The following is a 57,005-nucleotide window of genomic DNA, read 5'->3' as shown; positions in this document are numbered from 1 at the left end:
TTGCGGGCGAACAGGACGCGCTGCACATTAGCCTGCAGGTCGATCTCGGTCAGGTAGGTGGACTCCAGCCCGGTCACCAGCTCCAGCATTTCCAGCAGACGGCGCACCAGTATCTCCAGGCGGTCGGAGGTGGTCAGCGTCTCGGTGATCTTTGCGAGCAGGTCGTCGGCCATTGATGGGTCCTCCACGAGTCAGGCAGGGGTTGGGGCGCTCTTGCAGGCATTGTAGGAGTTCCGCCTGGCCGCGCCTAGCCGACCCTTCTGCGCGCCGTCCCGCTTGAGGGTAAAATCATGGGATCAATCTGGACTGAACCCCACCTTTACGGCTAATACATGTTAGATCTGAACCAAATACGCAAAGACCTGGATCCGCTGGTCCAGGGGCTGGCCAAGCGCGGCGTGCAATTCGACACCGGGCGTTTTCAGCAGCTGGAAGCGCGGCGCAAGTCCGTGCAGGTCGAGACCGAAACCTTGCAGGCCGAGCGCAACGCCCTGGCCAAGCGTATCGGCCAGCTCAAATCCAAGGGCGAGGACGCCAGCGCCGAGCTGGCCCAATCCCAGCAGATTCCCGTGCGTCTGAAGCAGCTGGAGCAGGATCTGGCCGAGGTCCAGTCCGAACTGTCCTCCTGGTTCGCCACCATTCCCAACCTGCCGCACGAGAGCGTACCCGTGGGCGAGTCCGAAGCCGACAACGTTGAAGTGCGCCGCTGGGTGCCGGGGGCCAAGGACGAGCAGGGCAATCCGGCGCACATCGCTTTTGCGCCGCGCGACCATGTCGAGCTGGGCGAGAAGCTGGGCCTGGACTTCGAGACGGCCCGCAAGCTCTCCGGCGCCCGCTTCATGGTGCTGCGCGGCCAGATGGCCCGCCTGCACCGCGCGCTGGCCCAGTTCATGCTGGATATGCAGACCAGCGAGCACGGCTACACCGAGTGCTACACCCCTTATATCGTCAATGCGTCCACGCTGTACGGCACGGGCCAGCTGCCCAAGTTCAAGGACGACATGTTCTGGGTCACCAAGGGCGGCCAGGACAGCGAACCCGCCGAAGAGGGCGAAGGCAAGCCCGAGGACCTGTACCTGATCTCCACCTCGGAGATCACCCTGACCGGCACCGTGCGCGACGAGATCCTGCCCGGCGACCAGCTGCCCATCCGCCTGACGGCGCATTCGCCGTGTTTTCGTTCGGAAGCCGGCAGCGGCGGACGGGATACGCGCGGCATGATCCGCCAGCACCAGTTCGACAAGGTGGAGATGGTGCAGATCGTGCACCCTGAAAAATCCTACCAGGCGCTGGAAGAGATGGTCGGCCATGCCGAGCATGTGCTTCAGGCTCTGGAACTGCCTTACCGCGTGGTGCAATTGTGCACCGGCGACATGGGCTTCTCGTCGGCCAAGACCTACGACCTGGAAGTCTGGCTGCCGGCCCAGAACACCTTCCGCGAAATCTCCTCGGTCTCCAATTGCGAAGCCTTCCAGGCCCGGCGCCTGCAGGCGCGCTTTCGCGCCGACAGCAAGGCGCGCCCCGACTACGTGCACACCCTGAACGGTTCCGGCCTGGCGGTGGGCCGCGCCCTGGTGGCCGTGCTGGAGAACCACCAGCAGGAGGACGGCAGCGTCGTCATCCCCAAGGCCTTGCGGCCCTACATGGGCGGCCTGGAGCGTCTGGTCCCCTGACGTCCGGCAAGCCGCCCGTTCAGGGCGGCGGACAGCAAAATGGGCTGATAACCTTGGCGGTTGTCAGCCCATTTTCATTGCCCGGCCTGCATGTCAGGAGCAGGCTTGCCGTGGCGGTCAATCATCCCAGTAGCGCTCTTGCGCCTTGCGCCAGCGCTTGTAGGCGCGTTTCTGTTCCTTGCGCCAGTGCTTGCCGTGGTGGCGGCCGTACTCCACATAGCCGGGGCGGTAGACGTAGCGGGGCGGGTGGTAGACCACGGGCGGCGGCGCGACGTAGACCGGGCGCTCCACGACGTGGACGGGAGGGCGATACACAGGTCCGAAACCGAAGCCAGGAATGCCCACATTGATATCGACATCGACGCCGCCGGCGAACGCGGAACCCGCGCCCAGCGCCATCAGCGATGTCAAGCCAGCCAACAATAGTTTCTTCATGTGCTGCACCTATAGTGACTCAAGGTGCTGGTATTGTTGCCGAGAAAACCTAGGGTAAACGTTAGGTAATCCTGGCAAAGCAATTCCAAACGCAACAGAAGCGGGCTGACCACCAAGTACGGTTTACGTTTCTTAACACATGCCCCGGCACATGCCCCGGCGGGGGGCATGTGCGCAAGGGTCAGAAAGTATGACGCTGTACTTGGCGTTGCCGCATCTGATGGCGGTCGTGGTTGGCATGCAGCTGGCGTCCATGGCTGTTCTGCGCCAGCCGTCCCAGCCGCGGCGCGCGACGGCTCGTCTTGGATTCGGGCTCCGGCTTGGGCGTGGAGCTCGTATAGAGCAGCCACAGGATCAGCACGGCCCAGAAAAGCAGCGACAGGATGCTGGCCAATCCGCCGTTCAGGGAGGCATAGCCGGTTTCTTGCGAGGCCTGGATGCGCAGCATGTCCGACACCACGGGAGTATTGCCCAGCGCTTCCACGACCAGGCTGCCGGGTATGCGGTAGATCCAGCGCAGGGTCTCGATGATATCGGACAGGCTTATGGAACCGTCGCCATTGGCATCGATCACCCATTGGAAGGTTTGGATGTGCATGACAACTCCTTTGGAAAAGTCCGGCGACGGGGCCGGAATTACAAGGGCTGCCTACGGGGGGCAGAGCTGCAATGCATTGCGAGGTGTTGAATTCACTATAGGCCTGCGGCGCATCAGAAACAAGCAAATCACCCTGAAATAAAGGGTAAACCCTTGAATGAAAAGAATTTATCTTTATTGAGGGTGCTGCGCTGCGGCATTTTTCATCGCTCGGACTCCCGCGCCGCGGATTATTTCGCTTGTCAGCGCCGCGTGCTTGTCGTATAGTCATGGGCTAGCTTCTTTTATTGCAAGCTATTCGCGGACAGGTGGCAGAGTGGTCGAATGTACCTGACTCGAAATCAGGCGTACGTGCAAGCGTACCGTGGGTTCGAATCCCACCCTGTCCGCCACCCCTCTCTTATCCCATTACTTTTGCGCTGAAGTCAGCGTGGCATAGCTGTTCATCAGGTTGCGGTAGTCGGGGATATGGTTCGAGAACAACGTACCCAGCCCCTCGATGTCGTTGCGCCAGTCGCGATGCAGCTCGCAGGCGGCGCCGAACCAGGTCATGAGCTGTGCCCCGGCCTGTTCCATACGGCTCCATGCGGCCTGCTGGGTCATGCTGTTGAAGGTACCCGACGCATCGGCAATCACGAACACGTCAAAGCCTTCCTCCAAGGCGGAAAGCACCGGGAAGGCCACGCATACCTCGGTCACCACCCCCGCTACGATGAGTTGCTTCTTGCCCGTGGCCTTGACGGCCTTCACGAAGTCTTCGTTGTCCCAGGCATTGATCTGGCCGGGGCGGGCAATATAGGGAGCATCGGGGAATTTTGCTTTCAACTCGGACACCAGCGGGCCATTGGGGCCGTTTTCAAAACTGGTGGTCAGGATAGTGGGCAACTTGAAGTACTCGGCCATGTCGGCCAGTGCCAGCACGTTGTTCTTGAACTTGTCCGGATCGATGTCGCGAACCAGGGACAGCAGGCCGGTCTGGTGATCCACCAGCAGCACAGCGGCGTCGTTCCTGTCTAGGCGTACATAGGGTTTCGTACTCATGGAAAACTCCTTTGAGAGCATGGATGCCCAAGAGGGCGGGAAAGCCTTCCCCCAGGCAGGGGCAGGAAAATCAAGGGCGGAAGCGGCGGCAGGCAAGGGACGGTCGACCCGGCTGCAAGCGGCGCCGCAGCAGTGATTGCAGTGAACGAGACAGCGGGTTTCAGGCACGAATCAATCGTGCGCTACGACATTGCGGACATGGCGTGCGGCTTTATTGCCAGGCATTCCCGCCGTCTTCTGGCTGAGCATCAAGCCGCCCATCACCAGCGCCGCGCCGACGACCTGCAGCCCGGTGGGCTGGATCCCTTTGATCAAGGCATCGAGCACAAAGGCCGTGACGGGCACCAGCAGCATGAAAGGCGCGACGGCCACGGCGCCTGCACGCTCGATGGCGCCAAACCAGAGTGCGAAGGGCACAGCGGTCAACGCCACGGCGAGCAGGCCCAAGCCCAGGATATTGGCGGCGTCCAATTGTGCAGGCAGGTCTTGAGCAATGGCCGCGACCAGTGTCAGCTCCATGCCGGCGATCAGCAATTGCCAACCCGTGAAGCCCAGTAGCGGCATGGGAGGCTGGCCCCATTTGTTCAACAAGACGCCTCCAGTGGCGATGGACAGCATGCTGCCGATGGCGGCGGCAATGCCAAGCAGGTCAAGTTGCGCATTGCTTGACAGCACGACCAGCGACACGCCCAGGGCGCCCAGCAAGACCGAGCCAATCTTGGTGAGCGTGGGTCTTGCTCTCAGGATTCCCCAGGCCATGAAGATCACAGCCAACGGTGTCAGGGCCTGGAAAATTGCGGCGACCCCGCCAGGCAGGCGGGTTGCCGCCACGAAGAACAAGCCAAAGAACAGCCCTGCATTGAGCGTGCCCAGTATTGCAAGCCGGCCCCACCAGACGCGCGGCGGCACGCAGCGCACAATCGCCAGCAGGACCAAGGCTCCTCCCAGAGCCCGAAAAGCGGCAAGAAACAGGGGATGTGGCGGAAGCCACGTCGTGGTCAATATATAGGTAAAGCCCCAGAGAATGGCCGCGGCGGCGGCAGAAAGCTTGGCATTCATTTTTTTATCCTGGATAAGGTGAGGGTTTTTCTTGCCTCGTGAATCGCAATGAGCTGCGAGTAAAAAAACGACCGGCATGAACATCAGCTCATGGCTGAGCGTGTATGGAAAAAGGCTTAAGCGGCAATGGCGTGAATATGACCAAACCTGCCGCTCTTGAAGTCGGCGATGGCCGTGCGGATCTCCTCGTCGCTATTCATCACGAACGGCCCATGACCGACGATAGGTTCAGCGATGGGCACGCCGCTAAGCACCAGCAACATGCTGTCGCTGTTGGCTTGCAGAAGCACTTTGGAACCGTCCCTGCCGAGATGGGCAACCTGATCGGCGTGAACGAGGCCCTGCTCATTGATCTGCACCATGCCGCGCAATACAGCCACAGCCAGTGTGTGTCCCTCGGGCACGGGCAGCCCGACGGACTTGCCTGCGGACAAGCGGACATCCCAGACGTTAATGGGCGTGAACGTGCGCGCTGGACCTGCATGGCCTTGGTAATTGCCGGCAATGACCCGCAATCGGCCCGCCTTGTCGGCTAAAGGCACATCGGGAATTTGTTCTTTGGCGATCGCCTGGTAGCCGGGCTTGGCCAATTTGTCCCGGGCGGGCAGATTGACCCAGAGCTGCGCCATGTGGAAATCGCCGCCGCGCCTTGCATAGGCCGGGGCACGGAACTCCTCGTGCAGAATCCCGCTGGCTGCCGTCATCCATTGCACGTCGCCTGGGCCGATGATGCCGCCTGCGCCTGCAGAGTCACGGTGCTCGACTTCACCGTCATAGACGATGGTTACTGTCTCAAAGCCGCGGTGAGGGTGTTGACCCACGCCTCTGCGCTTGGTGGTGGATGTGAATGGGTATGGGCTCGCATGGTACAGCAAGAGGAACGGACTCAGTTGCGTGCCGTGCAGGCTGTAGTTGAATAGGGTTCGTACAGGAAATCGACTGCCTACCCAGTGCTGTCGAGGCGCGCTGTAGATCCCTTGGATGGTCTTGTGCATGTGTTTCTCCCTGTGCCCGCAAACCTTGGAAATGATTTGCGGACGTGTTGGAAGTAACTTTAAAAGTGCAACGACCTACTGAATAGGAGGGGTTTTTTGACTTCAGCGTTCTTCTTTTGGAACGATGGCTCTGCATAGAGCCCGGCAGTCCTAGACCTGCTCTATCTGCGCCTGCAAAATGGAGAATTCCGTTCCAAGGAAATCAAGCAACAGCCGCACTGCCGGAAGCAGGCCGCGCCGTGAAGGGAACACGGCGTGCACGATGCCTGCGCGAGGCTTCCATCCGGGTATGACATCCACCAGGCGCCCGCTTCGCAGATCATCCAGGATCATCATGGCCGGCAGCTGCACCACGCCTACTCCATGCAAGGCGGCCAAACGCAAGGCAATGCGGTCTTCGCACACCATGCGCGGCTGGTAGTGCACCTCCGCCATGCCGCCTTGCGGCCCCAGCAATTGCCAGCTCTCGCTGCGTTGCAGCCGCCCATCGCCTAGACTGGGCCACTGCGACAGGTCCGCCAGTTGCGGCATGCCTCCCATGGCATTCACGAGAGCCGGGCTGGCCACCAGAAACTGCGTGCTCTCTCCCAATGTCTTCATGACCATTCCGCTGTCCTCCAAGGGCGGGAAGCGTACGCGCAAGGCCATGTCCAGCCCTTCGCGGATCACGTCTACGCGGCGGTTGGTGCTTTCCACTTGAAGCTGTATCCGCGGATATTGCGTCATGAAGCGCGCCAGCATATCGCCGACCTGATAGTCCAGCAGGGCCAGCGGGCAGCTCAGGCGCACGGCGCCTTGGGGTTCCTCATGAATCCGGTCGATGACTTCCTGGGCGGACTCCGCTTCCACCAGCATGGCCAGGCAGCGCTGGTAATACTCCTGGCCAATCTCCGTCACGGCAAAGCGCCGGCTCGATCGCTGCAGCAGCCGTACGCCCAGAGATTCTTCAAGCAAGGCAATGCGACGGCTGAGCTTTGATTTCGGCATGCCCAAAGCTCGGCCTGCCGGCGCAAAGCCTGCATGGTTCACTACCTGGACGAAGTAGTACAAATCGTTGAGATCACGCATGTATTGTGGGGATCAGCGGCTGAACAAAAGAAACGCGGCGAAGGCGGGCGGCGCGCAAGGGCGGACTGGCGCCGTCCTGGTCTAGTTTAAGCTACCCTCGATGCTCGGCAGACATTCAGTTGGACCGACATCAATCTGCACTGGCTCATGCACCGCCATGAGCCGCGAGCAGTTCCGGGGATATGCGTCTCCCACGTCGTAGCTGGCACGAGTACACTGAAGGCTACAGTTCCCTGTCGTCAACACTCACGAGGTGCACATGCTGAAAGGTAAACGGGCAGTAGTTACGGGATCGACCAGCGGTATCGGCCTGGCCATTGCGGCCGAGCTGGCCAGGGCCGGGGCGGACGTGGTCATCAATGGCTTTGGCGATGCGGGCGTGATCGAGCGCGAGCGCAGCGGGCTGGAATCGAAATTCGGCGTCAAGGCCCATTATCTGAATGCGGACCTGAGCGATGCGCAGGCCACGCGGGATTTCGTGGCCAAGGCGGGCGAGCTGCTGGGCGGGCTGGACATCCTGGTCAACAATGCCGGCATCCAGTACACCGCGCCCATAGAGGAGTTCCCGGTGGACAAATGGAATGCCATCATCGCCTTGAATCTGTCGGCCGTGTTCCATGGCACGGCGGCGGCCTTGCCCATCATGCAGAAGCAGGGCTGGGGGCGCATCATCAATATCGCCTCGGCGCACGGCCTGGTGGCGTCGGTGCACAAGTCGGCCTACGTGGCGGCCAAGCACGGCGTGGTCGGATTGACCAAAGTGACGGCGCTGGAGAATGCCGGCAAGGGCATCACCTGCAATGCGATCTGCCCCGGCTGGGTGCGTACGCCCTTGGTGGAAAAGCAGATCGAAGCCATCAGCCAGCAAAAGGGCATAGACATCGAGGCGGCCGCGCGTGAGCTGCTGGCGGAAAAACAGCCTTCGCTGCAATTCGTGACGCCCGAGCAGCTGGGGGGCGCCGCGGTGTTCCTGGCCTCGGACGCCGCCGCGCAGATGACCGGCACCACCATGAGCCTGGATGGCGGCTGGACGGCACGCTGATCGCGTCGAATCTGGTATGTTTATGGACGGCGGGCACCAGCCCGCCGTCCGTTTTTAAAAGAAGGATGAAGCGCATGTTGCTGCTGCTGTCGCCAGCCAAGAAGCTGGACTATGATTCCCCCGTTCGCACCGAACTCAGCTCCCAGCCCCTGTTCGTGGAGCAGGCGCAAGCCTTGATCGATATCCTGCGCACGCAGTCCGAGGACGACATCGCCGGCCTGATGAAGCTGAGTCCGGACCTGGCCCGCCTGAACGTGCAGCGTTACCAGGAATGGGAGCCGGTCTTCGACCGTGCCAATGCGCGCCAGGCCGTGCTCGCTTTCAACGGCGACGTGTATGAAGGCATGGCTGCCCAGGATCTGTCGGACAAGGACCTGAAATGGGCCCAGGATCATCTGGTGCTGCTCAGCGGCCTGTACGGCGCCCTGCGGCCGCTGGACCTGATGCGCCCCTATCGGCTGGAGATGGGCACGCGTCTGAAGAATCCCGCCGGCAGCACGCTGTACGCCTACTGGGGCAGTCGCATCGCGGATTACCTGAACCAGCGCCAGGAAGGCGAGCGCCATCCGGTGGTGCTGAACCTGGCGTCCGAAGAGTACTTCAAGGTCGTGGACCAGAAAGTGCTGCGCGCCCGCGTGGTGCAGTGCGTGTTCCAGGACGAGAAAAACGGCGCCTGGAAAGTCATCAGCTTCTATGCCAAGAAGGCCCGCGGCCTGATGGCGCGCTACGTCATCGACCACCGCATCCAGAAGGTCGAAGACCTGAAGGCCTTCGATAGCGAAGGCTATGCGTTCCAGCCGGACCTGTCCACCGAGGACAAGCTGGTCTTTCGCCGTCCCGAGCAGGCCTAGGCCATGCCCTGTTCAGCCGCCTGCTTGCGTTCAGGCGGCAGTTGCGGCCCCGTGCTGTATTCCAGGCCGCGCATGTCCTGGCGTATCAGCTGGGATGCCTTGCTCATCTGCCGGATGGGGTAGGCCAGCATGGCCAGTTCGCCTTCGGTTTCGATGGAGGCCGGCGGTTCGGCGTCCTGGTCCTGGATCAAGGCGCCTATGGCGTCCAGCGACCCTTGTATGCCGGGCGGCACTTCGGCCAGGTTGGCCAGCAGGGGCACGGCCGCGCTGATCTGCGAAGCCAGGACATGGTTCTGGATCAGCAGGTTGTTCAGCAGGGCCACATTGCGCTGGCGGCTGACCGGCTCATCCATCATGCGGTAGAAGGCCGAGGCGAAATTGCTGAAGGCGATGTGCACGTTCTTGTTGGCCACCTGCCAGGCCGTGTCGGCCTCCATCAGCTCCAGGTCCACTTGCTCGCGCTGCGCGTCCGGGGCCTCCCGGCCGCCTTCCCGGCGCTCCTTGACCATCTGGTTGTGCAGGCGGCTCAGGCGCGCGAATTCCAGGCCGGTGCGCCAGAATTCCTGGTTGGCGGCCAGCGCCGCGCGGGCCAGTCCCGTCATCGCGTTGGCCTCCCAGCTGGGCAGCAGGTAGCTGGCGGCCATGGCGATGGCGCAGCCGATCAGCGTGTCCACCAGGCGCTCGCCGATGATGAAGGTGCCGCCGGTCGACAGGAACTGGAAGGACATGATCACGAAGATGGTGTTGAACAGAGCCGACAGCAGGAAGTTGAGCTGCACCAGGCTGTTGCCCAGCAGGTAGGCCAGCAGCATGGCGCCCAGGTAGATCTCCCGGTTGTCGGTCAGCTTGAACAGCAGAAAGGCCGCCGCACAGCCCAGCACCGTGCCGAACAGGCGCCAGCCGTTGCGCTGGCGCGTGGTGGCGAAGCCCGGCTTCATGATCACCAGAATGGTCAGGATGATCCAGTAGCTGTGGGCGGTCAGGGCGCTGACCAGACCGAGCTGGCTCTGGTAGTGACTGCTCAGCGCGCCCACGCCCAGCGCGATCATGGAGGCAATGCTGACGCGCGCCGCATAGCGGAAATGCGAGGACTGCAGCTTCAGATTGCTGGTCAGCATGCCCAGGCGCACGTCTTCGCGCGACAGAAAGCGGCTCAGCGACTTGTTCAGGTACTGGTCCACCGGCAGGTTCTGGCTGGCGCGATGGGTCTGGCTGGCCATGTGATCCACGATGCGGTTCACGTTGCGCAGGCGGCGCAGCACCTGCACGAGCAGGGCGTAGGTCTCCGGGTCTTTCTCGGGCATGCCCTGGCGCCGATAGTGTTCCAGTTCATATTCCATGGCGCGGATCTCGGCCTTGACGCTGGCGCGCCGGCGCGTGCTGCTGCTGCGCGAGACGTTCATGGCGATGCGGCCTATGTCCAGCGACAGCTTGTACAGGCCGTCGCGCGCGAACAGCATGAAGTCGCTGTCGGCCACTTGCCGGCGCAGCACCGTGTAGTCCGTGTAGGTGGCCACCAGCGAATCCAGGATGCTGACCATGTTCAGGAAGATGGTCAGCAGGGCCTGGCGATGGTGATCGCCGCGGCCATGGCCGCGCGGCAGTTCGCGCAGCACCATGTCGCGGGCGGCCTGGTGCTTGTCGGTCATGTTCGATTGCAGATTGATCAGCCGCCGGTAGCAGGCGTCCAGGTCCGAAGTCTGGTCGTAGAACTGGGCGCGCGCCTCCATGTATTCGGCGGTGGCGAACAGCGCCACGGCCAATGTCTGGCGTTCCTCCCTGTACCAGAGCAGGCGGCGGAACAGCGTGCTGAACAGGTAATAGGACAGGCCGCCCAGGAAGGAATACAGCGTGTGCGCCAGCACTTCGTGCGGCTGCATGGGAAAGCGCATGGTCAGCGTCATCAGCAGCAAGGCCGCGAAACCGATCAGGCCGCCCCGGCGTCCGAACACCGAGAACATGCTGTACAGGAAGCAGAGCAGCGGCACGCACAGCACCAGCAGCAGGGGAGAGCTGGAGGCCAGTCCGGTCAGGGCCACCGTCAGCGTGCCCAGCGCGATGCCGCCCAGCATCTCATTGTTGCGGTAGCGGCGCGGGCCTCCGGGCTGGTCGATGATGGCCACGCAGGTGGCCCCCATGGAGGCGATCACGCCGATGTCGTAATGACCGAAGAAGCGGCCCAGGATGATGACGGGCAGCAGCACGCCGATGGACTGGCGCAGCCCGCCGAGAAAATAGTGGCTATACAGGAATTGTTTTAGTTGTGGAATGGGCGATGCCATGGGCTCCCCGAACAGCTCGACATGGATACACAGTATATCGTTTTAAGCATGTCTCTTTTTATTCCTTGCCTTTTGCACTTTCCCAACAATCCCAGTTGCCCGCTTTGTTGCGACGCGGTAAAGTAGGCGGGTATTTTTGCTCTGACCCTGAGCAATTTTTTGCGAGGCACTGTTATCCGGGCCATCCGCCCGGTTTTTTGCGCCTGAAAACTTTGTTGCTGGCCGCGTCACAAGCGTGTGATGCCAGGACTTCCGTTTCAAGCTAACGCATATGTTTTATATGCACGCACTGTGTGTCGATGAGTGCAGGCCGGACGGTAATGTGTCTGGGTGGTGTGGTCCCGTGGGCCATGAAGCGCCAGGTCATGTTGCTGAAATCGGTTCAAGCTCGGACCGTAGTAGGTCAATCGATATGTCAGGGCAGGACTGAAAGGAAAACTCATGTCTGAATTAAATGGCGCAGATATCGTCGTGCGCGCGCTCGCGGACGAAGGCGTGGAACACGTTTTCGGCTACCCCGGCGGCGCCGTGCTCTATATCTACGACGCAATCTACAAGCAAGATCGCTTCCAGCACATTCTCGTGCGTCACGAACAGGCAGCCGTGCATGCGGCCGACGCCTATTCCCGTTCCTCCCAGAAAGTCGGCGTCGCCCTGGTGACCAGCGGTCCCGGCGTGACCAATGCCGTCACCGGCATCGCCACCGCCTACCTGGACTCCATCCCCATGGTGATCATCAGCGGCCAGGTCAGCAGCCAGGCCATCGGCGAGGACGCCTTCCAGGAATGCGACGCCATCGGCATCACCCGCCCCTGCGTCAAGCACAACTTCCTGGTGCGCGACGTGCGCGAGCTGGCCGACACCATACGCAAGGCCTTCTACATTGCCACGACCGGCCGTCCCGGCCCCGTGCTGATCGACATCCCCAAGGACATCACCACCGCGACCTGCAAATACACGCCCAAGCGCGGCGAGGTCAAGATGCGTTCCTACTCGCCCGTCACCAAGGGCCACCAGGGGCAGATCAAGAAGGCGGTGCAGATGCTCAACACTGCCGAGCGTCCCCTGATCTACGTGGGCGGCGGCGTGGTCCTGGGCAATGCCTCGGACGAACTGAACGAACTGGTCAAGCTCAGCGGCGCCCCATGCACCACCACGCTGATGGGCCTGGGCGCCTATCCCGGCACCGCCGACCAGTACATCGGCATGCCCGGCATGCACGGCACCTATGAAGCCAACATGACCATGCAGCACTGCGACGTGCTGGTGGCCGTGGGCGCGCGCTTTGACGATCGCGTGATCGGCAATCCGCGCCACTTCAGCCAGAATCCGCGCAAGATCATCCACATCGACATCGATCCTTCCGTGATCTCCAAGCGGGTCAAGGTGGACGTGCCCATCGTGGGCGGCGTCAAGGACGTGCTGCAGGAGTTCAACGAGCTCTTCGCCCAGGCGCGCCAGGACGCCAACGGTTCCGCGCCCTCGCTGAACGACTGGTGGAAGCAGATCAACGTCTGGCGCGGCAAGGACTCGCTGGCCTATGCCAAGTCCGACGAGCTCATCAAGCCCCAGTACGTGATCGAAGCCCTGTGGGAAGTGACCGGCGGCAACGCCTTCGTGACCTCCGACGTGGGCCAGCACCAGATGTGGGCCGCGCAGTACTACAAATTCAACAAGCCGCGCCGCTGGATCAACTCCGGCGGCCTGGGCACCATGGGCGTGGGCCTGCCTTACGCCATGGGCGTGCAGATGGCCAATCCCGGCCAGGACGTCGCCGTCATCACCGGCGAGGGCTCCATCCAGATGAACATCCAGGAGCTGTCCACCTGCAAGCAGTACCGCCTGAGCCCCAAGGTGCTGTGCCTGAACAACCGCTACCTGGGCATGGTTCGCCAGTGGCAGCAGATCGACTACGGTTCGCGCTACTCGGAGTCCTACGTGGACGCGCTGCCGGATTTCGTCAGGCTGGTCGAAAGCTACGGCCACGTGGGCCTGGAGATCGACAAGCCGGCCGACGTGGTGCCCGCCATCCGCGAAGCCTTCACCACGCACAAGGATCGCCTGGTGTTCCTGAATTTCATCACGGACCAGACCGAGAACGTCTTCCCCATGGTGAAAGCAGGGCGCGGCCTGACCGAAATGCTGCTGGGTCCGGACGACCTGTAAGGAGAGAACCATGAAACACGTCATTTCTATCCTTCTGGAAAACGAACCCGGCGCGCTGTCACGCGTGGTCGGCCTGTTCTCGGCCCGCGGCTACAACATCGAAACCCTGACCGTGGCGCCCACCGAGGACGACACCCTGTCCCGGATGACCATCGTCACCCAGGGTTCCGACGACGTCATCGAGCAGATCACCAAGCACCTGAACCGCCTCGTGGACGTGGTCAAGGTGGTGGACCTGTCCGAAGGCCCGCACATCGAACGTGAGCTCATGCTCATCAAGGTGCGCGCGGTTGGCAAGGAGCGCGAGGAGATGAAACGCATGGCGGACATCTTCCGCGGCAGCATCATCGACGTCACGGACAAGACCTACACCATCGAATTGACGGGCGTGCAGGAGAAGATCGCCGCCTTCATCAATGCGCTGGACCGTACGGCCATTCTCGAAACGGTGCGCACCGGAGTATCGGGCGTGAGCCGCGGCGAACGCGTCCTGAAGCTATAGGTCTACGTTCTTTTTTACCGCTGGGCCGCCCCCAAGGTAAAAAGCGCCCCCTTGGGGGGCAGCAAGCCGAAGGCGCGGCGTGGGGGCTTTGTTTACCGCTGCGGGCACTTCGCGGCACCCATAGAATTGCTATATAAGCGAAATTATTACTTGGAGCACCTTAAATGAAAGTTTTCTACGACAAGGATTGTGACCTGTCCCTGATCAAAGGCAAGACCGTTGCCATCATCGGCTACGGCTCGCAAGGCCACGCCCACGCCCTGAACCTGCACGAGTCCGGCGTGAACGTGGTGGTCGGCCTGCGCAAGGGCGGCGCCTCCTGGAGCAAGGCCGAGAACGCCGGCCTGAAAGTCCAGGAAGTGGCCGAGGCCGTGAAGGCCGCCGACGTGGTCATGATCCTGCTGCCCGATGAAAACATCGCCGAGGTCTACCGCACCCAGGTCGCCGACAACATCAAGCCCGGCGCCGCCCTGGCATTCGCCCACGGCTTCAACGTGCACTACGGCCAGGTCGTGCCCCGCGACGACATCGACGTCATCATGGTGGCTCCCAAGGCTCCCGGCCACACCGTGCGCGGCACCTACCGCCAGGGCGGCGGCGTGCCTCACCTGATCGCCGTCTACCAGGACAAGACCGGCGCCGCCCGCGACGTGGCCCTGTCCTACGCATCGGCCAACGGCGGCGGCCGTGCCGGCATCATCGAAACCAATTTCCGTGAAGAAACCGAAACCGACCTGTTCGGCGAGCAGGCCGTGCTGTGCGGCGGCGCCGTCGAGCTGATCAAGGCCGGCTTCGATACGCTGGTGGAAGCCGGCTACGCTCCCGAAATGGCCTACTTCGAGTGCCTGCACGAACTGAAGCTGATCGTGGACCTGATCTACGAAGGCGGCATCGCCAACATGAACTACTCGATCTCCAACAACGCCGAATACGGCGAATACGAGACCGGCCCCAAGATCATCACGGACGAAACCCGCAAGGCCATGCGCAAGTGCCTGGAAGATATCCAGACCGGCGTCTACGCCAAGAACTTCATCCTGGAAAACGCCGCCGGCGCTCCTACGCTGACCTCGCGTCGCCGTATCAACGCCGAATCGCAGATCGAGCAGGTCGGCGCCAAGCTGCGTTCCATGATGCCTTGGATCGCTGCCAACAAACTGGTCGACAAGTCCAAGAACTAAGCTCGCAGCCATGACGGAGTAATCGGCCGTCATGACGGATCTGCCAAGCCCGGTTGTCGTCGTAAGATGGCAGCCGGGTTTTTCATGGCCAGGCGGAGAAGAAACGAGGCGGACTGCTTGAAATCTCCTCTTTGATTGAAAATGCAAATGAGAACGATTATTATTGTTGATCTTAAAAATGCATGGAACGATCATGGCGGTGAAAAAGGTATGGGCCCTGGGGGTGGCGTGCTGCGCGTGGAGCGGGGCGGGGGCGGCGCAGGCGCCGGCGGTCGAGCAGTTGTCCGCCGTGCGTGTGCAGGCCGATCCGCTCGCATCCTTGCCGGGCAGCGCGCGTGTTTCGCGAGACGTACTGCAGCAAAATGCCATCAGCGACTGGCGCGACATCGGGCTGGAGGTGGATCCGGCCTTGCACTATAACGAACAGCGTAAAAGCATCAATGTCCGGGGCATGGATCAGAACCGGCTCAACGTTCGGGTGGACGGCATACGGATTCCCTGGCTGGATGATGGCGCCCGCGGCGAGAAGGGGGGGTTCGACGCCATTGATTTCGACGATCTGTCCGCTGTGGATCTGGTGCGGGGCGCTGGAGCGAGCCGCTCGGGTTCCCTGGTCGGCTACCTGGATCTGCAGACGCTGGATCCGGCCGACATCCTTAAGCCGGGGCGGGAGCTGGGCGCGCTCTTGCGTACTTCCTGGGACGGCTCCGACGAGGGCCTGGGCCTGAACGCCGCCTTGGCTGCAAGAGCAGGTGAGCGTACCCGGTGGATGCTGCTGGCCAGCCAGCGCAGAGGGCACGAACCAAAGAACCAGGGCCGGCACGGCGGGCTGGGAGCCAGCCGGGATCGCCTCAACCCGGAGGACTACACGCAGCGCAACTATGCCTTCAAGCTGCAGCATGACCTGAACGCGGAGCACAGCCTGGGCCTGTCGGGGACGTTCTTTCAGCGTGATGCGGATGTGGACAGCCGCCGCGAGCAGGGGCCGGGCACCGGCTATGACGAGGGTCGGAATCAGACCGACAAACGCAGCGAGCGCCAGAGGCTGGTGGTGGACTACGTCTATCAGGGCAATGGAGAAAAGCAATCGCTGCAAAGTGCGAGCCTGAAGTTCTATTGGCAGAAAGCCGAGCAGGAAGGCGTGCAGCATGGTTGGCGCAACCAAGACGCGCGCGGCAATATCATCCCCCGGGATCCCTTTCAATACCGTTACCCTTACGGCTATTTCTCACGAGGCAATCTGGTGCGCGAGTCAGGCCATGGCCTGGTGGCGGAGGCGTCCGGCCACACGCCATTCGGCATCTGGCGGGCGGGAGGCGAGGCCTTGCTCAGCCGTGCCCGACAGTATTCTTCGGGCCAAGACAATTGCCCGCCAGCCAATCCTTTCCTGCCCGCTCCGTTCGGACCGCGGGCTTGCGAATTCCTGCATACCAATCAATCCGACATGCCCCTGGTCAAGGGCGAACAGTGGAGCCTGTGGGGCGAGCACGAGTTCCAGTTTGCGCAAGGAGCCTATTCGTTGACACCGTCCTTGCGGCTGGATTCCTGGCGTTTCCAGGCCCACAGCAATACGGATTATCAGAGCAACCCCAACGCCGGCATTCCCAGCCTCGCGACAAAGGCCGATGACCAGCGCCTGTCGCCCGCCCTGATGGCGCAGTGGCATGCCGCGTCGGATCTTTCGTTCTATGCGCGCTACGGCTACGGCTACACAGCACCGACCGCCTCGCAGCTTTACCTGAATTACGGCGCGCCCGGCACGTATCTGCGTGCGGGGAATCCGGAGCTCAAGCCCGAAATCAGCCGCGGCTGGGAATTGGGCGGGCAGTGGGGCGACGATCGGAAGGGCGTGCGCCTGAGCGTGTTCCACAACAACTACAAGAATTTCATCGAATCCGAAGTGGTCATCGACCCGGATTCGCCGCAATGGAATCCAGCTTGGACCGGCCGGTACCCCATGGGCGTGACCGCCGTGGCGAACAAGGCACGGGTGCAGATCTATGGAGCCGAACTGGCAGGACACTGGATGTTGACGCCGCAGTGGCGATTACGCTCGGGGTTGAGCTGGGCGCGCGGCAAAGACAGAGACAGCGGGCTGCCCATCAATAGCGTGGCGCCTCTGGGCGGCATGGCGGCCCTGGCTTACCTGCAACCTCGCTGGGGGGCGGAGCTGGCTCTGCACGCTTCGGCCAAGCGTGAGCGGGTGGAGGATCCCGCCCGCGATTTTCAGACGCCGGGTTTCGGTGTGTGGAACCTGAAGGCGTGGTGGGAGCCGCAGCAGGTCGATGGATTGCGTGTGCAGATCGGCGTCTACAACCTGTTTGACAAATATTACTGGAATCCGTTGGACGTGCCGCGGGCAGGCGGACGCGACAGCTGGCCGGTCGCGGCCTACACATCGCCGGGGCGTTATGCGCGCCTGAACCTGGCCTATCAATTTTGAGTATCAGGGAGTCTTTCATGCAGACGATGAATGGAGATCACTACGCCCAGGAGCTGCTGCAGCGCTTCGAATCGGCGCGCCAGGCCAATCCCCAGGCCAGAATGCGCAACGTGGCGCAGCAGTTGGGCGTATCGGAGTACGAGCTGTTGCGCCTGCAGCCGGCCGGCGTGCAGTGCATGAGCCTGCAGGGCAGCCTGCAGGACTTGCTGCGCGATCTTGAGGGGTTGGGGCGCGTCATGGCCTTGTCACGCAACGAGTCGGCAGTACATGAGCGGCACGGACGCTACGAGAAAGTGCGCGCGGGCCAGAGCATGGGTATCGTGCTGGGGCCCGATATCGACTTGCGATTGTTCATGGAGCATTGGGGGCCCGCATGCTGGGTCAGCGAAAAGGGACGCGAGAGCCTGCAGTTCTTCGATGTGGCGGGACAGGCCGTTCACAAGGTCTATCGGACCGGGCACACGGACGCCTTGGCCTGGGATGCTTACCTGCAGCGCTATCGCTGCGATGCCCAACCCGTATTCATTGCGCAGGACATTCCCGGCAAACACTACGCCTCGACCGAGGCGCCCGCCACGATGCGGCAGGAATGGCTGGCCATGAAGGATACGCATGAACTGCACGGCATTCTGGAGCGCGCCCAGGTGTCGCGGCTGGTCGCCCTGCGCGACGTGGGCGGCGACCTGGCCCAGGCCGTGCCCCTGGATACGGCCGAACGCATGCTGCAGCATGTCGCCGCGCAGCAGATCCCCATCATGTGCTTCGTGGGCAATCGCGGCATCGTGCAGATCCATTCGGGTCCGGTGCAGCGCCTCCTGCGCACCGGGTCCTGGTTCAATGTGCTGGATCCGAACTTCAATCTGCACCTGAACACCGATGACATTGTCGCCACCTGGGTGGTGACGCGTCCATCGGCCGACGGGTGGATCACCTCCTTGGAGTGCTTTGATGCACAGGGCGCGCTGATCGTCCAGTTCTTTGGGGAACGCAAGCCCGGCGCGCCGGAACTGGCCGCTTGGCGCGCGCTTTTGCAGTCCTATTGTCCCGATGCTCTGGCTGCCTGACATGCTGGTACTGCGCTATATGCTGCTTGTCCTGTTCGGCGCGTGCAGTCTGCCCGCCGTTGCAGAGCGCATCGTCACGCTGGGCGGGACGGTCACGGAGATCGTGTTTGGCCTGGGCGGGGGCGCCGATGTGGTGGCCGTGGACCAGTCCAGCCTGTATCCGCCCGAAGTCCGCCGGCTGCCCAGCGTCGGCTATTATCGTCAGACGCCTGTCGAGGGAGTGGCGGCGGCGCAGGCGGATCTGGTGCTGGCGTCTGAAAATGCGGGGCCGCCCGAGGCGCTGGCGCGTCTGCGCAGCCTGGGCCTGACGGTGCGGACCATGCCGGACGACGGCACGCTCGAGTCCCTGTACCAGCGCATTGCGGCGGTAGCGGCCGCCGTCGGGCGCGAGGAGCAAGGGCGGCGGTTGTCGGCGCGCATCCGGGAGGATCTGCAGCGCGCCGCCCGATTGCCTGGGCGCGCGTTGAGCACGGCGGTGCTGATGTACAGGGGCAGCCAATTCCAGCTTGCGGGCGAGGGAACCAGCGCCCATCAATTATTGGCCTTGGCGGGGTTGCGCAACGTTCACCAGGGGCGGCGCGGCTACACGACACTGGCAACCGAGGGGCTGGCGTCCCTGGACCCCGAGCTGATCGTGATCACGCAGGCCTCGTTGGATTCGGCTGGCGGCATGTCGGCCTTCATGCGCTTGCCGGGGGTTGGGTTGACGCGCGCGGGGCGCAGCCAGCGCATCCTGGTCATGGATGATCTGCTGATCCTGGGCATAGGTCCGAGGGTGGGGCAGGCTGTCGAACAGCTCAAGCGGGCGGCATCGTGAACGCTGTAGCGCAGCGGTGGCTGGGCATGCTCTTGGCGGGACTGCTTGGCGCCAGTGTGTTTGCCGCCTCGACGGGCGCCATGGGCATCCCCTGGCAGCGGATGCCTTTTCTGTTGTTGGGCCAGGGCAGGGAAGGCGAGCAACTGATGCAGAGCGTGCTGTTGACGGTGCGCCTGCCCCGGGTGCTGTTCAGCATGATGACCGGCGCGGCGCTGGCCTGCGGCGGCGTACTGATACAGGCCCTGTTTCGCAATCCCCTTGCCGAGCCGGGCCTGGTGGGCATCAGCAGCGGCGCCGCCCTGGGCGCCGTGACGAGCATCGTCATGCTGGGCAGCAGTCTTTGGTTCACGGCGCCCGCCGCCTTCGCGGGCAGCTTGCTGGCCGCCTGGCTGGCTTATCTGGTGGGCAGCCGCATTCCGGGAACGGGAGCGCTGCTGCTGGCGGGGATCGCCATCAACACCATGGCGGGCAGCGTGATCGGCCTCTTCACCTATTTCGCCAATGACGCGCAACTGCGTGATCTGACGTTCTGGAGCATGGGCAGCCTGGCGGGAGCGAACTGGCTCAATCTGGCGGTACTGTTCCCATGGACGGTCTTTTTGCTGATCGCCGCCCTGCGGCAGTGGCGCGTGCTCAATGCCTTGCTGCTGGGGGACAGGGAAGCCCGGCACCTTGGGTTTGATCTGGTGCGCGTGCGCCGCGGCCTGATGTGCCTGCTGGCATTGTTGATCGGTCCCTTGGTGGCGGTGACGGGCGGCATAGGATTTGTCGGCTTGGTCGTGCCTCATCTGATGCGCATGTCGGTGGGCGCTGATCACCGCTGGCTGCTGCCGTTGTCGGCCCTGGCAGGCGCTGTGCTCCTGACGATCGCCGATGGCATGGCCCGGGCCTGGCTTGCACCGGCCGAGCTGCCCATCGGGCTGATCACCAGCCTGCTGGGCGGACCATTCTTCTTCTATCTGCTGCTGCGAGGCAAAGGGGGCGCATGAATACGGATGGTGTACAGGAGCTCGAAAGTCGAAAGTTGCGCGTGGAGCGTGGCGGTGATCTCGTTCTTGATGGCGTCAGCCTGCGGGTCAGGCCGGGGGAGCTGCTCGGCGTGCTGGGCGCCAACGGCGCGGGCAAGTCCACGCTGCTGGGAGCGCTGGCCGGAGAGGCGGGCGCCTGCTGCTCGAGCCAGGTATGGTTGAAGTCGCGGCCCTTGTCGCAGTGGTCCCTCGAAGAGCAGGCCCGACAGCGAGCGGTCCTGCCGCAGGAGTCCGGCCTGGGCTTCAGTCTGGCCGTGAGCCAGGTCATCGCCATGGGCGCCTATGCCTTTCCGACGCAGGCGCCGGCCAACGTGACGCAATGCGTACGCGATGCTGCGCAGTGGGCCGATGTCGCACACCTGCTGGAGCGCGACTATACGAGGCTTTCCGGGGGCGAACGGCAACGCGTGCACTTTGCGCGGGCGCTGGTGCAGGTGCTTCTGGCGCGCGATCATCGCCAGGGAGCCCGATATCTGCTTCTGGACGAGCCTACGGCCAGCCTGGACCCGCGGCATCAGCAGCGCCTGCTGCAAACGGTCGGGGAACTAGCGCGCATGCACGGGCTGGGGGTGCTCCTGATACTGCACGATGTCAATCTGGCTGCGCGTTGGTGCGACCGCCTGGCCTTGCTGCATCGGCGCCAGGTCTTGGCCCAAGGAACACCGGAGGCGGTGCTGACCGTCGATAATCTGCGCGAATTGTACGGCCTGGAGGCGACGATCCTGCCGCATCCCTTGCGGCGGGGCCGGCCCCTGGTCGTGTTTTCCTGACAAGGGCAGGCCCGCATATTTTGCGGCCGGGGCCGGGTACAATGCTACATTTAGGTGAACGCTCACCTGCAACATTCATCATTGCATTCATCATGCCCAATTTCCTCAACGATGAAACCCGCCGTCGGCGCAGCATCTACCTGTTGCCCAATGCCTTCACCACGGCCAATCTCTTTGCGGGGTTCTATGCTGTCGTGCAGGCCATGAACGGCCGTTTCGAAGCGGCCGCCATCGCCATCTTCCTGGCGCTGGTCTTTGACGGCATGGACGGCCGCGTGGCGCGCCTGACCAATACGCAATCGGCCTTCGGCGAGCAGTACGATTCCATGGCCGACATGATCTCCTTCGGTGCCGCGCCCGCGCTGGTCATGTATGTCTGGGCCATGCAGGGACTGGGCCGTTGGGGCTGGCTGGCCGCCTTCATCTACGTGGCGGGCGGGGCCTTGCGCCTGGCGCGCTTCAACACCAACATCGCCGTGGTGGACAAGCGCTTCTTCCAGGGCCTGCCCAGCCCGGCCGCCGCCGCGCTGGTGGCCGGCTTCATCTGGCTGGCCGTGGACAACAAGCTGTCGCTTCAGGCCAGCTCTGTTCCCTGGGTGGCTTTCGCGCTGACCGTCTACGCGGGCCTGGCCATGGTCTCGAACGCGCCGTTCTACAGCGGCAAGTCCTTCGCGATCCGTCGCAGCGTGCCGTTCTGGGGAATGCTGCTGTTCGTGCTGGTGTTCGTCTTCGTCTCCACCGATCCGCCTGTCATCCTGTTTGCGCTGTTCTGCATCTATGGCCTGTCGGGCTGGGTGGTCATGGCCTGGCGCTGGCGCCGCGCCCGCGATCTGAGCCGCCGTCGGCGCGAAAACAACTAAGCGGGGCGATACAGGCGCGGATTTTGCCTGAAACCCTGAACTGAGCCGGGCTTTGTGGTTATAATGGCCGCTTGTGTCCGGCGGACACATTCAATTCAATGTCAAACACGTTAGGGCACCTCGGTCCTAACGCATGTCCTAGAGGCTAAATAAAATGGCAGTTGCAGATATCAAAAAAGTCGATATCGTTTCCGAGTTTCAGCGCAAACAAGGCGACACCGGTTCCCCAGAAGTGCAAGTGGCCCTGCTGACCGCTCGCATCAACGAACTGACCGACCACTTCAAGGCTCACAACAAGGATCACCACTCCCGTCGTGGTCTGCTGCGCATGGTCAGCCGTCGCCGCAAACTGCTGGATTACCTGAAAGGCCGTAATCCAGATGCTTACCGTGCACTGATCGAAAAACTCGGTCTGCGTAAGTGATACCGGGGCTGGTTCCCCGCTAGACAACCGTGCACACTGCGAACCGGTTTCGCAGTGTGCACGGTTTTTTTATTGTAAGGATTCTCCTAATGTTCAATAAAGTCACCAAGTCCTTCCAGTACGGCGAACACACCGTCGTCCTGGAAACCGGGGAGATCGCACGTCAGGCGTCAGGTGCCGTGCTGGTTTCCATCGAAGACACCGTCGTGCTGGCCACCGTCGTTGGCGCCAGCAAGGCCAAGCCCGGCCAGGATTTCTTTCCCCTGACCGTGGATTACGTCGAAAAGACCTATGCGGCCGGCAAGATCCCCGGCGGCTTCTTCAAGCGCGAAGGCAAGCAGTCCGAGCGCGAGATCCTGATCTCCCGTCTGATCGACCGTCCGCTGCGCCCGCTGTTCCCTGAAGGCTTCTACAACGAAGTCCAGGTCATCATCCATACGGTCTCGGTCAATCCCGAGATCGATCCCGACATCGCCGCCATGCTGGGCGCCTCCGCCGCCCTGGCCATCTCGGGCATTCCGTTCAACGGTCCCGTGGGCGCCGCCCGCGTCGGCTATGTGGACGGCCAGTACGTGCTGAACCCTTCGGCCACGCAACTGAAGTCCTCGGACCTGGACCTGGTCGTGGCCGGCACCGAAGCCGCCGTGCTGATGGTGGAATCCGAAGCCAAGCAACTGTCTGAAGAAGTCATGCTGGGCGGCGTGGTCTACGCCCACGAGCAGATGCAGGCCGCCATCAATGCCATCCACGAACTGGTGGAAGAGGCCGGCAAGCCCGAATGGGACTGGCAGCCCGCCCCCGTCAACGAAGCGCTGCTGACCGCCGTCACCGCCGCCGCCCAGGACGGCCTGACCCAGGCCTACCAGATCCGCGAAAAACAGGCTCGCACCGAACAGGTCCGCGCCGTCTACGCGCAAGTCAAGGAAACGCTGGCCGCCCATGCCCAGGCCAAGGGCGAAGAGCAGCCTGATTCCGTGGCCGTGGACAACATCCTGTTCGACCTGGAAAGCCGTATCGTGCGCACCCGCATCCTGAGCGGCGAATCCCGCATCGACGGCCGCGACACGCGTACCGTGCGCCCCATCAGCATCCGCCTGGGCGTGCTGCCGCGCGCTCACGGCAGCGCCCTGTTCACGCGCGGCGAAACCCAGGCGCTGGTCGTCACCACGCTGGGCACCAAACAGGACGAGCAGATCATCGATTCCATCATGGGCGAATACCGTGATCGCTTCATGCTGCACTACAACATGCCTCCCTTCGCCACCGGCGAAGCCGGCCGCTTCGGCGCGCCCAAGCGCCGCGAGATCGGTCACGGCCGCCTGGCCAAGCGTGCCCTGAGCCCGCTGCTGCCAGCCGCCGAGGACTTCCAGTACTCCATCCGCATCGTCTCCGAGATCACCGAGTCCAATGGCTCGTCCTCGATGGCCTCCGTGTGCGGCGGCTCGCTGTCCATGATGGACGCCGGCGTGCCTGTGCAGGATCACGTGGCCGGCGTGGCCATGGGCCTGATCAAGGAAGGCAACAAGTTCGCCGTCCTGACCGACATCCTGGGCGATGAAGACCACCTGGGCGATATGGACTTCAAGGTCGCGGGCACCGAGAAGGGCATCACCGCCCTGCAGATGGACATCAAGATCCAGGGCATCACCAAGGAAATCATGCAGGTCGCCCTGGCCCAGGCCCACGAAGGCCGCATGCACATCCTGTCCAAGATGAAGGAAGCCATCGACGGTTCCCGCACCGAGATGTCCGAGTTCGCACCCCGCATGCTGACCGTCAAGATCAACCCCGAGAAGATCCGCGACGTGATCGGCAAGGGCGGCGCAACCATCCGCGCCCTGACCGAAGAAACCGGCACGCAGATCGACATCTCCGATGACGGCACCATCACCATCGCCAGCGCCGACCTGGAAAAAGCGCGCGAAGCCGAGCGCCGCATCAAGGAACTGACGGCTGAAGTGGAAGTGGGCCAGGAATACGAAGGTCCCGTGATGCGTCTGCTGGATTTCGGCGCCATCGTCCAGGTCCTGCCTGGCCGCGACGGCCTGCTGCACATCTCCGAGATCGCCAACTACCGCATTGCCAACATCAATGATGTCCTGAAGGTTGGCCAGGTCGTGAAGGTCAAGGTCATCGAAGCCGACGAGAAAGGCCGTCTGCGCCTGTCCATCAAGGCGATCGGCGGCATCGAAGCCCAAGGCGGCCCGTCCGCTCCAGTGGCCCAGTAAGCCCGCGCATCTTCGGATGCCGAAAAAAGCCCGTCTTCGGACGGGCTTTTTTTTTTGGTTCTTCGAAGAATTCCGGGGATTCCTCCTTGATTGGCGAGCTGTTTGGGCCAATCGAAAAGAACCTCGGGTTCTCGCGAGGCCGGCCGGGGCGGGCCGGCTTGGCTGGGTCCTTCGCCCGCGCTGCGCGCGGGTTCCCTGGTCAGGATACGGGGGCGGGCGGGGCGTAAACTCGCAGGGTGATTCGTCCACTGGACGAATCACAAGCGCCCTGCTCGAGCAGCACGCCCCTTGCTTCCCGCCCCCGCATCCCGCCTGCGGCGAAGGCCCTGACTCGCCCGCCGGCCCGCCCTGGCCGGCCTTGCGAGAACGGCGCCGCTGTTTTGGCCCAAACAGCGGGACGTCCGCGCAAAAGCCGCACAACGTATCAACCATCCGCTGAGTTTTCTGCTTGGTATGGATGCCTAGGGCCGGGTCGATGCCATCGGCATTTTGAGCCGTTCAAGGCGCGGGTAGATCGGACGGGGCGGGTCGGATGGCTTGCCGCAGGCGGGGCGCGGGGACGGGGGGCAAGCGTCGTTCTGTTCGACGGCGGCGCTTGTTGCTCGCCTGGGAGGCGAGCAACCGCCGGAGTTAACGACGCGCCCGGCCAGGCGCCCCGACCAGGGCACCGGCGCACCGCGCCGGCAAGCCGTCAGCGCCGTCCGATCTACCCGCGCCTTGAACGGCGTCTTCAAAAAACCGGTTCAGCATCGACTTGGCAATTCAGTACCCGGAATTCCTCGAAGAACCTTTTTTTTGGCCTGGTCTCACCGTGTCTGTTGGCCGGGCAGGCGCCTGGTCCGTCCTAGGCTTGCATGGCAAGCAGGCCGGCGCGGCTGATCACATAGATGCCCGTGCCGCGCGAGCGGACCAGGCCTCGCGCGCGCAGCCGTTTCCACATGTCCGCGGCGACCCCGCTCATGACCCAGCCTTCCCGGGACAGGAAGGTGACGGATTCGATCTTCTTGTGCGCATCGCGCTTGAGCTGGATGTGGCCGCCTTGGGCCAGCATGAGCAGGACGCGGCGCTCCTGACGGGAAACGTTCATGGCCGCCCTCCGGGAGCAGAATGCCCGGCGGACGCGGAAAAGGCCGGAGCGCAAGCTCCCGCCAGTAAAAAGATAAGCATGATGAAAAACCGGAAAAAATACGCAGAAAGACGCCGGACGGCAGGTCCGGGTCAAGGGCTCGTTGGGTGTTGCTGCGGGCCTCTGCTCATAGGTCTCCGGTGGCGGGGCAAGAAGCGTCCTGCGCCCTGGTCGCCCTGAATAGGGCGGGCAAGTGGTGCATCCAGCCGGAATCGAACCGGCACGATCAAGGATCGAGGGATTTTAAGTCCCTTGCGTCTACCAATTCCGCCATGGATGCAGCGGGAAAAACTGGCGGAAGCGGTGAGATTCGAACTCACGGATGGGTTGCCCCATCGCCGGTTTTCAAGACCGGTCCATTCAACCGCTCTGGCACGCTTCCTGTTTTTTTTGGCTTTTGTTCGGCTCCGCGCCTTGGGGCGGGGCGCCGTTCCCCGCCCAGACAGGCGGGAAAGCTCTAAAGTGTAACGTAAAAGGCCGGGAGCGTCATCGGAATATTGTGGTCGTCGCGGCGGCTTTGCCAGGCAGGGCAGGGCGCATATGGTAGATTGCGGGGATAAGGTGAGAGGGCCGCCGCATGGCGGGGATTTTCTTTCGCCATGGAATTCTGAACATAGGGAGCAGGCATGCGAGCCATTGAAATTGCTGAGTTTGGCGGTCCGGAAGTATTGCGCGTGGTGGAGCGGCCCACGCCGCAGCCGGGCGCGGGAGAAGTGCTGGTCAAGGTGCTGGCGGCGGGCGTGAATCGCCCGGATGCGCTGCAGCGCGCGGGGACCTATCCGCCGCCGCCCGGCGCCTCCGATCTGCCGGGGCTGGAGTTGGCGGGAGAAATCGTGTCCGGCGATCTGCAGGGCAGCGAATTCAAGATTGGCGATCAGGTCTGCGCCCTGGTGACCGGCGGCGCCTATGCGGAGTACTGTGTCGTGCCCGTGCAGCAATGTCTGCCCATTCCCGCCGGATTCAGCCTGGTCGAGGCCGCGGGCCTGCCCGAAACCTTCTTCACGGTCTGGAGCAATGTTTTCGAACGAGGCGCCCTGACGCATGGCGAAACCCTGCTGGTGCATGGCGGAGCCAGCGGTATCGGCACCACCGCCATCCAGCTGGCGGTCGCCCTGGGCAACACGGCCTATGCCACGGCAGGCAGTGACGAGCGCGTGGAGGCCATCAATCGCCTGGGCGGCATCGGCATCAACTACAAGACTCAGGCCTACGAAGAAGTCATCAAGGCCAAGACTGGCGGGCGCGGCGTGGACGTCATCCTGGACATGGTGGCCGGCGACTACATCGACCGCGATCTCAAGTGCCTGGCGGACGACGGCCGTATCGTCATCATTGCCCTGCTGGGCGGTGCCAAGGCCACCATCAATTGCGGTGAGATCCTGCGCCGCCGCCTGACGGTGACGGGCTCCACCCTGCGCCCGCGTCCGGTCGCCTTCAAGGCGGCCCTGGCCCGGGCCCTGCGCGAACGCGTGTGGCCCTTGCTGGAATCAGGCCAGATCCGGCCGGTGGTGCACGCGACGTTTCCGCTGGAGCAGGCCGATCGCGCCCACGCCATGATGGAGGCGGGCGAGCAGGTGGGCAAGATCATCCTGGTGCCTTGAGCCGCTAATGGATCGTCCTGGGGCTCCCGTTGGTTTTTCCACGCCTATTTGGGGCAATGTCGAGCGGAATCGCCAAGCTCGCGCTACAATAGCGGGTTAGCTGCGTCTGCATTGCGGGCGTCGGGTGTAACTTCTGACTGACATCAAGGGAGCAATGGGCGTACCTTCTTTGCGAAAACGACTGGTTGCGGGCAATTGGAAAATGAACGGTTCGCTCGATGGCAACCGCCGTCTGCTGGATGAATTGCTTGCCCAGTCTGATGTTCAGCCGTCCGCGGCCCGGCCGGATGCGGCCCAGCCGAACGCGGCCCAGCCGAACGCGGCCCGGCCGAAATGCGAGGTGCTGGTGTGTGCGCCGTATGTATACCTGCCCCAGCTGGCCGACGCCTTGCGGGAATCGGGCATCGCCCTGGGCGCCCAGGACGTCAGCGTGCATGCCAAGGGGGCCTATACCGGCGAGGTATCCGCCTCCATGCTGGCGGACATTGGTTGCCAGTGGGTCATCGTCGGCCATTCGGAACGGCGGCAGTACCATCAGGAAAGCAGCGCCCTGGTGGCTGCCAAGGTGGTGGCGGCCCTGGATGCGGGTCTGACGCCCATTGTCTGCATCGGCGAGCTGCTGGCTGATCGCGAAGCAGGGCAGGCGGCCTGCGTGGTGCAGGACCAGCTCGAGCCGATCAAGGCGCTGGGCAAGGATGTCGTGGAACGCATCGTGCTGGCTTACGAGCCGGTCTGGGCCATAGGTACCGGGCTGACGGCTACGCCGGAGCAGGCGCAGGATATGCACGGACAGATCCGCGCGTTCATGGAGTCGGATCGGCTGCGCATTCTGTATGGCGGCAGCGTCAAGGCGGACAATGCCGCCGAGCTGTTCGCCATGCCGGATATTGATGGTGCCCTGGTGGGCGGTGCGTCTCTGGATGCACGGGAATTCTTACGTATTGTGGCCGCTTGAGGCCTCGGAGTCTTTGAATGCAACATTGGATGTCTTCCGTTCTGATGGCCGTGCAGGTCATTTCCTCGCTGCTGATTATTGGCTTGGTGCTGCTGCAGCAAGGCAAGGGCGCCGACATGGGCTCCGCATTTGGCGGCGGTTCCGCCGGCAGCGTCTTCGGTGCCGCGGGCGCCGCCAATTTCCTGTCGCGCATGACCAAATGGGCGGCCATTGTGTTCTTTGCCTCGACCGGCGGCCTGGCCTGGATGGCGCACCATCCCGCCAAGCAGGCGGAATCCGGCGTGATGCAAGGTTATGAGTCCCCCGTGCCCGGCGGCGCTCCTTCCGGGGCTTCTTCCGTACCTGCACCCGCCGCTGCACCCGCCGCCGTTCCCTCCCCGGCGCCTTCGTCGGTGCCGGCAGCTCCTTCGGCCGTTCCTTCCGCGGCCCCGCAGGCCCAGGAGCAGAAGCCTGAACCAGCTGCCGGTGAGCAAGCCCCCAAGGCGGAGTCGGAACCGGCCGCCAAGCCCTGACCTCTATATATATAGAGGGTCGGAGAGCCCGCCGTCAGGCGGGCTTTTTCATGGACTGCGCCTTGGTTTGTCGCGCTGAGCAAACGAAATCCTGTTTTTCCTGCGAAGGGCAGGGCTGGAATGCTGACAAGCCATTCTTTCTCGTGCTAATATCGCTGTCTTGATTGCCTTGCCGACGTGGTGGAATTGGTAGACACGCTATCTTGAGGGGGTAGTGGCGAAAGCTGTACGAGTTCGAGTCTCGTCGTCGGCACCATCGTATAAGTAAAAGTACGCAGCGCACGCTGCCAGACAAAACCTGATCCGATTGCGGACAGGTTTTTTTTTGCCTGCAAATCGGCCGGCGCTTCAATACGGGGTCGCGGGTGCGCATTCTGGGCAGGGGCCTGTTTCGCTGGCGCGGCGAGGATCATGCCGACGATAGATGCTTCGGTTCTGTGATGGGCTTCGTATGCCTCGGCAGGTTCACAACTTTCGGACCTGGAATGGGCGGTATGATTATTGTGCGTTAGGGCTTCTCTGCTTCGAAATCTGTGCTGGATTCGCCATGCGCAGAGCAGCCGGCAGGGATTGTTTCATATGCGAGATTGTCTGCCCTGGCGCAGGGAGCGTTTTCGGCGTTGCAACCATTTGCTCGTGCTGGGTCCTGCTTTGAGCGATGAGGTTTTCGCAAAGGCATGTGGTTAATTTATCAGCCCAAGAGAAATCGAGCGGACATGAAGCCGCCGGGGCCGCGCCTCGGCGTGAACGGAGAGCAGCGCCGCCAAGCGGCGACTGTTTTCGGACTCGCTGGCTGCTCGAATCGAAAAAGAGAGGCTTTCGAACGGCTTGAAAAGGGGACTTAAAGCGAGTTCTCAAGAGTGCCTTGGGTCATCAGGCTGCTAATGGTTCTGTAAAGGCCGCCAAACCACGGGTAAACCCTTGCGGCACGGGCGCTGTGACTTTGTTTTGTTGTGTATAGCCAACAAGGCGCGCACAAAGATTCACGATTCTGAATGGTTTCGTAGTCAAGCGTCGGGAATTTTGATGCAATAACGTTAACTTCCCATCGCGGAGTTAGAAAGAGCAGCAGCACTGTTGTAGTTGGGCTGCTCTGATTTACTCAAATCTACGGAGATTTCTTACATGAAAAAGACTCTGCTCGCTGCTGCTCTGATGGCCGGCTTCGCTGGCGTCGCACACGCAGAAACGTCTGTTACCCTGTACGGTATTCTGGATGGCGGTATTGGCTACCAAAAGTTCAAGGGCACTGATTCCTACGCTGCCAACCGTGACGGCATGGAATCCTTTAGCCAGAAGAAGACTGGTCTGATCAACGGCATCCAGTCCGGCAACCGCTGGGGTCTGAAGGGTTCCGAAGATCTGGGTGACGGTCTGCGCGCTGTGTTCGTTCTGGAAAGCGGTTTCGATCTGGGTACTGGTAACTCCCTGCAAGGCAAGCGTCTGTTCGGTCGTCAAGCCACTCTGGGTCTGGCTGGCGACAGCTGGGGTCAACTGGACTTCGGTCGTCAAACCAACATCGCTTCCAAGTACCTGCCTGGCGTAGCCGATCCTTTCGGCGGCGGTTTCGACCAAGCTAACATCGGTGCGGCCTTCACCTCGGCCAACACCGTTCGTTACGACAACATGGTCATGTACCAGACCCCCAACTTCTCCGGCTTCCAATTCGGCGTTGGCTACTCCTTCAACACCGACGGCCCTCAAGAATACAAGATCACCAACAGTGCTGATCCTGAAGACGGTCTGGAGCGCAACCAGCGTGGCATCACCACCGGTCTGCGTTACGCCAACGGCCCTGTCGGCGTCGCTCTGACGTACGACCAATACAAGACTCGTGAGTTCCTTGGTTCCACTGGTGTTTATGGTGGCGACACCGTCAAGTCCTGGAACATCGGCGGCAGCTACGACTTCGAAGTGGTCAAGGCTTACCTGGCCTTCGGTCAGACTCGTGACGGCCTGTTTGTTCCTCAGAACTTCAGCGGCGTCGGCATCGGCGACACCGTTTTGGGTGATCTGAAGGGTCTGAAGGTCAACTCCTACCTGGTCGGTCTGTCCGCTCCTGTTGGCGCCGGCACCCTGATGGGTTCCTGGACCATGGCTGATCCTCGTTCGGCTCCAGAGTCGCTGGACCGTGATACCCCATCCTGGGAAATGAAGAAGCAGCACACTTTCAGCCTGGGTTACAGCCACCCACTGAGCAAGCGCACCAACGTGTACGCTATCGGCTCCTACGCCAAGAACGTGCACTTCCTGCCTGACGGCAAGTCCACCCTGGTGGGCGTTGGTCTGCGTCACCAGTTCTAATTGTGCCGCGTAGCTTGTCTACGCGCTCAATGGCAAGCCTTCGGGCTTGCTGAACTGACTAGCAGTACAAGCTGTAAAAAAAAGCCACCCTTGCGGGTGGCTTTTTCTATGCCTGATAGTCCAGGAGAGGGCCTGGCGCCGGCAGGCCGGGCAAGGCAGCATGGCTGAATTCCATCGCGGCATGGGCGGGTGCGTGCCGGCTTGGTTCGGCTGGGCAATGGCACATCTTTTCTGATGAGCTTGTGGTTACAAATTAGATGCAGTCGGACGTGTTTTTCCTGTCGGATGTCTGACATAAACCTGACAAAAGAGGGTAGAATAAATATTCAAGTGCAGAAAAACCCAACCTTAAATAATCCAAATAATCAATAAGGAACCGGGTTTTGTAAGGCGGCTGAGGGATTTTTGCTGCGCATGCGCAACATCGCCGTCAAGATGTAATGGTTTGGGGTTATCCCTCAAAACTGTGCTCTCAAAATGCTACAATCCAAGAGTTTATTTACTGCGATTGGATGCTTTGCATGAACCTGCAAGAGTACTTTCCCGTTTTGCTGTTTATCATTGTCGCCACGGGCATCGGCCTGGCGCTGCTCACGGCCGGCCGGCTGCTGGGCCCGAACCGTCCCGATGCCGAAAAGCTCTCGCCGTACGAATGCGGTTTCGAAGCGTTTGGCGACTCCCGCATGAAGGTGGACATCCGCTACTACCTGATCGCGATCCTGTTCATCATGTTCGACCTGGAAATCGCTTTCCTGTTTCCCTGGGCCATGGCCAATGGCACCGTCGGCCTGGTGGGCTTCTGGACTGTCATGGCCTTCCTGGCCGTGCTGACGGTCGGCTTTATCTACGAATGGAAAAAAGGCGCTCTGGACTGGGAGTAACCCTCCGGTCGGAGGTCCGCGCGGCGGATCTTCGCGTCTCTTGCTGAATTCAAGGCGCACCGGGATGCGCCTTTGCGGCGGCAAGTTTGGTCAGCAATAGGATCGGCGGGGTTCTCCGGGCCGGATCCGGCAAAAGGCAACTACTATGGCTATCGACGGCATTCTCAAAGAAGGTTTTGTGACGACCAGTGCGGATAAGTTTCTTAACTGGGCAAAGACGGGGTCCATGTGGCCCATGACATTCGGCCTGGCCTGTTGTGCGGTGGAAATGATGCACGCGGGCGCGGCGCGTTACGACCTGGACCAGTTCGGCATCATCTTCCGGCCCAGTCCCCGTCAGTCCGACCTGATGATCGTGGCGGGCACGCTGTGCAACAAGATGGCTCCCGCCCTGCGCAAGGTATATGACCAGATGGCCGAACCGCGCTGGGTCGTATCCATGGGCTCCTGTGCGAACGGCGGCGGTTATTACCACTACTCCTACTCCGTCGTGCGCGGCTGCGACCGCATCGTGCCGGTCGACGTCTATGTGCCGGGCTGTCCGCCCACGGCCGAGGCCCTGGTCTACGGCCTGCTGCAGATGCAGAACAAGATCCGTCTGACCAACACCATTGCGCGCTGATCGGCTAGAACAGGCTAAGAGAGACTATGACACGGCTAGAAACACTGAAAACCAACCTGCTCGCCGTCCTGGGCGAACAGGCCGCGCTGACCGAGGCGCTGGGCGAGCTGACCCTGGAAGTGCCGGCGGACGCCTGGGTGGACACCTGCACGCTGCTGCGCGACCACGCTGACCTGCGCTTCGAAACCTGTATCGACCTGTGCGGCATCGATTATTCCGCCTGGAAGGCGCCCACGTACCAGCCGGTGGCCGGCCAGTTTCCCTATCGCTTCGCCGTGGTGCTGCACCTGACCTCGCTGACGCACAACTGGCGCCTGCGCGTGCGCTGCTTCGTGCCCAACGACGATTTCCCGACGCTGCCCACGCTGTTCGAGGTCTGGCCATCGGTGAACTGGTTCGAGCGCGAGGCGTTCGACCTGTACGGCATCATTTTCGAGAACCACCCGGACCTGCGCCGCATCCTGACCGACTATGGTTTCATCGGCCATCCTTTCCGCAAGGACTTCCCGATTTCCGGCTACGTCGAAATGCGCTATGACACCGAGCAGAAGCGGGTCATTTACCAGCCCGTCACCATCGAGCCGCGTGAGATCACGCCGCGCGTGGTGCGCGAGGACGACTACGGAGTAGGGCGTTAATCATCATGGCAGAAATTCAAAACTACACCCTGAACTTTGGTCCCCAGCACCCGGCCGCCCACGGCGTGCTGCGCCTGGTGCTCGAGCTGGACGGTGAGGTCATCCAGCGTGCCGATCCGCACATCGGCCTGCTGCATCGCGCCACGGAAAAGCTGGCCGAGCATCGGACCTATCTGCAGACGCTGCCGTACATGGACCGCCTGGACTACGTGTCCATGATGGTGAACGAGCACGCCTATTGCATGGCCGTCGAAAAGATGGTCGGCGTGCAGGTTCCGCTGCGCGCGCAGTACATCCGCGTCATGTTCGACGAGATCACCCGCATCCTGAACCACCTGATGTCCGTGGGCTCGCACGCCCTGGACGTGGGCGCCATGGCCGTGTTCCTGTATGCCTTCCGCGAGCGCGAGGACCTGATGGACTGCTACGAGGCCGTCTCGGGCGCACGCCTGCACGCGGCCTACTACCGTCCCGGCGGCGTGTATCGCGACCTGCCCGACAGCATGTCGCTGTACAAGGGCAACAAGTACCGTTCCGAAAAAGAGCTCAAGGCCATGAACGAGGCCCGTTCGGGTTCCTTGCTGGACTTCATCGAGGACTTCACCAACCGCTTTCCGGCCTGCGTGGACGAGTACGAAACCCTGCTCACCGACAACCGCATCTGGAAGCAGCGCCTGGTGGGCATCGGCGTCGTGGATCCGGAGCGCGCAAAGGCCCTGGGCTTCACCGGCCCCATGCTGCGCGGTTCGGGCGTGGAGTGGGACCTGCGCAAGGTCCAGCCCTACGAAGTCTACGACCGCATGGAATTCGACATTCCGGTCGGCCGCAACGGCGACTCCTACGATCGCTACCTGGTGCGTATCGCCGAGATGCGCGAGAGCAACCGCATCATCCGCCAGTGCGTGCAGTGGCTGCGCAACAATCCCGGCCCCGTGATCACCGACAACCACAAGGTGGCTCCGCCGTCGCGCGAACGCATGAAGTCCGGCATGGAAGACCTGATCCACCACTTCAAGCTGTTCTCCGAAGGCATGCACGTGCCGACCAGCGAAGTGTACGCCGGCGTCGAGCATCCCAAGGGCGAATTCGGCATCTACCTGGTGTCCGACGGCGGCAACAAGCCGTACCGCCTGAAGATCCGCGCCCCGGGCTTCGTGCACCTGCAGGCCCTGGATGAAATGTGCCGCGGCCACATGATCGCTGACGCCGTCACCATCATCGGGACGCAGGACATTGTGTTTGGCGAGATCGACCGCTAGGTCGCGCCTGGAAATACGGAACCGAATTATGTTGCTTTCCGAAAAAGCCTACCAACAGATAGATCGGGAACTGGGCAAGTTCCCGGCCGACCAGCGCCGTTCCGCCATCATGGCATCGCTGGCCATCGCCCAGCAGGAAAAAGGCTGGGTCTCGCCCGAGATCATCGCCGACGTGGCCCGCTACATCGGTGTGGAACCCATTGCCGTGCAGGAGGTCGCCACCTTCTACAACATGTTCCACACCAAGCCCGTGGGCCGCGTGACCATCTCGGTCTGCACCAACCTGCCCTGTGCGCTGCGCGACGGCGTCAAGGCAGGCGAATACCTGAAGGAAAAGCTGGGCATCGATTACGGTGAAACCACCGCCGACGGCCAGTTCTCCCTGATCATGGGAGAGTGCATGGGTTCGTGCGGCGACTCGCCCGTCATGCTGCTGAACAATCAGCACATGTGCGTGCGCATGGAAGCCGAGCGCATCGACGCCATGCTCGAAGAACTGAAGAAACACGGAGAGTCGGCATGAGTGCACCGGACATTCTGCGCAAGCTCGCCCAGGGGCTGGAGCCCAATCCCGGGGCCGACCTGTCGCGCAGCATGATTTTTCATGATCGCCACATCGAGCCCCAGATCCTGGCCGGCCTGAACGGCGACAACTGGGGCCTGGAAGAATACGTCAAGCGCGGCGGCTACGAGGCCCTGCGCAAGGTGCTGACCAGCGGCATGAAGCCCGAGGACGTCATCGCCGAAGTCAAGACCTCGGCCCTGCGCGGCCGCGGCGGCGCGGGCTTTCCAACCGGCCTGAAGTGGAGCTTCATGCCGCGCGCCATCCCCGGCCAGAAGTATCTGGTGTGCAACTCGGACGAGGGCGAGCCCGGCACCTTCAAGGATCGCGACATCCTGCGCTTCAACCCGCACATCGTGATCGAAGGCATGGCCATCGCCGCCTATGCCATGGGCATCAGCGTGGGCTACAACTACATCCACGGCGAAGTGTTCGAGATCTACCAGCGTTTCGAAGAGGCGCTGGAGCAGGCGCGCGCCGCCGGCTTCCTGGGCGACAACATCCTGGGTTCGGGCTTCAACTTCCAGCTGCACGCCTTCCATGGATACGGCGCCTACATCTGCGGCGAGGAAACCGCGCTGCTGGAGTCGCTGGAAGGCAAGAAAGGCCAGCCGCGCTTCAAGCCGCCGTTCCCCGCCAGCTTCGGCCTGTACGGCAAGCCCACCACCATCAACAACACCGAGACCTTCGCCGCGGTGCCCTGGATCATCCGCAACGGCGGCCAGCAGTACCTGGAAGTGGGCATTCCCAACGCCGGCGGCACCAAGATCTTCTCGATCACGGGCGACGTGGAGCGTCCCGGCAACTATGAAGTGCCCCTGGGCACGCCTTTCGCCAAGCTGCTGGAGCTGGCGGGCGGCATGCGCGGCGGCCGCAAGCTCAAGGCCGTCATTCCCGGCGGCTCGAGCGCTCCGGTGCTGCCGGCCGACATCATGATGGCCACCAACCTGGATTACGACTCCATCGCCAAGGCCGGCTCCATGCTGGGCTCGGGCGCGGTCATCGTCATGGACGAGACGCGCTGCATGGTCAAGTCGCTGCTGCGCCTGTCGTACTTCTACTACCACGAGAGCTGCGGCCAGTGCACGCCCTGCCGCGAAGGCACGGGCTGGCTGTGGCGCATGGTGCACCGCATCGAGAACGGCCAGGGCCGCAAGGAAGACCTGGACATGCTCGACGACATCGCACACAACATCATGGGCCGCACGATCTGCGCCCTGGGTGACGCCGCCGCCATGCCGGTGCGCAGTTTCGTTAAGCATTTCCGCGACGAGTTCGCACACCACATCGAGCACAAGAGCTGTGTGGTGCCTCAATATCTGTAGGCCAGGACAACGTAATGGTAGAACTCACCATCGATGGCATTAAAGTTGACGCCCCGGAAGGCAGCATGGTCATTCAGGCTGCCCATGACGCCGGGGTCTATGTGCCGCACTTCTGTTATCACAAAAAACTGAGTATTGCCGCCAATTGCCGCATGTGTCTGGTGGACGTGGAAAAAGCGCCCAAGCCGCTGCCGGCCTGCGCCACGCCCGTGACCAACGGCATGGTCGTGCGTACTCGTTCGGAAAAAGCCATTGCCGCCCAGAAAAGCGTCATGGAGTTCCTGCTGATCAACCACCCCCTGGATTGCCCCGTGTGCGACCAGGGCGGCGAGTGCCAGCTGCAGGACCTGGCCGTGGGCTACGGCGGCTCCGAGTCGCGCTACAAGGAAGAAAAGCGCGTGGTGGCCCCCAAGTCCATGGGACCGCTGATCTCCACCGACGCCATGCAGCGCTGCATCCACTGCACCCGCTGCGTGCGCACGGGCGAGGAAATCGCCGGCGTGCAGGAAGTGGGCATGCTCAACCGTGGCGAACACTCTGAAATCACCACCTTCGTGGGCAAGGCCGTCGAATCCGAGCTGTCGGGCAACATGATCGACGTCTGTCCCGTGGGCGCGCTGCTCTCCAAGCCGTTCCGCTTCAACGCCCGTACCTGGGAACTGGCCCGCCGCCGCAGCGTCAGCCCCCACGACAGCGTGGGCGCCAACCTGGTGATCCAGGCCAAGATGGACAAGGTGCTGCGCGTGGTGCCCTTCGAAAACGAAGAGGTCAACGAGTGCTGGATCAGCGACCGCGACCGTTTCTCCTACGAAGGCCTGTATACCGAAGACCGCCTGACTCACCCCATGGTGCGCGGCGATGACGGCCAGTGGCGCGAGGCGTCCTGGAACGACGCCCTGCAGACGGTGGTCGCGGGCATGAATGCCGTGCGCGAGAAGTTCGGTGCCGACCAGCTGGGCTGCATCGGCTCGGCCACCTCCACCACGGAAGAACTGGCGCTGCTGGCCCGCCTGGGCCGCGCCCTAGGTACCGAGAACGTGGACTTCCGCCTGCGCCAGACCGACGCGCGCCTGGACGGCGCCCTGACCGGCGTGCCCTGGCTGGGTCTGCCCCTGGCCGAACTGAACAATCTGGATCGCGTCCTGGTCGTGGGCTCCTTCCTGCGCAAGGACCATCCACTGATGGCTCAGCGCCTGCGTCAGGCCGTCAAACGCGGCGCCCAGGTGTCCTTCATCGATTCCGCCGCCGACAATCCGCTGTTCCAGGCCATTGCAGGCCGTCTCACCGTGGCTCCCAGCCAGTTGGCCAACGCCCTGGCCGAAGTCCTGGTGGCCGTGTCCAAGTCCAAGGAAAGCGCCGTGCCCGCCGGCCTGGAAGGCGTGCAGGTTTCCGCCCAGGCCCAACAGATCGCCGACAGCCTTGCCTCGGGCGAGCGCGTGGCCGTGCTGCTGGGCAATATGGCCGTCAATTCGGACCAGGCCAGCGTCATTGCCGCCAATGCCTCCGCCATCGCACAGGCCAGCGGCGGCAAGCTGGGCTTTCTGACCGCCGGCGGCAACACCGTGGGCGGCTACCTGGCCAATGCCGTGCCGGGCAAGGGCGGCCTGACCGCCGAACAGATGCTGGCGCAATCCCTGCGCGCCTACCTGGTGCTGAACGTCGAACCCGCCCTGGACAGCGATCTGGGCGAGCGCGCCGTGGAAACCCTGAAGTCCGCCACGTTCTCCGTGGCCCTGACGTCCTACCGCTCGGCCGCCGAGGCCTGGGCCGACGTCATGCTGCCGGTTTCTCCCTTCACCGAAACCTCCGGCACCTTCGTGAACGCCGAAGGCCGCGTGCAGAGCTTCAAGGGCGCCGCCGCTCCCCTGGGCGACACCCGTCCGGGCTGGAAGGTGCTGCGCGTGCTGGGCAATCTGTTCCAGCTCGACGGCTTCGATGACGAGACCTCCGAATCGGTACGTGACTCCGTCATGGCCGCCGGCGTGGAATCGCGCCTGTCCAACCAGATCAAGCTGGCCCCTTCGGTCGTGGCAGCCGCCAGCGGCCTGGAGCGCGTCGCCGACGTGCCCATCTACCGCAGCGACGCCCTGGTGCGCCGTTCGGCTCCCCTGCAGGAGACGCCGGCTTCGGCCGCGCCGCGCGCCCGCATGGCCGCCGCCACCCTGGCCCAGCTGGGCCTGGCCGACGGCGATCTGGTGCGCGTCCGCTCCTCGCAAGGCGAAGCCACCCTGCCAGCCCAGCTGGACGACACCGTGGCGCCATCGTCGGTGCGCGTGGCCACGGCTTTCCCTGAAACCGCCGCACTGGGCAGCGCATTCGGTCAACTGACAGTGGAGCGTGCATAACATGGAATTTCTCTCTGTCATCAACAACTTCGGCACCGAACTGCTCGGCCCCACCGCCTGGTACGTGGTCTGGACGCTGATCAAGATCGTGGTCATCGCCGTGCCCATCATCCTGTGCGTGGCCTACCTGACCTACTGGGAACGCAAGATGATCGGCTTCATGCACGTGCGCCTGGGACCCACACGCGTGGGTTACCGCGGCCTGCTGCAGCCGTTCGCCGACGTGTTCAAGCTGCTGACCAAGGAACTGATCGTTCCGGCCAAGTCCAACAAGACGCTCTACATCCTGGCCCCCGTGGTCACGCTGATGCCCGCCCTGGCGGCCTGGGCCGTGATTCCCTTCGGTCCGGAGTCCGTGCTGGCCAACGTGAACGCCGGCCTGCTGTACATCCTGGCCATTTCCTCGCTGGGCGTGTATGGCGTGATCGTGGCCGGCTGGGCCTCCAACTCCAAGTACGCCTTGCTGGGCGGCTTGCGCGCCGCGGCCCAGGTACTGTCCTACGAGCTGGCCATCGGCTTCGTGCTGGTGACCGTGCTGCTGGTGTCGGGCACGCTGAACCTGTCGGGCATCGTGACCGGCCAGACGCAGGGCTACTTCGCGGACAAGGGCCTGAACTTCCTGTCCTGGAACTGGCTGCCGCTGCTGCCGCTGTTCGTGATCTACGTGATCTCGTCCGTGGCCGAAACCAACCGCCACCCCTTCGACGTGGTGGAGGGCGAGTCGGAAATCGTGGCCGGTCCCATGGTGGAATATTCGGGCATGGGCTTCGCCCTGTTCTTCCTGGGCGAATACGCCAACATGATCCTGTTGTCGGCCCTGGCCTCCATCATGTTCCTGGGCGGCTGGACTCCCATCGTCGAGTTCGCGCCCTTCACCTGGATCCCGGGCTGGCTGTGGCTGGGTCTGAAGACCTTCGTCGTGGTCTCCATGTTCATCTGGTTCCGCGCAACGTTCCCCCGTTACCGCTATGACCAGATCATGCGTCTGGGCTGGAAAGTGTTCATCCCTCTGACGGGTGTGTGGCTGTTGATCGTGGCGATCTGGATGCAGACGCCATGGAACATCTGGCAGTAAGGCTAAGGGGCAAGATTATGGAAGCAATCAAAGATTTCTTTGGCAGCCTGATGCTGTCCGAAATGCTCAAGGGCATGCGCCTGACCGGCAAGTATTTCTTCAAGCGCAAGGTGACCCTGCGCTACCCGCTGGAAAAGACGCCGACTTCGCCGCGTTTCCGCGGCCTGCACGCCTTGCGCCGCTACGCCAACGGCGAAGAGCGCTGCATTGCCTGCAAGCTGTGCGAAGCCGTGTGCCCGGCCTTGGCCATCTCCATCGAGTCGGCCGAACGCGAGGACGGCACGCGCCGCACCACGCGCTACGACATCGACCTGGCCAAGTGCATTTTCTGTGGTTTCTGTGAAGAAAGCTGCCCGGTCGATTCGATCGTGGAAACGCACATTCACGAATACCACGGTGAAAAGCGCGGCGACCTGTACTACACCAAGGACATGCTGCTGGCCATTGGCGACCGCTACGAGGACGAGATCGCTCGTCGTCGCGCCGCAGACGCACCTTATCGCTAAGGCCGGAGCTCTACACACATGTTATTTACTACTGTTCTGTTCTATGTGCTGGCGCTGGTGCTGGTGGTGGCCGCGTTCCGCGTGATCTCCGCCAGCAACCCGGTGACCGCCGTGCTGCACCTGATCCTGGCCTTCTTCACGGCCGCCATGCTGTGGATGCTGATGGGCGCCGAGTTCCTGTCGCTGCTGCTGGTGGTGGTGTACGTGGGCGCCGTGATGGTCATGTTCCTGTTCGTCATCATGATGCTGGACGTGCGCCAGGAGTCGGTAGCCACCAAGTTCAAGGCCTACATTCCCCTGGGCCTGCTGATCGGCGCCATCATGATCCTGGAGATGGGCTTCGTCCTGACCCAGTTGTGGCTCAAGGCCGGTCCGGCCGCCGTCATGCCCGAGGACTACAACAACACCCGCGTCATCGGCGAACTGATGTACTCGCAGTACGTCCTGGCCGTCCTGATCGGCGGCATCGTGCTGCTGGTCGGCATGATTTCGGCCATTGCCCTCACGCTGCGCAAGCGCGACGGCGTGAAACGCACCGTCCCCGGCCAGCAGGTCAAGGTGCGCGCACAGGATCGCGTGCGCCTGGTGTCCATGCCCGCCCAAACCGAAAAGCCGTCGGTATCCAGTTCGGCTGACGCCGTCGTTCCAGGAGACAAATGATGATGACGCTGTCGCTTGCGCACTATCTCGTCCTGAGCGCCGTGCTGTTCACGATCGGACTGTTCGGCTTCTTCCTGAACCGCCGCAACCTGATCATCCTGCTGATGTCGGTGGAATTGATCCTTCTGTCCGCCAACATGAACTTCGTCGCCTTCTCCACCTGGATGGGGGATGCGGCCGGGCAGGTGTTCGTCTTCTTCGTCCTGACGGTCGCTGCGGCCGAGGCGGCGATTGGTCTCGCGATTCTCGTATTGCTGTTCCGCAATCTGAATTCGATCAATGTCGAGGATCTCGACCAGCTCAAGGGTTGATGGGATAGCACAACAATGAACTCCATAAATCTTTATCTGACGATTGCGCTTGCTCCCCTGGCGGGAGCTGCGCTGGCCGGCCTGTTTGGCACCGGCTTTCTGGGGCGGATCATCGGCAAGACCGGCGCCCACCTGATCACCATCGCCGGCGTGCTGATCTCCTTCATCGGTTCGGTCACCGTGCTGTTCCAGGTGCTCGACGGCCAGACCTTCAACGGCTCCGTCTACACCTGGATCACCATAGGCAGCATCAAGTGGGACATCGGCTTTCTGATCGACCAGCTGACCGCCCTGATGATGGTGGTGGTGACTTCCGTGTCGCTGATGGTGCACATCTACACCATCGGCTACATGAAGGACGATCCGGGCTACCAGCGCTTCTTCTCCTACATCTCGCTGTTCACCTTCTCCATGCTGATGCTGGTCATGTCCAACAACATGCTCCAGCTGTTCTTCGGCTGGGAAGCCGTGGGCCTGGTCTCCTACCTGCTGATCGGTTTCTGGTACGAGCGCAAGACCGCGATCTTCGCCAACATGAAGGCATTCCTGGTCAACCGCGTCGGCGACTTCGGCTTCGCCCTGGGCATCGGCCTGCTGTACGCCTACACCGGCTCCATGAACTACTCGGACGTGTTCGCCAAGGTCCAGGAGCTGAGCGCCATGACCTTCCCCGGCACGGACTGGCAGCTGCTGACCGTGGCGGCTCTGGCCCTGTTCGTGGGCGCCATGGGCAAATCCGCCCAGGTCCCGCTGCACAGCTGGCTGCCTGACTCCATGGAAGGTCCCACCCCGATCTCCGCGCTGATCCACGCCGCCACCATGGTGACGGCCGGCATCTTCATGGTCGCCCGCTTCTCGCCCGTGTTCGAACAGTCGACCACCGCGCTGTCCTTCATCATCGTGATCGGCGCCACCGGCGCGCTGTTCCTGGGCCTGCTGGGCATCATCCAGAACGACGTCAAGCGCGTCGTGGCCTATTCCACGCTGTCGCAGCTGGGCTACATGACCGTCGCGCTGGGCGCCTCCGCCTACTCGGCCGCGGTCTTCCACCTGATGACGCACGCTTTCTTCAAGGCCCTGCTGTTCCTGGGCGCCGGCTCGGTCATCATCGGCATGCACCACGACCAGGACATCCGCAACATGGGCGGCCTGCGCAAGTACATGCCCATCACCTGGCTGACTTTCCTGATCGGCACCCTGGCCCTGGTGGGCACGCCGTTCTTCTCGGGCTTCTACTCCAAGGAGCACGTCATCGAGGCCGCCCGCGAAGCCGGCATCTGGGGTTCCACCTATGCCTACTACGCCACGCTGATCGGCGTGTTCGTCACCTCGCTGTATTCCTTCCGCCTGTACTTCCTGGTCTTCCACGGCAAGGAGCGTTTCCGCGACGTCAAGCACGACGACCATCATGGTCATGACGATCATCACGCGCATGGCGGCGATCCGCACGAATCCCCCTGGGTCGTCACGCTGCCCCTGGTCCTGCTGGCCATTCCATCGATCTTCGCCGGCATCTGGTTCGTGGATCCGCTGCTGTTCGGCTCGTTCTTCGACGGCGTGATCACGGTCCTGCCCGATCATCCCGCCATGGCTACCCTGGCCCATCACTGGACCGACTGGATGGCCTACGCCCTGCATGGCTTTGCCACCGTGCCGTTCTGGCTGGTCGTGGCCGGCGCCGTCGTGGCCTGGTACATGTACCTGGTCAATCCAGCGCTGCCTGCCGCCATCAAGAAGAACTGCTCCTTCATCTACCGTATCCTGGAGAACAAGTACTACGTTGACTGGTTCAACGAGCAGGTGCTGGCTCGCGGCGCCCGCTGCCTGGGTACGGGTCTGTGGAAAGGCGCCGACCGCGGCCTGATCGACGGCCTGCTGGTCAATGGTAGCGCCCGCGTGGTGGGCTGGGTGGCTGCGATCAGCCGTCACCTGCAATCCGGCTACGTCTACCATTACGCCTTCGCCATGATCATCGGCATCATGGCGCTCTTAACCTTTTTTGTACTGACGGTTCGGTAAATGGCTAGCGATATGGCGTCTTCTACTCTTCCTTGGTTAACGCTGGCGATTTTCGTACCCATCGTCGCCGGCCTGCTGGTGCTGGCTCTGGGACGCGACGACCGTCCCGAGTTCACCCGCTGGCTGGCCCTGCTGGGTTCGATTGCCGGCCTGATTGTCACCATCCCCCTGTACACCGGCTTCAATCCGGGCACGGCCGACATGCAGTTCGTCGAGCTGGCTCCCTGGATCGATGCCTTCAAGGTCAACTACCACCTGGGCGTGGACGGCATCTCCATGTGGTTCGTGCTGCTGACGGCCTTCATCACGGTCATCGTGGTGCTGGCCGGCTGGCAGGTGATCACCAGCCGCGTGGCCCAGTACATGGGCGCCTTCCTCATCCTGTCGGGATTGATGGTCGGCGTGTTCGCGGCCCTGGACGGCCTGCTGTTCTACGTGTTCTTCGAAGCCACCCTGATTCCGATGTACCTGATCATCGGCGTGTGGGGCGGTCCGAACCGCGTGTACGCCGCGATCAAGTTCTTCCTGTACACGCTGCTGGGCTCGCTGCTGACCCTGATCGCGTTCATCTACCTGTGGAACGTGTCCGGCGGCACCTTCGACATCCTGACCTGGCACGACACCAAGCTGGGCTACACCGCCCAGGTGCTGATCTTCGTGGCCCTGTTCATGGCCTTCGCCGTGAAGGTGCCCATGTGGCCCGTGCACACCTGGCTGCCTGACGCCCACGTGGAAGCGCCCACCGGCGGTTCCGTGGTGCTGGCCGCCATCATGCTGAAGCTGGGCGCCTATGGCTTCCTGCGCTTCTCCCTGCCCATCGCCCCCGATGCGTCCCAGGGCCTGGCCGGCATCATCATCGCGCTGTCCCTGGTGGCCGTGATCTACATCGGCCTGGTCGCCATCGTCCAGGACGACATGAAGAAGCTGGTGGCGTATTCGTCCGTGGCGCACATGGGCTTCGTCACCCTGGGCTTCTTCGTGTTCAACACGACCGGCATGGAAGGCGCGATCATGCAGATGATCTCGCACGGCTTCGTGTCCGGCGCGATGTTCCTGTGCATCGGCGTGCTGTACGACCGCCTGCATACCCGCCGCATCGCCGACTACGGCGGCGTGGTCAACGTGATGCCCCGTTTCGTGACGTTCTTCGTGCTGTTCTCCATGGCCAACAGCGGCCTGCCCGGCACCAGCGGCTTCATCGGCGAATTCACCGTCATCATGGGTGCGGTCCAGCACAACTTCTGGATCGGCCTGCTGACGGCCACGGCCCTGATCACCGGCGCGGCCTATTCGCTGTGGATGCTCAAGCGCGTGGCCTTCGGTCCCGTGGGCAACGAGAACGTTGCGGGCATGAGCGATCTGAGCAGCCGCGAGTTCTTCGTTCTTGGCGTAATGGCGATTGCTGTGTTGGGTATGGGTGTTTATCCAAAACCATTCACCGATGTCATGCACGTTTCGGTTGAAGCGTTGCTGCAACACGTCTCCATCTCGAAACTGTAGGCCGAAACACTATGGAAACTACCTTCAACTTTTCTCTGGCCCTGCCTGAGATTCTGCTCCTGGTTCTGGCCTCGTGTGTGCTGATTTTCGACTCCTTCAGCGCGCACAAGCAGCGCCACAATACCTTCGTGCTCAGCCTGGGCACGCTGGTGGTGGTCGCGCTGGGCGTCGCCTGGCAGTGGTCGCAGGGCATGACCGGCACCACGTTCGGCGGTCTGTTCGTGGTGGACGAGCTGTCCCACTTCCTGAAGCTGCTGTCCTGCGCGGCCGTAGCCGTCACCCTGATCTACGGCCGTGACTACGCCGAGCAGCGCGACATGCTGGATCGCGGCGGCGAGCTGTACACTCTGTCGCTGATGGCGCTGCTGGGCCAGATGATCATGATCTCGGCCAACAGCATGCTGACGGTCTACCTGGGCGTCGAGCTGATGTCCTTCGCCTTGTACGCCCTGGTGGCCCTGCGCCGCGAGCATCGCCAGTCCATCGAAGCCGCCATGAAGTACTTCGTGCTGGGCGCGCTGGCCTCCGGCGTGCTGCTGTACGGCATGTCCATGATCTACGGCGCCACCGGCCATCTGGAACTGACCCGCATCGCCGAAGTCGTCGGCTCGGGCAAGGCCGAGCGCCTGGCCCTGGTGTTCGGCGTGGTGTTCGTGGTCTCGGGCCTGGCCTTCAAGCTGACCGCCGCTCCCTTCCATATGTGGACACCCGACGTCTACCAGGGCGCGCCCACCACGGTCACCCTGATCATCGGCGCGGCTCCCAAGCTGGCGGCCTTTGCCGTGACCCTGCGTTTCCTGGTCGAAGGCCTGCACGGCATCGCCGTGGACTGGCAGCCCATGCTGCTGGTGCTGGCCGTGGTGTCGCTGGCGCTGGGCAACCTGACCGCCATCGTGCAGAAGAACCTCAAGCGGATGCTGGCTTATTCCACCATCTCGCACATGGGCTTCATCCTGCTGGGCCTGCTGGCCGGCGTCTTCGACGGCCAGACCAGCGCCCAGGCCTACGGCGCTTCCTTGTTCTACGTCGTGATCTACGTGCTCACCACGCTGAGCACCTTCGGCCTGATCCTGCTGCTGAGCCGCCGCGGTTTCGAGTGCGAGAACATCGACGACCTGAAGGGCTTGAACCGCCGCAATCCCGGCCTGGCCCTGGTGTGGCTGCTGTCCATGTTCTCGCTGGCGGGCATTCCCCCGCTGGCCGGCTTCGGCGCCAAGCTGAGCGTGCTGCAGGCCGTGGTCGGCGCAGGCTACATCTGGCTGGCCGTCTTCGCCGTGGTCATGTCCCTGATCGGCGCGTTCTACTATCTGCGCGTGGTCAAGGTTGCCTACTTCGACGAGCCTGAAGGCGAAGCGCATCCTTTGGCGACGGGCCTGCTGACCAAGGCCGTCATGCTGGTGAACGGCGTGCTGATCATCGGCCTGGGCCTGCTGCCCGGCGGCCTGATGGACACCTGCATCCGTGTGATCCAGGCATCCCTGCAATTCTGATCGAGGTGACGACATGGACCAAAGCCTTTCCATCTGGGTGTTGATCGTTCTTTCGCTGATCACGGCCAATCTGCCGTTCTTCGTGGAGAAACCCTTGCTGGTTCTGCCTTGGTCCGCGCGGGGAGAAGCGCCGCGTCCCGCCTGGCTGCAGTTGCTCAGCGGTGTGGCTTTCCTGGCCGTGGTGACGTCGCTGGGCCTGGGCATCTACAGCCTGATCGGCCGCAGCTCGGGCCTGAGCTCCACGCCCGCCATGCTGGGCAAGGTGGCGCTGGCGCTGGCTGTGGCCGCGGCGGTGTTCTACTTCCCGGCCTGGCGCGCGCGAGGCCAGAATGTCCACAAGAGCTTTTTCTTCCGCTTGCTGGAAGTGTGTGCGTTCTACGGCATCGTCGGCGCCCTGGGCTTCGCCTTCGAAGCCAGCATCGGCAATCCCTTCAGCCAGACCTGGGTGTTCTACACCATCACCTTCGCCTTGTTCCTGGTGCTGGCCTATCCAGGCTATGTGTATCGCTACCTGATGCGCCATCCCAAGGGCAAGTTCGAATAAGCCGGCTGATCCGCCATAAAAAAACCCGCAACGCATGCGGGTTTTTTTATGGCCGGTCGGGATCATCGTCCGCCCAGCGGGGCATGGGGCGCGCCGGCCACGCCCAGGCGCTTGCAGACGCCCTGGGCTTCCTGGGCCAGCACCAGTGTCAGCTGCTCGGCGGGAAGGCGCCGCCCGAGCGAGGCGGCCTGTCCGCTCCAGAGCGAGGTGAAGTCGCTGCGGCCCTGTTTTTCGGCTTCGATGCGCAAAGGGCTGAGTGCGGAGCCGGCGTGCGGAAAGACAGGCGCGCTGGCGTCCAGGGGGCCGATCTCATCCATCAGCCGGGTGCGTATGCTGCGCGCCGGACGGCCCGAGAACAGATTGGTGATGGCGGTGCTGTCCGAGGTGCTGTTGTTCAGCGCCTTGCGGTGCAATTCGCTGATCTTGGATTCAGGACAGAACAGGTAGGCCGTGCCGATCTGGGCGGCGCAGGCGCCCAGCGCGAATGCGGCGGCGATGCCGCGTCCGTCGGCAATGCCCCCCGCCGCGATGACGGGCTTGTCCACGGCATCCGCAATCTGCGGCAGCAGGGCCAGGCTGCCGACCTGGGTGGAGACATTCTCGCCCAGGAACAGGCCGCGATGGCCGCCGGCCTCCGAACCCTGGGCAATGATGACGTCGGCGCCGTGCTCCTGCAGCCAGATGGCTTCGGCCACGGTGGTGGCGCTGGCCATCGTCAGTGCGCCCGCCTGCTTGACGCGCTCGAGCAGATCGGGCGAGGGCAGGCCGAAATGAAAGCTGACGGCCTCAGGACGAAGTTCTTCCAGCAGATCCGCATGCGCCGGCGAGAAGGGCGCGCGCGAGGCCTTGGGCAGCTCCTGGTTCGGGTCCAGTCCGTACTCTTGATAGTAGGGCATCAGGCGCAGCCGCCATTCCTGCAGCGCTTCAGGCTCCAGGCGCTGGTCCTGGTGGCAGAAGAAGTTCAGGTTCAAGGGGCGATCGGTGGCCTGGCGGAACAGGCTTACCTGTTCGCGTATCTGGTCCACGCTGAGCATGGCGCAGGGCAAGGAGCCCAGTCCGCCTGCGCGCGCCACGGCGATGGCCAGGGCGCTGTCCTGGGCGCCGGCCATGGGAGCCTGGACGATGGGATGTTCGATGTTCAGCAGATCCAGCAAAGTATTGTTGGGCCAGACGTACATAGAAGAGTCCTTGTTTTCCTGTGTGCTTCATCGTAGCAGGATGAGTCCGGGCTGAAAACCGACGCCTACGCCGCGGGAAGCCGCCCTGCGGAAAGCCGCCCTGCGGGAAGTCGCTCCGGCCGGGTGTCGTTTCCCTCTGCCGGCGCGATACAATAGCAATTTTTTGCCGCCGGGCAGCCGGAGCGCCGGACCGCCCAAGGCAAAAAGCGCCCCCTCGGGGGCAGCAAGCCGAAGGTGCAGCGTGAGGGCTTTTTTTGCCGCCGGGCCGCCCCAAGGCAAAAAGCGCCCCCTCGGGGGGCAGCAAGCCGAAGGCGCAGCGTGGGGGCTTTTTTTGCCGCCGGGCCGCCCTAAGGTAAAAAGCGCCCCCTTGGGGGGCAGCAAGCCGAAGGCGCAGCGTGGGGGCTTTTTTTGCCGCCGGGCCGCCCCAAGGCAAAAAGCGCCCCCTCGGGGGGCAGCAAGCCGAAGGCGCAGCGTGGGGGCTTTTTTGCCGCCGGGCCGCCCCAAGGCAAAAAGCGCCCCCTCGGGGGGGCAGCAAGCCGAAGGCGCAGCGTGGGGGCTTTTTTGGGCTCGCCGCGCGCGCCCCGTTTATTTGTTTCGTGGACGTATTGATGTCTCATCTCATTCTTCAGGGGCCGCGCCTGGATGGCGCCATCATCGAAAAAATCGCCGCGCTGGTGCAGGCGGACGGCGTCCAGGAACTGGGGCCGACGGCCGTGCGCCTGTTGGGCGCCGACGTGCAGCAGAAGCCGCAGGTCCAGGCCCTGTGCCAGGAGGCCCGCATGGACTTTGCTTTCCTGGACCAGATCGACCGGCTGAAGGAGATGCGCGTGCTGGCGATGGACATGGACTCCACACTGATCAATATCGAGTGCATCGACGAGATCGCCGACATGGCGGGCCGCAAGGAACAGGTCGCCACCATTACCGAAGCCGCCATGCGCGGGGAGATCAAGGATTTCTCGGAGAGCCTGATCCGCCGGGTGGCGTTTCTGGAAGGCGTGACGGTGAATGACCTGGCGCGCGTCTATGAAGAGCGCCTGCAGCCCAACCCCGGCGCCGAGCGGCTGGTGGCCGCGGCGCACGCGCACGGCGTCAAGACGCTGCTGGTATCCGGCGGCTTCACCTTCTTCACGGAACGCATGAAGGACCGCCTGAGCCTGAGCTATGCCTATTCCAATACGCTGGAAGTCGTCGATGGCGTGCTGACCGGCAAGGTGCTGGGCGATATCGTGGACGGACAGGCCAAGGCGCGTTTCCTGCAGGAGCTTGCCGCCGAGCTGGGCGCGGGCCCCGAGCAGTGCATCGCCATGGGCGATGGCGCCAATGATCTGCTGATGCTGGCCAAGGCCAAGTATGCCGTTGCATACCGGGCCAAGCCCGTGGTCCAGGAGCAGGCCCGCTTCGCCCTGAATCATTCGCCGCTGGACGCGGTGCTGAACTGGTTCAGGCTGGACGTGTAAGACGTTCACGCCGGCCCAGGCAGATAAAATCCCCGTAAACCGCAGGTCTACGGGGATTTTTTTCATGGACGGCCGGTCCGGCGCGAAAAAGTCTGCGGGAGGGGCGACAGGCCGTCCCGTCAGCGGCTGGTCTCAGGCTGGCTTGCCATTTTCTTTCTTCAGGCTCGCCAGCACGCTGCGCACGGCCTGGACACGGTTCTTGACGACTTCCCCGTCGCGGATCTCGATGCGCAGCTTGTCCGGGCCGGCCAGGCGCACCTGCTTGTTCTTCTGCACCAGTTCGATGATGCTGACCGGGTCCACATTGGGCTTGGTCGAGAACTGCACGGTGGCCTGGGCTTCGCTGGCGTCGATCTTGACGATGCCCAGCGGCTCGGCCTGGATGCGCAGGCGATGCACGGCCAGCAGGTGCTCGCCGGGCTCGGGCAAGGGGCCGTAGCGGTCGATGAGCTCCTCCTGGATGCTGAACAGGTCTTCCTCGTTGCGCGCGTGCGAGAGCGCCTTGTAGTGCCCCAGGCGGGCATTGACGTCCGGACAGTAGCTGGAAGGCAGCAGGGCGGAGGTGCGCAGATTGACCTCGCACTGCAGGGCGAAGGGCGAATCCAGGTCGGGCTCTTCGCCGGCCCTGAGCGCTTTCACCGCCGCATTGAGCATGTCCGAGTACATGGAGAAACCCACTTCCTGGATATCGCCCGACTGCGATTCGCCCAGCACTTCGCCGGCGCCCCGGATCTCCAGATCGTGCATGGCCAGGAAGAAGCCGGCTCCCAGCTCTTCCATGGCCTGGATGGCCTCCAGCCGCTTCTTGGCATTGCTGGTGATGGCGTCCTCGCCCGGCGTCAGCAGGTAGGCGTAGGCCTGGTGGTGCGAGCGCCCGACCCGGCCGCGCAGCTGGTGCAGCTGGGCCAGGCCCAGGCGGTCGGCGCGGTGGATCACGATGGTGTTGGCGCTGGGCACGTCGATGCCGGTCTCGATGATGGTCGTGCACAGCAGCACGTTGTAGCGCTTCTGATAGAAGCCCTTCATGACGGCTTCCAGCTCGCGTTCGGGCATTTGGCCGTGGGCCACGGCGATGCTCGCCTCGGGCACGAGCTCCTCCAGACGGGCGCGGCGGTTGTGGATGGTCTCGACTTCGTTGTGCAGGAAGTAGACCTGGCCGCCGCGCTTCAGTTCGCGCAGCAGGGCCTCGCGTATGGTGCTGCCGTCTTCGCGGCGCACGAAGGTCTTGATGGCCAGGCGCTTTTGCGGCGCGGTGGCGATCACGGAGAAGTCGCGTATGCCTTCCAGCGACATGCCCAGCGTGCGCGGGATGGGGGTGGCGGTGAGGGTCAGGACGTCCACTTCGGCGCGCAGCGCCTTCAAGGCTTCTTTCTGGCGCACGCCGAAGCGGTGTTCTTCGTCGATGATGACCAGGCCCAGCTGCTTGAAGCGCACGTCGGAGGACAGGATCTTGTGCGTGCCGATGACGATGTCCACGCTGCCTTCGCGCAGGCCGGCTATGGCTGCCTGGGTGTCCTTGCTGGAACGGAAGCGCGACAGCTCGGCCACGCGCACCGGCCAGTCGGCGAAGCGGTCCGCGAAGGTCTGGGCGTGCTGTTCGGCCAGCAGCGTAGTGGGGCACAACAGCGCCACCTGCTTGCCGTTGGCCACGGCCAGGAAGGCGGCGCGCAGCGCGACCTCGGTCTTGCCGAAGCCCACATCGCCGCAGACCAGGCGGTCCATGGGCCGGCCCGAGGTCATGTCCTGGACGACGGCCTCGATGGCGGCCGCCTGGTCGGGCGTTTCCTCGAAACCGAAGCCCTCGGCGAAAGCCTGGTAGTCGTTCAGCGGCAGCTTGAACTGGTAGCCCTGGCGGGCGGCGCGCTGGGCGTACAGGGCGAGCAGCTCGGCGGCGCTGTCGCGCGCCTGTTTGGCCGCGCGCCGGCGGGCCTTGTCCCACTGGCCCGAACCCAGCTGGTGCAGCGGCGCATGTTCGGGATCGGAGCCGCTGTAGCGAGCGATGACGTGCAATTGCGCCACGGGCACATACAGGGTGCTGCCTTTGGCGTACTCCAGGTGCAGGAACTCCACCGGGCCTTCGCCCAGATCCATCTCCTTCAGGCCGCAGTAGCGGCCTATGCCGTGCTCGGCGTGCACCACCGGATCGCCCTCGCGCAGTTCCGACAGGTCGCGCACCATGGCTTCCACGTCGCTGCTGCGCTCGTTGCGGCGGCGGCCGCGCTGGGTGCGGGCCTGGGTGGGGTAGAGGTCGTTTTCCGTCAGCAGGCTCAGGCCGCCGTGCACCAGGGCGAAGCCATGGAACAGCGGCGCCACGATCAGGGCGAAGGGCGCGTCCGAGTCCAGGAAGTCGGCCAGGTTCTGGCAGTCGGGCGCGGGCCGCAAGTCATACTCCAGCAGCATCTGCAGCAGCGTCTCGCGACGCCCGGGTGAATCGGCGCACAGCACGGTGCGGCGGCGCTGGTCGTGGACTTCGCGGCGCAGCAGCGCAAGCGGGTCCTCGGCGCGTCGGTTCACGGCCACGGCCGGCAGAGGCTCGAAGTCCGGGTGCGAAAGCGAGGCGGCGTCCGGTGTATCGGCTGCCGCCGTGTCGGGTTTCGGCGCTCCAGGCGCCGCGCCGCCCAGGCTGAGCCGGGCGAAGGGTTTGATCTCGCCGAAGAACTGCTCGTCCGACAGGAACAGGCTGGCGGGCGGCAGGATGGGGCGCTCGCGGTCGTTCTTCAGAAACGCGTAGCGGCTGTGCGTGTCGTTCTGGAAGCGCTGGATGGCCGTCTGCGCGTCGCCGTGCGTGACCACCAGGCTGCCTTGCGGCACGTAGTCCATCAGGGTGGCCGTCTGTTCGAAGAACAGCGGCAGATAATACTCGATGCCTGCGAAGGCGATCCCGTTGCCCACGTCCTTGTAGGGCAGGGCGCGCGAAGGATCTCCTTCGAACCGTTCGCGAAAGCGCGCCCGGAAGTTGTTGCGCGCCTCTTCGTCCATCGGGAACTCGCGTCCCGGCAGCAACTGGATCTCCTTGACCGGGTACAGGCTGCGCTGGGTGTCGATGTCGAAGCTGCGTATGGTCTCGATTTCGTCGTCGAACAGGTCCAGGCGGTAAGGCAGGGCCGAGCCCATGGGAAACAGGTCGATCAGGCCGCCGCGGATGCTGAATTCACCCGGCGCGCTCACCTGGGTCATGTGGGTGTAGTTGGCCAGCGTCAGCTGGGCGCGCAGGCTGGCCTCGTCCAGGGCGTCGCCCTGGCGGAAGGAAAAGGTGTAGGCGGCCAGGAAGGACGGCGGCGCCAGCCGGTAGAGCGCGGTGGTGACGGGCACCGTGAGCACATCCACCTCCTGCATCATCAGGGCGTGCAGGGTGCGCAGGCGTTCGGAGATCAGGTCCTGGTGCGGCGAAAAGCTGTCGTAGGGCAGCGTTTCCCAGTCGGGCAGCTGGCGGACGCGCAGCTCCGGCGCGAACAGCAGCACTTCTTCGGCCAGGCGCTGCGCGGACAGGGGATCGGCGCACAGCACGACCAGGGGCGCGCCGTGCCGGCGCGCCAGGTCGGCAATCAGGCAGGCGTCGCCCGAACCGGGCGGCATGGGTTGAACATAGCGCTGGCCGGGGCGCAAGGCGGCGAGCACCTCGTGGGTGCTGGGCAGGGACAGGGAGTGCTGTTTTTCGGTTTCCATCAGGATTGTCATTATAAAATCACCCACCTATGAAGACTACGTTGATTGCGATTGTTCCGGCCGCCGGCATAGGCTTGCGCGCCCTGGATTCTGCCACGAAGGCGCAGGGCTTGCCCAAGCAGTACCGCCTGCTGGGCGGAGAGCCCATGCTGCGCCGCTCCGTGCAGGCGCTGCTGGCCGACGAGCGCGTGACGCAGGTGCGCGTGGCGGTGGCGCCCGGCGATGCCTGGGCGGCCGATGCGCTGCGGGGCCTGCCGCGCACGGTCTGCCTGCCCTGCGGCGGTCTCACCCGGGCCGACACGGTGCTCAACGCCCTGCGCAGCCTGGAGCCTGAACCGGACCAGTGGGTGCTGGTGCATGATGCGGCCCGGCCGGGCCTGCCCGCCCAGGCGCTGGCGCGCCTGATCGACGCCTGCCTGCGGGCGGGGCGCGGCGGCCTGCTGGCCCAGCCGGTGCCGGACACGGTCAAGCGCAGCGCGGCGGGCGACATTCCCGCCGTGCAGGCCACGGTGGACAGGGAAGGGCTATGGCTGGCGCAGACGCCGCAGATGTTTTCCGCGCAAGGCTTGCGGCAGGCCCTGGAACAGGCCGCTGCGCAGGGGCGGCCCGTCACGGACGAGGCCAGCGCCATGGAACTGGCGGGCGACAAGCCTTTGTTGATATTGGGGTCGGCGCGCAATTTTAAAGTGACCTGGCCGGACGATTTTGAACTGATGGAAAAATGGCTATGACAATACCGTTTCGCGTGGGGCAGGGGTTCGATGTACATGTGTTGTGCGAAGGCCGGCCGCTGATCCTGGGCGGCGTCACGATCCCGCATACGCATGGCCTGATGGGGCATTCGGACGCCGATGCGCTGCTGCACGCCATCACCGACGCCATTCTCGGCGCGGCTGGCCTGGGCGACATAGGCCGGCATTTTCCCGATACCGATCCACGCTATAAAGGCGCCGACAGCCGGGTGCTGTTGCGGCACGCCTTCGGACAGGTGAAGGCGGCGGGCTGGAAGGTAGGCAATGTGGACGCCACCATTCACGCCCAGAAGCCCAAGATTGCTCCGCATGCGCCCGCCATGGCGGCCAACATCCAGACGGATCTCGAATTGGAGCCGGGTTGCGTGAACATCAAGGGCAAGACCAACGAGGCCATCGGCTTCGTGGGGCGCCAGGAAGGCATCGCCGTGACGGCCGTGGCCTTGCTGGTGCGCGCCTGAGCCGCGCCTTCAGCCTTCCTTGTCCGCCAGCGGGGCAGGCGCGTTCCGGCCGGCGCGGATGCGCGGCAGCTGGATACGGGCGGTCAGCCCGTTGGATGGCGCGCTGATCAGCTCGAAGTGGCCGCCGACCTGGCCCAGCAGGCGCTCCACGATGGCCAGCCCGAGGCCCGCGCCGCTGACCCCGGTGCGGGCCGAGACGCCGCGGGAAAACGGACGCAGCAGGCGCTGGATGTCGTTCTGGGCGATGCCCACGCCCTGGTCCTTGACGGCGATCTCCAGGATATTGCCATGCTGGTGGGCGGACAGTTCGATGCGCGCGCGATCGTCTTCGGGGCTGCGGCCGTAGCGGCGCGCATTTTCGATCAGGTTGGAGACGATGCGCTTGAGGTCGTGGGCGCTGATGCGGGCGTACAGATTGGGTTCGATGGACGCGGTCAGGATCCCGCCCAGGGTCTCGGTATGGGTGCGCTCGCGCTCGTACACATCGTTCAGCACGGCGGACACGTCGATGCCGTGTTCGGGTACCGCGGTGGCGGGCCGGGCGTATTCCATCAGCTGGCCGATGCTGTGGTCGATCTGGGCCAGATCCTCGTCGATGGCGGCGCGCGTCTCGTCCGAGACCTGGCTTAGTTCGATCTCCAGGCGCATGCGCGCCAGCGGCGTGCGCAAGTCGTGCGAGATGCCCGCCAGCATGATTTCCCGGTCGGCTTCCGTCTGGCGTATGTCGCGCGCCATGCGGTTGAAGGCGATATTCATGTCGCGGATTTCCGCCGGGCCTTTTTCAGGCAGGGTATTGGGCGTTTCGCCGCGCGCAAGCTGCTGGGCGACCTTGGCCAGCTGGGCCAGCGGACGGTTGACGAAGCGCACGCTGACGGCCGCGCCGATCAGCGCCAGCAGCAGGGCGGTGGCGCCCCAGCCCAGCCATTCGACCCCCGCCGTCAGGCTGAGCTGCTCGCGGTCGAACACCAGCCAATACTGATCGTCATTGATGTCGAAAGACACCCACACGCCGGGGACGTTGTTGACGGACCACATGACCAGCGTCTGGCTGCCCAGGGCGCCGCGCACTTCGGTGGATACGTGCTGCCAGTAGTTGGAACGCGGCAGGGGCTCCAGTTCGTCTGTGGTTTCGCGGGGCTGGACGCGCAGGCTTTCCTTGGTGGCCAGGTCCAGCAGCAGGGCGGGACGCACGGCCGGCGGCGCATAGACCAGCGCGGAGCGCGTGATGCTGACCACGGAGGCCACGCGCTGGGCCATCTGGGCGGCGCGCGGGCCTTCCTCCATGCTGAAGAACACCTGCAGCCACGCTCCCAGGCTGACCAGCATCAGGGCGGCCAGCAATAAAAAAGACCGGCTGAACAAGCCCAGCCGGATGCTCGATCTCTTGGGGGAGCGGCGCTTGGCGGCCGCGGGGGGCCGCCCTGCTGTCTGTCCGGCAGGCAAAATCAGTTACCGCCGTCGGGCACAAAGACGTAGCCCAGGCCCCAGACCGTCTGGATGAACACAGGTTTGGAGGCGTTGGGCTCGATCAGCTTGCGCAGACGTGAGATCTGCACGTCCAGGCTGCGATCGAAGGCTTCGTATTCGCGGCCGCGCGCCAGTTCCATGAGCTTGTCGCGCGACAGCGGGATCTTGGGATGGCGTGCGAAGACCTTGAGCACCGAGAATTCGCCCGTGGTGATGGGCACGACCTCGTTGTTGCGCGTCAGGGTGCGGGTGGACAGGTTCAGCACATAGGGGCCGAACTCGATGGATTCGTTTTCCTGGCTGGGCGCGCCGGGGTGTTCCTCGGTGCCTCGGCGCCGCAGGATGGCGTTGACGCGGGCCAGCAGCTCGCGCGGGTTGAACGGCTTGATGAGATAATCGTCAGCGCCCATCTCCAGGCCGACGATGCGGTCGATTTCCTCGGCCTTGGCGGTCAGCATGATGATGGGAGTGTTGTCGTGTCCGCCACGCAGTCGACGACAGATGGACAGGCCATCTTCGCCGGGCAGCATCAGATCCAGTACCAGCAGATCGAAATGCTCGCGTTGCCAGAGCTTGGACATTTCCTTTCCGTCTTCGGCGACGAAGACGTTGAATCCTTGTTCGGACAGATAACGACGCAGGAGGTCGCGCAGTCGTGGATCGTCGTCGACGACAAGGATTTTGCGGGTGAGGGGGGGGGTCTGCGTGTTCATAGCGAAAATGTAACAGGCATCAGAAAGCGCGTACAGGGGGCCGTAGAAAAATATTACACATTAAGCGTTTTGTACGACTTGCGCGCCTTTCAGCCGTTTTACAGCCTCCGTGAAAGGGGGCCGAAGGGGTCTTCGGCGCTGTTCGGCAGAGCAAGTTTAGCGGCAAAAACGGCGTTGCGGGACATGCGCGTTGAAATGGTCCGCCCCGGCCCGGGAGCAGGGGCGGAACCTGCCGCCCATTTGCCCGTGCTTAAACTAAAATAGCGCGATGGATGCACATATTCTTGCCCTGGAAAGTTCCTCCAGCCTTTGCGAGCTGGCCCTGTTGTCGCGCACGAGCGCGGGCGTGCGCGTGCTCGAGATAGCCCACGAAGGCACGGGCGACCATGCCGAGCGCCTGTTGCCCATGGCCGATCAGCTGCTCGCGCAGGCCGGCCTGGAGCGACGCGCCCTGACGGCCGTCGCCTTCGGCCAGGGGCCGGGCGGCTTCACGGGATTGCGCGTGGCTTGCGGCGTGGCCCAGGGCATGGCCTTCGCCCTGGACCT

General features: G+C 63.3%; 50 protein-coding genes, 4 tRNA genes and 2 pseudogenes (2 of these 56 cut by a window edge). 41 read left to right on the top strand and 15 right to left on the bottom strand.

Going from position 1 to position 57,005, the window contains the following annotated elements:
• Positions 1-173: the 5' end (the start) of a diguanylate cyclase domain-containing protein gene (locus ACF3ND_RS12850; protein WP_394061018.1), read on the bottom strand. It extends 835 nt beyond the left edge of the window; the window shows 173 of its 1,008 coding nt (coding positions 1-173); the start codon lies at positions 171-173; its stop codon lies off the left edge, out of view.
• A gap of 159 nt (positions 174-332) precedes the next feature.
• On the opposite strand from ACF3ND_RS12850, the gene serS reads away from it, so the two are divergent.
• The gene (gene serS / locus ACF3ND_RS12845) at positions 333-1,673 is read left to right on the top strand and encodes a serine--tRNA ligase (RefSeq protein WP_394061016.1); all 1,341 of its coding nucleotides are present in this window, start codon (positions 333-335) and stop codon (positions 1,671-1,673) included.
• A gap of 117 nt (positions 1,674-1,790) precedes the next feature.
• Here the strand turns inward: serS and ACF3ND_RS12840 are convergent, their stop codons facing one another.
• Together ACF3ND_RS12840 and ACF3ND_RS12835 are read right to left on the bottom strand one after the other, a co-directional pair.
• Positions 1,791-2,108 carry a hypothetical protein gene (locus ACF3ND_RS12840; RefSeq protein ID WP_394061014.1) on the bottom strand — a complete coding sequence of 106 codons (318 nt, stop codon included), beginning with the start codon at positions 2,106-2,108 and terminating at the stop codon, positions 1,791-1,793.
• Between the two features lie 181 nt (positions 2,109-2,289).
• Positions 2,290-2,706, bottom strand: a complete 417-nt coding sequence (locus ACF3ND_RS12835; protein WP_394061012.1) for a hypothetical protein — start codon at positions 2,704-2,706, stop codon at positions 2,290-2,292.
• A 302-nt stretch (positions 2,707-3,008) separates the two neighbouring features.
• Here ACF3ND_RS12835 and ACF3ND_RS12830 point away from each other — a divergent pair.
• Positions 3,009-3,098: transfer RNA gene (locus tag ACF3ND_RS12830), tRNA-Ser, on the top strand.
• A 16-nt stretch (positions 3,099-3,114) separates the two neighbouring features.
• Here ACF3ND_RS12830 and ycaC read toward each other — a convergent pair.
• From ycaC to ACF3ND_RS12810, 4 genes are all read right to left on the bottom strand, one after another.
• Positions 3,115-3,747 (bottom strand): isochorismate family cysteine hydrolase YcaC, encoded by a 633-nt coding sequence (gene ycaC, locus ACF3ND_RS12825; protein ID WP_394061010.1) that lies wholly within the window; start codon positions 3,745-3,747, stop codon positions 3,115-3,117.
• 171 nt (positions 3,748-3,918) lie between these two features.
• Complete coding sequence (locus tag ACF3ND_RS12820; protein WP_394061008.1) at positions 3,919-4,890, bottom strand: DMT family transporter; 972 nt, start codon at positions 4,888-4,890, stop codon at positions 3,919-3,921.
• Positions 4,891-4,922: 32 nt separating this feature from the next.
• Positions 4,923-5,801, bottom strand: coding sequence for a pirin family protein (locus tag ACF3ND_RS12815; protein ID WP_394061006.1), 879 nt, complete (start codon positions 5,799-5,801; stop codon positions 4,923-4,925).
• 150 nt (positions 5,802-5,951) lie between these two features.
• Positions 5,952-6,869, bottom strand: coding sequence for a LysR family transcriptional regulator (locus ACF3ND_RS12810; RefSeq protein ID WP_394061004.1), 918 nt, complete (start codon positions 6,867-6,869; stop codon positions 5,952-5,954).
• Between the two features lie 259 nt (positions 6,870-7,128).
• Here ACF3ND_RS12810 and ACF3ND_RS12805 point away from each other — a divergent pair, with 259 nt between their 5' ends.
• Positions 7,129-7,911, top strand: a complete 783-nt coding sequence (locus tag ACF3ND_RS12805; protein WP_394061002.1) for a 3-hydroxybutyrate dehydrogenase — start codon at positions 7,129-7,131, stop codon at positions 7,909-7,911.
• Between the two features lie 74 nt (positions 7,912-7,985).
• Entirely contained in the window at positions 7,986-8,762 is a 777-nt protein-coding gene (gene yaaA, locus ACF3ND_RS12800) for a peroxide stress protein YaaA (RefSeq protein ID WP_394061000.1), read from the top strand.
• On the opposite strand, the gene ACF3ND_RS12795 is transcribed toward yaaA, so the two are convergent.
• Positions 8,759-11,044, bottom strand: coding sequence for an FUSC family membrane protein (locus tag ACF3ND_RS12795; RefSeq protein ID WP_394060998.1), 2,286 nt, complete (start codon positions 11,042-11,044; stop codon positions 8,759-8,761). The two genes, yaaA and ACF3ND_RS12795, sit on opposite strands and share 4 nt — an antisense overlap.
• Positions 11,045-11,485: 441 nt before the next feature.
• Here ACF3ND_RS12795 and ACF3ND_RS12790 point away from each other — a divergent pair, with 441 nt between their 5' ends.
• The 11 genes from ACF3ND_RS12790 to pnp all read left to right on the top strand — a co-directional run bounded on the left by ACF3ND_RS12790 (position 11,486) and on the right by pnp (position 24,527).
• Complete coding sequence (locus ACF3ND_RS12790; protein WP_394060996.1) at positions 11,486-13,210, top strand: acetolactate synthase 3 catalytic subunit; 1,725 nt, start codon at positions 11,486-11,488, stop codon at positions 13,208-13,210.
• Positions 13,211-13,220: 10 nt separating this feature from the next.
• Complete coding sequence (gene ilvN / locus ACF3ND_RS12785) at positions 13,221-13,712, top strand: acetolactate synthase small subunit (protein WP_394060994.1); 492 nt, start codon at positions 13,221-13,223, stop codon at positions 13,710-13,712.
• Positions 13,713-13,876: 164 nt separating this feature from the next.
• On the top strand, positions 13,877-14,893 hold the full coding sequence (gene ilvC / locus ACF3ND_RS12780; RefSeq protein ID WP_394060992.1) for a ketol-acid reductoisomerase: 1,017 nt from the start codon (positions 13,877-13,879) through the stop codon (positions 14,891-14,893).
• Between the two features lie 193 nt (positions 14,894-15,086).
• Complete coding sequence (locus ACF3ND_RS12775) at positions 15,087-17,336, top strand: TonB-dependent hemoglobin/transferrin/lactoferrin family receptor (protein WP_394060990.1); 2,250 nt, start codon at positions 15,087-15,089, stop codon at positions 17,334-17,336.
• A 17-nt stretch (positions 17,337-17,353) separates the two neighbouring features.
• Positions 17,354-18,400, top strand: coding sequence for a hemin-degrading factor (locus ACF3ND_RS12770; protein ID WP_394060989.1), 1,047 nt, complete (start codon positions 17,354-17,356; stop codon positions 18,398-18,400).
• Position 18,401: 1 nt separating this feature from the next.
• A complete protein-coding gene (locus ACF3ND_RS12765) occupies positions 18,402-19,217 on the top strand; it encodes a hemin ABC transporter substrate-binding protein (protein ID WP_394060987.1) in 816 nt (271 codons plus the stop codon).
• A 41-nt stretch (positions 19,218-19,258) separates the two neighbouring features.
• Complete coding sequence (locus ACF3ND_RS12760) at positions 19,259-20,206, top strand: FecCD family ABC transporter permease (protein ID WP_394065842.1); 948 nt, start codon at positions 19,259-19,261, stop codon at positions 20,204-20,206.
• Positions 20,203-21,015, top strand: coding sequence for a heme ABC transporter ATP-binding protein (locus tag ACF3ND_RS12755; protein ID WP_394060985.1), 813 nt, complete (start codon positions 20,203-20,205; stop codon positions 21,013-21,015). The genes ACF3ND_RS12760 and ACF3ND_RS12755 overlap by 4 nt, the downstream gene beginning before the upstream one ends.
• A gap of 92 nt (positions 21,016-21,107) precedes the next feature.
• On the top strand, positions 21,108-21,875 hold the full coding sequence (gene pssA / locus ACF3ND_RS12750) for a CDP-diacylglycerol--serine O-phosphatidyltransferase (protein ID WP_394060983.1): 768 nt from the start codon (positions 21,108-21,110) through the stop codon (positions 21,873-21,875).
• A 154-nt stretch (positions 21,876-22,029) separates the two neighbouring features.
• Positions 22,030-22,299, top strand: a complete 270-nt coding sequence (rpsO, locus tag ACF3ND_RS12745) for a 30S ribosomal protein S15 (RefSeq protein WP_394060981.1) — start codon at positions 22,030-22,032, stop codon at positions 22,297-22,299.
• Between the two features lie 89 nt (positions 22,300-22,388).
• On the top strand, positions 22,389-24,527 hold the full coding sequence (gene pnp, locus ACF3ND_RS12740; RefSeq protein ID WP_394060979.1) for a polyribonucleotide nucleotidyltransferase: 2,139 nt from the start codon (positions 22,389-22,391) through the stop codon (positions 24,525-24,527).
• An 844-nt stretch (positions 24,528-25,371) separates the two neighbouring features.
• Here pnp and ACF3ND_RS12735 read toward each other — a convergent pair.
• The 3 genes from ACF3ND_RS12735 to ACF3ND_RS12725 all read right to left on the bottom strand — a co-directional run bounded on the left by ACF3ND_RS12735 (position 25,372) and on the right by ACF3ND_RS12725 (position 26,035).
• The gene (locus ACF3ND_RS12735; protein WP_394060977.1) at positions 25,372-25,614 is read right to left on the bottom strand and encodes a YjhX family toxin; all 243 of its coding nucleotides are present in this window, start codon (positions 25,612-25,614) and stop codon (positions 25,372-25,374) included.
• A 233-nt stretch (positions 25,615-25,847) separates the two neighbouring features.
• Positions 25,848-25,933 (bottom strand) — tRNA-Leu (locus ACF3ND_RS12730).
• A 12-nt stretch (positions 25,934-25,945) separates the two neighbouring features.
• Positions 25,946-26,035: transfer RNA gene (locus ACF3ND_RS12725), tRNA-Ser, on the bottom strand.
• Positions 26,036-26,279: 244 nt separating this feature from the next.
• Here ACF3ND_RS12725 and ACF3ND_RS12720 point away from each other — a divergent pair.
• From ACF3ND_RS12720 to ACF3ND_RS12620, 21 genes and pseudogenes are all read left to right on the top strand, one after another.
• Entirely contained in the window at positions 26,280-27,254 is a 975-nt protein-coding gene (locus ACF3ND_RS12720; protein WP_394060975.1) for an NAD(P)H-quinone oxidoreductase, read from the top strand.
• A gap of 154 nt (positions 27,255-27,408) precedes the next feature.
• Positions 27,409-28,209 (top strand): triose-phosphate isomerase, encoded by an 801-nt coding sequence (gene tpiA / locus ACF3ND_RS12715; protein ID WP_394060973.1) that lies wholly within the window; start codon positions 27,409-27,411, stop codon positions 28,207-28,209.
• A gap of 29 nt (positions 28,210-28,238) precedes the next feature.
• Positions 28,239-28,721, top strand: coding sequence for a preprotein translocase subunit SecG (gene secG, locus ACF3ND_RS12710; protein WP_394060971.1), 483 nt, complete (start codon positions 28,239-28,241; stop codon positions 28,719-28,721).
• 171 nt (positions 28,722-28,892) lie between these two features.
• Positions 28,893-28,977: transfer RNA gene (locus ACF3ND_RS12705), tRNA-Leu, on the top strand.
• 869 nt (positions 28,978-29,846) lie between these two features.
• Positions 29,847-31,025 carry a porin gene (locus tag ACF3ND_RS12700; RefSeq protein ID WP_394060969.1) on the top strand — a complete coding sequence of 393 codons (1,179 nt, stop codon included), beginning with the start codon at positions 29,847-29,849 and terminating at the stop codon, positions 31,023-31,025.
• A 521-nt stretch (positions 31,026-31,546) separates the two neighbouring features.
• Complete coding sequence (locus ACF3ND_RS12695; protein WP_394060967.1) at positions 31,547-31,906, top strand: NADH-quinone oxidoreductase subunit A; 360 nt, start codon at positions 31,547-31,549, stop codon at positions 31,904-31,906.
• Between the two features lie 145 nt (positions 31,907-32,051).
• Positions 32,052-32,528 carry an NADH-quinone oxidoreductase subunit B family protein gene (locus ACF3ND_RS12690; protein ID WP_003801059.1) on the top strand — a complete coding sequence of 159 codons (477 nt, stop codon included), beginning with the start codon at positions 32,052-32,054 and terminating at the stop codon, positions 32,526-32,528.
• 26 nt (positions 32,529-32,554) lie between these two features.
• Positions 32,555-33,166 (top strand): NADH-quinone oxidoreductase subunit C, encoded by a 612-nt coding sequence (locus ACF3ND_RS12685; protein ID WP_394060964.1) that lies wholly within the window; start codon positions 32,555-32,557, stop codon positions 33,164-33,166.
• Between the two features lie 5 nt (positions 33,167-33,171).
• Entirely contained in the window at positions 33,172-34,425 is a 1,254-nt protein-coding gene (locus ACF3ND_RS12680) for an NADH-quinone oxidoreductase subunit D (protein ID WP_394060962.1), read from the top strand.
• A gap of 28 nt (positions 34,426-34,453) precedes the next feature.
• On the top strand, positions 34,454-34,948 hold the full coding sequence (gene nuoE, locus ACF3ND_RS12675) for an NADH-quinone oxidoreductase subunit NuoE (RefSeq protein WP_394060960.1): 495 nt from the start codon (positions 34,454-34,456) through the stop codon (positions 34,946-34,948).
• Entirely contained in the window at positions 34,945-36,312 is a 1,368-nt protein-coding gene (gene nuoF / locus ACF3ND_RS12670) for an NADH-quinone oxidoreductase subunit NuoF (RefSeq protein ID WP_394060958.1), read from the top strand. Before nuoE ends, nuoF begins: the two co-directional genes overlap by 4 nt.
• 14 nt (positions 36,313-36,326) lie before the next feature.
• Positions 36,327-38,657 (top strand): NADH-quinone oxidoreductase subunit NuoG, encoded by a 2,331-nt coding sequence (gene nuoG / locus ACF3ND_RS12665; protein ID WP_394060956.1) that lies wholly within the window; start codon positions 36,327-36,329, stop codon positions 38,655-38,657.
• Between the two features lies 1 nt (position 38,658).
• Positions 38,659-39,732 carry an NADH-quinone oxidoreductase subunit NuoH gene (gene nuoH / locus ACF3ND_RS12660; protein ID WP_394060954.1) on the top strand — a complete coding sequence of 358 codons (1,074 nt, stop codon included), beginning with the start codon at positions 38,659-38,661 and terminating at the stop codon, positions 39,730-39,732.
• Positions 39,733-39,749: 17 nt separating this feature from the next.
• A complete protein-coding gene (gene nuoI / locus ACF3ND_RS12655; RefSeq protein ID WP_394060952.1) occupies positions 39,750-40,238 on the top strand; it encodes an NADH-quinone oxidoreductase subunit NuoI in 489 nt (162 codons plus the stop codon).
• Between the two features lie 18 nt (positions 40,239-40,256).
• The gene (locus ACF3ND_RS12650; RefSeq protein WP_394060950.1) at positions 40,257-40,898 is read left to right on the top strand and encodes an NADH-quinone oxidoreductase subunit J; all 642 of its coding nucleotides are present in this window, start codon (positions 40,257-40,259) and stop codon (positions 40,896-40,898) included.
• 2 nt (positions 40,899-40,900) lie between these two features.
• Positions 40,901-41,209: an NADH-quinone oxidoreductase subunit NuoK gene (gene nuoK, locus ACF3ND_RS12645; RefSeq protein ID WP_394065841.1), complete on the top strand. Its 309-nt coding sequence runs from the start codon at positions 40,901-40,903 to the stop codon at positions 41,207-41,209.
• A gap of 15 nt (positions 41,210-41,224) precedes the next feature.
• Positions 41,225-43,228 (top strand): NADH-quinone oxidoreductase subunit L, encoded by a 2,004-nt coding sequence (nuoL, locus tag ACF3ND_RS12640; RefSeq protein WP_394060948.1) that lies wholly within the window; start codon positions 41,225-41,227, stop codon positions 43,226-43,228.
• Positions 43,229-43,240: 12 nt separating this feature from the next.
• On the top strand, positions 43,241-44,728 hold the full coding sequence (locus ACF3ND_RS12635; RefSeq protein WP_394060946.1) for an NADH-quinone oxidoreductase subunit M: 1,488 nt from the start codon (positions 43,241-43,243) through the stop codon (positions 44,726-44,728).
• A gap of 11 nt (positions 44,729-44,739) precedes the next feature.
• Positions 44,740-46,218, top strand: a complete 1,479-nt coding sequence (gene nuoN / locus ACF3ND_RS12630) for an NADH-quinone oxidoreductase subunit NuoN (protein WP_394060944.1) — start codon at positions 44,740-44,742, stop codon at positions 46,216-46,218.
• A 13-nt stretch (positions 46,219-46,231) separates the two neighbouring features.
• Positions 46,232-46,426, top strand: a pseudogene (locus ACF3ND_RS12625) (DUF2818 family protein); the annotation flags it as partial.
• Positions 46,427-46,570: 144 nt separating this feature from the next.
• Positions 46,571-46,762 (top strand): annotated as a pseudogene (locus ACF3ND_RS12620) (DUF2818 family protein); the annotation flags it as partial.
• A gap of 62 nt (positions 46,763-46,824) precedes the next feature.
• Here ACF3ND_RS12620 and ACF3ND_RS12615 read toward each other — a convergent pair.
• Positions 46,825-47,940 carry an NAD(P)H-dependent flavin oxidoreductase gene (locus ACF3ND_RS12615; protein ID WP_394060942.1) on the bottom strand — a complete coding sequence of 372 codons (1,116 nt, stop codon included), beginning with the start codon at positions 47,938-47,940 and terminating at the stop codon, positions 46,825-46,827.
• Between the two features lie 608 nt (positions 47,941-48,548).
• On the opposite strand from ACF3ND_RS12615, the gene serB reads away from it, so the two are divergent.
• A complete protein-coding gene (gene serB / locus ACF3ND_RS12610; protein WP_394060940.1) occupies positions 48,549-49,400 on the top strand; it encodes a phosphoserine phosphatase SerB in 852 nt (283 codons plus the stop codon).
• 132 nt (positions 49,401-49,532) lie between these two features.
• Here the strand turns inward: serB and mfd are convergent, their stop codons facing one another.
• A complete protein-coding gene (gene mfd / locus ACF3ND_RS12605; RefSeq protein ID WP_394065840.1) occupies positions 49,533-53,066 on the bottom strand; it encodes a transcription-repair coupling factor in 3,534 nt (1,177 codons plus the stop codon).
• 29 nt (positions 53,067-53,095) lie between these two features.
• On the opposite strand from mfd, the gene ispD reads away from it, so the two are divergent.
• A complete protein-coding gene (gene ispD, locus ACF3ND_RS12600; RefSeq protein ID WP_394060938.1) occupies positions 53,096-53,797 on the top strand; it encodes a 2-C-methyl-D-erythritol 4-phosphate cytidylyltransferase in 702 nt (233 codons plus the stop codon).
• Positions 53,794-54,279, top strand: a complete 486-nt coding sequence (ispF, locus tag ACF3ND_RS12595; RefSeq protein WP_394060936.1) for a 2-C-methyl-D-erythritol 2,4-cyclodiphosphate synthase — start codon at positions 53,794-53,796, stop codon at positions 54,277-54,279. The genes ispD and ispF overlap by 4 nt, the downstream gene beginning before the upstream one ends.
• A 9-nt stretch (positions 54,280-54,288) precedes the next feature.
• On the opposite strand, the gene ACF3ND_RS12590 is transcribed toward ispF, so the two are convergent.
• Together ACF3ND_RS12590 and ompR are read right to left on the bottom strand one after the other, a co-directional pair.
• The gene (locus ACF3ND_RS12590) at positions 54,289-55,653 is read right to left on the bottom strand and encodes an ATP-binding protein (protein WP_394065839.1); all 1,365 of its coding nucleotides are present in this window, start codon (positions 55,651-55,653) and stop codon (positions 54,289-54,291) included.
• Positions 55,654-55,724: 71 nt separating this feature from the next.
• Positions 55,725-56,387 carry a two-component system response regulator OmpR gene (gene ompR / locus ACF3ND_RS12585; RefSeq protein ID WP_394065838.1) on the bottom strand — a complete coding sequence of 221 codons (663 nt, stop codon included), beginning with the start codon at positions 56,385-56,387 and terminating at the stop codon, positions 55,725-55,727.
• Here ompR and ACF3ND_RS12580 point away from each other — a divergent pair.
• Positions 56,301-56,723, top strand: coding sequence for a hypothetical protein (locus ACF3ND_RS12580; protein ID WP_394065877.1), 423 nt, complete (start codon positions 56,301-56,303; stop codon positions 56,721-56,723). The two genes, ompR and ACF3ND_RS12580, sit on opposite strands and share 87 nt — an antisense overlap.
• 4 nt (positions 56,724-56,727) lie before the next feature.
• On the top strand, positions 56,728-57,005 hold the start of the coding sequence (tsaB, locus tag ACF3ND_RS12575; RefSeq protein ID WP_394060934.1) for a tRNA (adenosine(37)-N6)-threonylcarbamoyltransferase complex dimerization subunit type 1 TsaB. Its footprint extends 958 nt past the window's final position; 278 of the gene's 1,236 nt are visible here — the first part of the coding sequence; the start codon lies at positions 56,728-56,730; its stop codon lies off the right edge, out of view.

The organism is Alcaligenes sp. WGS1538 (assembly GCF_043187505.1).
GTDB lineage: Bacteria > Pseudomonadota > Gammaproteobacteria > Burkholderiales > Burkholderiaceae_B > Alcaligenes.
Note: the sequence above shows the minus strand (reverse complement) of the source record. Positions and strands in the feature narration are given on the sequence as shown.

Coding starts and splice junctions, on each gene's coding strand:
- ACF3ND_RS12840 (WP_394061014.1), bottom strand. CDS start 2,108: ATGAAGAAACTATTGTTGGCTGGCTTGACATCGCTGATGGCGCTGGGC.
- ACF3ND_RS12685 (WP_394060964.1), top strand. CDS start 32,555: ATGACACGGCTAGAAACACTGAAAACCAACCTGCTCGCCGTCCTGGGC.
- ACF3ND_RS12805 (WP_394061002.1), top strand. CDS start 7,129: ATGCTGAAAGGTAAACGGGCAGTAGTTACGGGATCGACCAGCGGTATC.
- ilvC (WP_394060992.1), top strand. CDS start 13,877: ATGAAAGTTTTCTACGACAAGGATTGTGACCTGTCCCTGATCAAAGGC.
- mfd (WP_394065840.1), bottom strand. CDS start 53,066: ATGGAAACCGAAAAACAGCACTCCCTGTCCCTGCCCAGCACCCACGAG.
- rpsO (WP_394060981.1), top strand. CDS start 22,030: ATGGCAGTTGCAGATATCAAAAAAGTCGATATCGTTTCCGAGTTTCAG.
- nuoN (WP_394060944.1), top strand. CDS start 44,740: ATGGAAACTACCTTCAACTTTTCTCTGGCCCTGCCTGAGATTCTGCTC.
- ACF3ND_RS12790 (WP_394060996.1), top strand. CDS start 11,486: ATGTCTGAATTAAATGGCGCAGATATCGTCGTGCGCGCGCTCGCGGAC.
- nuoI (WP_394060952.1), top strand. CDS start 39,750: ATGGAAGCAATCAAAGATTTCTTTGGCAGCCTGATGCTGTCCGAAATG.
- nuoG (WP_394060956.1), top strand. CDS start 36,327: ATGGTAGAACTCACCATCGATGGCATTAAAGTTGACGCCCCGGAAGGC.
- serS (WP_394061016.1), top strand. CDS start 333: ATGTTAGATCTGAACCAAATACGCAAAGACCTGGATCCGCTGGTCCAG.
- nuoL (WP_394060948.1), top strand. CDS start 41,225: ATGAACTCCATAAATCTTTATCTGACGATTGCGCTTGCTCCCCTGGCG.
- ACF3ND_RS12700 (WP_394060969.1), top strand. CDS start 29,847: ATGAAAAAGACTCTGCTCGCTGCTGCTCTGATGGCCGGCTTCGCTGGC.
- ACF3ND_RS12720 (WP_394060975.1), top strand. CDS start 26,280: ATGCGAGCCATTGAAATTGCTGAGTTTGGCGGTCCGGAAGTATTGCGC.
- nuoH (WP_394060954.1), top strand. CDS start 38,659: ATGGAATTTCTCTCTGTCATCAACAACTTCGGCACCGAACTGCTCGGC.
- ACF3ND_RS12690 (WP_003801059.1), top strand. CDS start 32,052: ATGGCTATCGACGGCATTCTCAAAGAAGGTTTTGTGACGACCAGTGCG.
- ACF3ND_RS12695 (WP_394060967.1), top strand. CDS start 31,547: ATGAACCTGCAAGAGTACTTTCCCGTTTTGCTGTTTATCATTGTCGCC.
- ACF3ND_RS12615 (WP_394060942.1), bottom strand. CDS start 47,940: ATGTACGTCTGGCCCAACAATACTTTGCTGGATCTGCTGAACATCGAA.
- ispF (WP_394060936.1), top strand. CDS start 53,794: ATGACAATACCGTTTCGCGTGGGGCAGGGGTTCGATGTACATGTGTTG.
- ACF3ND_RS12820 (WP_394061008.1), bottom strand. CDS start 4,890: ATGTTCATGCCGGTCGTTTTTTTACTCGCAGCTCATTGCGATTCACGA.
- ilvN (WP_394060994.1), top strand. CDS start 13,221: ATGAAACACGTCATTTCTATCCTTCTGGAAAACGAACCCGGCGCGCTG.
- ycaC (WP_394061010.1), bottom strand. CDS start 3,747: ATGAGTACGAAACCCTATGTACGCCTAGACAGGAACGACGCCGCTGTG.
- ACF3ND_RS12650 (WP_394060950.1), top strand. CDS start 40,257: ATGTTATTTACTACTGTTCTGTTCTATGTGCTGGCGCTGGTGCTGGTG.
- pnp (WP_394060979.1), top strand. CDS start 22,389: ATGTTCAATAAAGTCACCAAGTCCTTCCAGTACGGCGAACACACCGTC.
- nuoK (WP_394065841.1), top strand. CDS start 40,901: ATGACGCTGTCGCTTGCGCACTATCTCGTCCTGAGCGCCGTGCTGTTC.
- ACF3ND_RS12680 (WP_394060962.1), top strand. CDS start 33,172: ATGGCAGAAATTCAAAACTACACCCTGAACTTTGGTCCCCAGCACCCG.
- ACF3ND_RS12770 (WP_394060989.1), top strand. CDS start 17,354: ATGCAGACGATGAATGGAGATCACTACGCCCAGGAGCTGCTGCAGCGC.
- ACF3ND_RS12580 (WP_394065877.1), top strand. CDS start 56,301: ATGCTCGCGTTGCCAGAGCTTGGACATTTCCTTTCCGTCTTCGGCGAC.
- ACF3ND_RS12775 (WP_394060990.1), top strand. CDS start 15,087: ATGGCGGTGAAAAAGGTATGGGCCCTGGGGGTGGCGTGCTGCGCGTGG.
- tpiA (WP_394060973.1), top strand. CDS start 27,409: ATGGGCGTACCTTCTTTGCGAAAACGACTGGTTGCGGGCAATTGGAAA.
- ACF3ND_RS12810 (WP_394061004.1), bottom strand. CDS start 6,869: ATGCGTGATCTCAACGATTTGTACTACTTCGTCCAGGTAGTGAACCAT.
- secG (WP_394060971.1), top strand. CDS start 28,239: ATGTCTTCCGTTCTGATGGCCGTGCAGGTCATTTCCTCGCTGCTGATT.
- ACF3ND_RS12755 (WP_394060985.1), top strand. CDS start 20,203: ATGAATACGGATGGTGTACAGGAGCTCGAAAGTCGAAAGTTGCGCGTG.
- pssA (WP_394060983.1), top strand. CDS start 21,108: ATGCCCAATTTCCTCAACGATGAAACCCGCCGTCGGCGCAGCATCTAC.
- ACF3ND_RS12835 (WP_394061012.1), bottom strand. CDS start 2,706: ATGCACATCCAAACCTTCCAATGGGTGATCGATGCCAATGGCGACGGT.
- ACF3ND_RS12815 (WP_394061006.1), bottom strand. CDS start 5,801: ATGCACAAGACCATCCAAGGGATCTACAGCGCGCCTCGACAGCACTGG.
- ACF3ND_RS12795 (WP_394060998.1), bottom strand. CDS start 11,044: ATGGCATCGCCCATTCCACAACTAAAACAATTCCTGTATAGCCACTAT.
- ACF3ND_RS12735 (WP_394060977.1), bottom strand. CDS start 25,614: ATGAACGTTTCCCGTCAGGAGCGCCGCGTCCTGCTCATGCTGGCCCAA.
- nuoF (WP_394060958.1), top strand. CDS start 34,945: ATGAGTGCACCGGACATTCTGCGCAAGCTCGCCCAGGGGCTGGAGCCC.
- serB (WP_394060940.1), top strand. CDS start 48,549: ATGTCTCATCTCATTCTTCAGGGGCCGCGCCTGGATGGCGCCATCATC.
- nuoE (WP_394060960.1), top strand. CDS start 34,454: ATGTTGCTTTCCGAAAAAGCCTACCAACAGATAGATCGGGAACTGGGC.
- ACF3ND_RS12765 (WP_394060987.1), top strand. CDS start 18,402: ATGCTGGTACTGCGCTATATGCTGCTTGTCCTGTTCGGCGCGTGCAGT.
- ispD (WP_394060938.1), top strand. CDS start 53,096: ATGAAGACTACGTTGATTGCGATTGTTCCGGCCGCCGGCATAGGCTTG.
- yaaA (WP_394061000.1), top strand. CDS start 7,986: ATGTTGCTGCTGCTGTCGCCAGCCAAGAAGCTGGACTATGATTCCCCC.
- ACF3ND_RS12635 (WP_394060946.1), top strand. CDS start 43,241: ATGGCGTCTTCTACTCTTCCTTGGTTAACGCTGGCGATTTTCGTACCC.